47 protein-coding genes are annotated in these 48,114 nt (G+C 39.7%); 41 read left to right on the top strand and 6 right to left on the bottom strand.

Annotated elements, in window-relative coordinates:
• The first annotated feature begins 198 nt into the window (after nt 1-198).
• Together B4C08_RS00590 and miaA are read left to right on the top strand one after the other, a co-directional pair.
• On the top strand, nt 199-1,446 hold the full coding sequence (locus B4C08_RS00590) for a class I SAM-dependent rRNA methyltransferase (protein WP_295796442.1): 1,248 nt from the start codon (nt 199-201) through the stop codon (nt 1,444-1,446).
• A 4-nt stretch (nt 1,447-1,450) separates the two neighbouring features.
• Nucleotides 1,451-2,407, top strand: a complete 957-nt coding sequence (miaA, locus tag B4C08_RS00595; protein WP_296662124.1) for a tRNA (adenosine(37)-N6)-dimethylallyltransferase MiaA — start codon at nt 1,451-1,453, stop codon at nt 2,405-2,407.
• Here miaA and B4C08_RS00600 read toward each other — a convergent pair.
• Nucleotides 2,404-2,625, bottom strand: a complete 222-nt coding sequence (locus tag B4C08_RS00600) for a hypothetical protein (RefSeq protein ID WP_295796449.1) — start codon at nt 2,623-2,625, stop codon at nt 2,404-2,406. The genes miaA and B4C08_RS00600 overlap by 4 nt on opposite strands.
• 127 nt (nt 2,626-2,752) lie before the next feature.
• Here B4C08_RS00600 and B4C08_RS00605 point away from each other — a divergent pair, with 127 nt between their 5' ends.
• The 14 genes from B4C08_RS00605 to B4C08_RS00670 all read left to right on the top strand — a co-directional run bounded on the left by B4C08_RS00605 (nt 2,753) and on the right by B4C08_RS00670 (nt 14,693).
• The gene (locus B4C08_RS00605; RefSeq protein WP_296662125.1) at nt 2,753-3,493 is read left to right on the top strand and encodes a TatD family hydrolase; all 741 of its coding nucleotides are present in this window, start codon (nt 2,753-2,755) and stop codon (nt 3,491-3,493) included.
• Nucleotides 3,494-3,615: 122 nt separating this feature from the next.
• Entirely contained in the window at nt 3,616-3,957 is a 342-nt protein-coding gene (gene secG, locus B4C08_RS00610) for a preprotein translocase subunit SecG (protein ID WP_296662126.1), read from the top strand.
• A gap of 121 nt (nt 3,958-4,078) precedes the next feature.
• Nucleotides 4,079-4,537, top strand: a complete 459-nt coding sequence (locus B4C08_RS00615; protein WP_295796456.1) for a PTS sugar transporter subunit IIA — start codon at nt 4,079-4,081, stop codon at nt 4,535-4,537.
• A 32-nt stretch (nt 4,538-4,569) separates the two neighbouring features.
• The gene (locus B4C08_RS00620) at nt 4,570-4,878 is read left to right on the top strand and encodes a hypothetical protein (RefSeq protein ID WP_295796458.1); all 309 of its coding nucleotides are present in this window, start codon (nt 4,570-4,572) and stop codon (nt 4,876-4,878) included.
• A 9-nt stretch (nt 4,879-4,887) separates the two neighbouring features.
• Nucleotides 4,888-5,919, top strand: a complete 1,032-nt coding sequence (locus B4C08_RS00625) for a V0D/AC39 family V-type ATPase subunit (protein WP_296662127.1) — start codon at nt 4,888-4,890, stop codon at nt 5,917-5,919.
• Nucleotides 5,912-7,900, top strand: a complete 1,989-nt coding sequence (locus B4C08_RS00630) for a V-type ATP synthase subunit I (RefSeq protein ID WP_296662128.1) — start codon at nt 5,912-5,914, stop codon at nt 7,898-7,900. Before B4C08_RS00625 ends, B4C08_RS00630 begins: the two co-directional genes overlap by 8 nt.
• A gap of 61 nt (nt 7,901-7,961) precedes the next feature.
• The gene (locus B4C08_RS00635) at nt 7,962-8,288 is read left to right on the top strand and encodes an ATP synthase subunit C (RefSeq protein WP_013701803.1); all 327 of its coding nucleotides are present in this window, start codon (nt 7,962-7,964) and stop codon (nt 8,286-8,288) included.
• A 76-nt stretch (nt 8,289-8,364) separates the two neighbouring features.
• Nucleotides 8,365-8,694, top strand: a complete 330-nt coding sequence (locus B4C08_RS00640; RefSeq protein ID WP_013701802.1) for a V-type ATP synthase subunit F — start codon at nt 8,365-8,367, stop codon at nt 8,692-8,694.
• Between the two features lie 160 nt (nt 8,695-8,854).
• A complete protein-coding gene (locus B4C08_RS00645) occupies nt 8,855-9,493 on the top strand; it encodes a hypothetical protein (RefSeq protein WP_295796472.1) in 639 nt (212 codons plus the stop codon).
• Complete coding sequence (locus B4C08_RS00650) at nt 9,490-11,280, top strand: V-type ATP synthase subunit A (RefSeq protein WP_296662129.1); 1,791 nt, start codon at nt 9,490-9,492, stop codon at nt 11,278-11,280. Before B4C08_RS00645 ends, B4C08_RS00650 begins: the two co-directional genes overlap by 4 nt.
• A complete protein-coding gene (locus B4C08_RS00655) occupies nt 11,277-12,662 on the top strand; it encodes a V-type ATP synthase subunit B (RefSeq protein ID WP_013701799.1) in 1,386 nt (461 codons plus the stop codon). The genes B4C08_RS00650 and B4C08_RS00655 overlap by 4 nt, the downstream gene beginning before the upstream one ends.
• A 2-nt stretch (nt 12,663-12,664) precedes the next feature.
• Nucleotides 12,665-13,288 (top strand): V-type ATP synthase subunit D, encoded by a 624-nt coding sequence (locus B4C08_RS00660; RefSeq protein WP_296662130.1) that lies wholly within the window; start codon nt 12,665-12,667, stop codon nt 13,286-13,288.
• A complete protein-coding gene (locus tag B4C08_RS00665) occupies nt 13,285-13,782 on the top strand; it encodes a universal stress protein (protein WP_296662131.1) in 498 nt (165 codons plus the stop codon). Before B4C08_RS00660 ends, B4C08_RS00665 begins: the two co-directional genes overlap by 4 nt.
• Nucleotides 13,783-14,015: 233 nt before the next feature.
• Nucleotides 14,016-14,693 carry a response regulator transcription factor gene (locus tag B4C08_RS00670; RefSeq protein WP_296662132.1) on the top strand — a complete coding sequence of 226 codons (678 nt, stop codon included), beginning with the start codon at nt 14,016-14,018 and terminating at the stop codon, nt 14,691-14,693.
• A gap of 3 nt (nt 14,694-14,696) precedes the next feature.
• Here B4C08_RS00670 and B4C08_RS00675 read toward each other — a convergent pair whose 3' ends face one another.
• Nucleotides 14,697-15,941, bottom strand: a complete 1,245-nt coding sequence (locus B4C08_RS00675; protein WP_296662133.1) for a hypothetical protein — start codon at nt 15,939-15,941, stop codon at nt 14,697-14,699.
• Nucleotides 15,942-16,110: 169 nt separating this feature from the next.
• Here B4C08_RS00675 and B4C08_RS00680 point away from each other — a divergent pair, with 169 nt between their 5' ends.
• The 4 genes from B4C08_RS00680 to B4C08_RS00695 are packed head-to-tail and all read left to right on the top strand — an operon-like array spanning nt 16,111 to nt 20,928.
• A complete protein-coding gene (locus B4C08_RS00680) occupies nt 16,111-18,549 on the top strand; it encodes a chemotaxis protein CheA (protein ID WP_296662134.1) in 2,439 nt (812 codons plus the stop codon).
• Nucleotides 18,550-18,552: 3 nt separating this feature from the next.
• The gene (locus B4C08_RS00685; protein WP_296662135.1) at nt 18,553-19,962 is read left to right on the top strand and encodes a CheR family methyltransferase; all 1,410 of its coding nucleotides are present in this window, start codon (nt 18,553-18,555) and stop codon (nt 19,960-19,962) included.
• Nucleotides 19,963-19,995: 33 nt separating this feature from the next.
• A complete protein-coding gene (locus B4C08_RS00690; protein ID WP_013701792.1) occupies nt 19,996-20,478 on the top strand; it encodes a chemotaxis protein CheX in 483 nt (160 codons plus the stop codon).
• Between the two features lie 15 nt (nt 20,479-20,493).
• Nucleotides 20,494-20,928: a response regulator gene (locus B4C08_RS00695; RefSeq protein ID WP_013701791.1), complete on the top strand. Its 435-nt coding sequence runs from the start codon at nt 20,494-20,496 to the stop codon at nt 20,926-20,928.
• 97 nt (nt 20,929-21,025) lie between these two features.
• Here the strand turns inward: B4C08_RS00695 and B4C08_RS00700 are convergent, their stop codons facing one another.
• Nucleotides 21,026-21,454 (bottom strand): MarR family winged helix-turn-helix transcriptional regulator, encoded by a 429-nt coding sequence (locus B4C08_RS00700; RefSeq protein WP_296662136.1) that lies wholly within the window; start codon nt 21,452-21,454, stop codon nt 21,026-21,028.
• Nucleotides 21,455-21,514: 60 nt separating this feature from the next.
• On the opposite strand from B4C08_RS00700, the gene B4C08_RS00705 reads away from it, so the two are divergent.
• Together B4C08_RS00705 and B4C08_RS00710 are read left to right on the top strand one after the other, a co-directional pair.
• Nucleotides 21,515-22,339: a hypothetical protein gene (locus B4C08_RS00705; RefSeq protein ID WP_296662137.1), complete on the top strand. Its 825-nt coding sequence runs from the start codon at nt 21,515-21,517 to the stop codon at nt 22,337-22,339.
• A 114-nt stretch (nt 22,340-22,453) separates the two neighbouring features.
• Nucleotides 22,454-23,101, top strand: a complete 648-nt coding sequence (locus B4C08_RS00710; protein WP_296662138.1) for a PTS sugar transporter subunit IIA — start codon at nt 22,454-22,456, stop codon at nt 23,099-23,101.
• Nucleotides 23,102-23,130: 29 nt separating this feature from the next.
• Here the strand turns inward: B4C08_RS00710 and B4C08_RS00715 are convergent, their stop codons facing one another.
• Nucleotides 23,131-24,288 (bottom strand): hypothetical protein, encoded by a 1,158-nt coding sequence (locus B4C08_RS00715; RefSeq protein WP_296662139.1) that lies wholly within the window; start codon nt 24,286-24,288, stop codon nt 23,131-23,133.
• A gap of 94 nt (nt 24,289-24,382) precedes the next feature.
• Between B4C08_RS00715 and B4C08_RS00720 the strand changes: the two genes are divergently transcribed.
• The 3 genes from B4C08_RS00720 to ruvC all read left to right on the top strand — a co-directional run bounded on the left by B4C08_RS00720 (nt 24,383) and on the right by ruvC (nt 26,443).
• Nucleotides 24,383-25,054, top strand: coding sequence for an RluA family pseudouridine synthase (locus tag B4C08_RS00720; protein ID WP_296662140.1), 672 nt, complete (start codon nt 24,383-24,385; stop codon nt 25,052-25,054).
• A 78-nt stretch (nt 25,055-25,132) separates the two neighbouring features.
• Nucleotides 25,133-25,876 carry a YebC/PmpR family DNA-binding transcriptional regulator gene (locus B4C08_RS00725; RefSeq protein WP_296662141.1) on the top strand — a complete coding sequence of 248 codons (744 nt, stop codon included), beginning with the start codon at nt 25,133-25,135 and terminating at the stop codon, nt 25,874-25,876.
• Nucleotides 25,877-25,957: 81 nt separating this feature from the next.
• Complete coding sequence (gene ruvC, locus B4C08_RS00730; protein ID WP_295798868.1) at nt 25,958-26,443, top strand: crossover junction endodeoxyribonuclease RuvC; 486 nt, start codon at nt 25,958-25,960, stop codon at nt 26,441-26,443.
• On the opposite strand, the gene B4C08_RS00735 is transcribed toward ruvC, so the two are convergent.
• Nucleotides 26,409-27,146, bottom strand: a complete 738-nt coding sequence (locus tag B4C08_RS00735; protein ID WP_296662142.1) for a hypothetical protein — start codon at nt 27,144-27,146, stop codon at nt 26,409-26,411. The genes ruvC and B4C08_RS00735 overlap by 35 nt on opposite strands.
• Nucleotides 27,147-27,331: 185 nt before the next feature.
• Here B4C08_RS00735 and mraZ point away from each other — a divergent pair, with 185 nt between their 5' ends.
• From mraZ to hslU, 15 genes are all read left to right on the top strand, one after another.
• Nucleotides 27,332-27,775: a division/cell wall cluster transcriptional repressor MraZ gene (mraZ, locus tag B4C08_RS00740; RefSeq protein ID WP_296662143.1), complete on the top strand. Its 444-nt coding sequence runs from the start codon at nt 27,332-27,334 to the stop codon at nt 27,773-27,775.
• A 34-nt stretch (nt 27,776-27,809) separates the two neighbouring features.
• Nucleotides 27,810-28,793, top strand: coding sequence for a 16S rRNA (cytosine(1402)-N(4))-methyltransferase RsmH (gene rsmH, locus B4C08_RS00745; protein WP_296662144.1), 984 nt, complete (start codon nt 27,810-27,812; stop codon nt 28,791-28,793).
• A complete protein-coding gene (gene ftsL / locus B4C08_RS00750; RefSeq protein WP_295797196.1) occupies nt 28,793-29,092 on the top strand; it encodes a cell division protein FtsL in 300 nt (99 codons plus the stop codon). Before rsmH ends, ftsL begins: the two co-directional genes overlap by 1 nt.
• On the top strand, nt 29,079-30,518 hold the full coding sequence (locus B4C08_RS00755; protein WP_296662145.1) for a UDP-N-acetylmuramoyl-tripeptide--D-alanyl-D-alanine ligase: 1,440 nt from the start codon (nt 29,079-29,081) through the stop codon (nt 30,516-30,518). The genes ftsL and B4C08_RS00755 overlap by 14 nt, the downstream gene beginning before the upstream one ends.
• Nucleotides 30,519-30,520: 2 nt before the next feature.
• Nucleotides 30,521-31,729 (top strand): FtsW/RodA/SpoVE family cell cycle protein, encoded by a 1,209-nt coding sequence (locus B4C08_RS00760; protein WP_296091645.1) that lies wholly within the window; start codon nt 30,521-30,523, stop codon nt 31,727-31,729.
• The gene (locus tag B4C08_RS00765) at nt 31,722-32,564 is read left to right on the top strand and encodes a cell division protein FtsQ/DivIB (protein ID WP_296662146.1); all 843 of its coding nucleotides are present in this window, start codon (nt 31,722-31,724) and stop codon (nt 32,562-32,564) included. Before B4C08_RS00760 ends, B4C08_RS00765 begins: the two co-directional genes overlap by 8 nt.
• Before the next feature lie 12 nt (nt 32,565-32,576).
• The gene (gene ftsA, locus B4C08_RS00770; RefSeq protein WP_296662147.1) at nt 32,577-33,821 is read left to right on the top strand and encodes a cell division protein FtsA; all 1,245 of its coding nucleotides are present in this window, start codon (nt 32,577-32,579) and stop codon (nt 33,819-33,821) included.
• 75 nt (nt 33,822-33,896) lie between these two features.
• Entirely contained in the window at nt 33,897-35,384 is a 1,488-nt protein-coding gene (gene ftsZ / locus B4C08_RS00775; RefSeq protein WP_296091649.1) for a cell division protein FtsZ, read from the top strand.
• Between the two features lie 3 nt (nt 35,385-35,387).
• Nucleotides 35,388-36,281, top strand: a complete 894-nt coding sequence (locus tag B4C08_RS00780; protein WP_296662148.1) for a tyrosine recombinase — start codon at nt 35,388-35,390, stop codon at nt 36,279-36,281.
• Nucleotides 36,282-36,298: 17 nt separating this feature from the next.
• On the top strand, nt 36,299-37,033 hold the full coding sequence (locus B4C08_RS00785) for a tetratricopeptide repeat protein (protein WP_296662149.1): 735 nt from the start codon (nt 36,299-36,301) through the stop codon (nt 37,031-37,033).
• A gap of 38 nt (nt 37,034-37,071) precedes the next feature.
• Nucleotides 37,072-38,028 carry a DNA-processing protein DprA gene (locus tag B4C08_RS00790; protein ID WP_296662150.1) on the top strand — a complete coding sequence of 319 codons (957 nt, stop codon included), beginning with the start codon at nt 37,072-37,074 and terminating at the stop codon, nt 38,026-38,028.
• 10 nt (nt 38,029-38,038) lie between these two features.
• Nucleotides 38,039-40,234 carry a type I DNA topoisomerase gene (topA, locus tag B4C08_RS00795; protein ID WP_296662155.1) on the top strand — a complete coding sequence of 732 codons (2,196 nt, stop codon included), beginning with the start codon at nt 38,039-38,041 and terminating at the stop codon, nt 40,232-40,234.
• Nucleotides 40,227-41,150, top strand: coding sequence for a tyrosine-type recombinase/integrase (locus B4C08_RS00800; protein ID WP_296662151.1), 924 nt, complete (start codon nt 40,227-40,229; stop codon nt 41,148-41,150). The genes topA and B4C08_RS00800 overlap by 8 nt, the downstream gene beginning before the upstream one ends.
• A 33-nt stretch (nt 41,151-41,183) precedes the next feature.
• On the top strand, nt 41,184-41,726 hold the full coding sequence (gene hslV, locus B4C08_RS00805; protein WP_295797227.1) for an ATP-dependent protease subunit HslV: 543 nt from the start codon (nt 41,184-41,186) through the stop codon (nt 41,724-41,726).
• Between the two features lies 1 nt (nt 41,727).
• Nucleotides 41,728-43,251, top strand: a complete 1,524-nt coding sequence (gene hslU / locus B4C08_RS00810) for an ATP-dependent protease ATPase subunit HslU (protein ID WP_296662152.1) — start codon at nt 41,728-41,730, stop codon at nt 43,249-43,251.
• A 90-nt stretch (nt 43,252-43,341) separates the two neighbouring features.
• On the opposite strand, the gene secA is transcribed toward hslU, so the two are convergent.
• Nucleotides 43,342-46,080: a preprotein translocase subunit SecA gene (secA, locus tag B4C08_RS00815; protein ID WP_296662153.1), complete on the bottom strand. Its 2,739-nt coding sequence runs from the start codon at nt 46,078-46,080 to the stop codon at nt 43,342-43,344.
• Between the two features lie 175 nt (nt 46,081-46,255).
• Here secA and B4C08_RS00820 point away from each other — a divergent pair, with 175 nt between their 5' ends.
• A complete protein-coding gene (locus tag B4C08_RS00820) occupies nt 46,256-47,950 on the top strand; it encodes an AMP-binding protein (protein ID WP_296662154.1) in 1,695 nt (564 codons plus the stop codon).
• Nucleotides 47,951-48,114: the final 164 nt, after the last annotated feature.

A 48,114-nucleotide genomic window follows, 5' to 3' on the forward strand; every position in this document is an offset into this window, starting at 1 on the left:
GCCACGTTTCAACAGGCGGCGGCGCTTCCCTCGAACTTCTCGAAGGAAAGACCTTGCCAGGTATAGCTATTTTAGCTACAAAATAATTGCGGGATTCCGTTTAAAACAAAGTGTCATTCTCCTGCCTTGCAGGGGAATCCGGCAGAAAAAGAAAAGCTCTGCGCAAGCCGCAGGGCTTTTTTTTAAGGGATATTAAAAATGAATAAAACTGTAAGAATTATGTTAAAGCCTAAAGAAGACCGTGAGATTTCTCAGGGATTTCCGTGGGTTTATGATAATGAAATTTCAACTGTAAAGTTTCCGCTTGATGAAGGCATGAAAACTTCGCCTCTTGAAGAATGCGCTGTAGAGGACGGAACTATTGTTGAAGTCTGTTCTAATGCCGGAGGTTTTCTTGGCAGCGGTGTAATAAATAAAAAATCGAAAATTACAGTGCGCATGATTTCTTCTTTGCACGCTGATAAAATCTTGGAAGACATGAAAGGTTTTTGGGCAAAGAAAATCCGGGATGCTGTTAATATTCGAAATCTTAGCTTTAAAAGCGATGACAGCTGCCGCCTTGTTTTTGGCGAGGCTGATTTTATTCCTGGGCTTATTGTGGAAAAATATGTTTCAAAAGGCAAACTGTATCTTGTTGTTCAGTTTTTGGCGCTTGCATGTGAAAAATTCAGAAATGAAATTCTTGGTGCGCTAAAAGACTTTGTAAAGCCTGATTTTATTTATGAAAGAAGCGATGCTGCTGTGCGTGAAAAAGAAGGGCTTGAAGAAAAATCCGGCTGGATTGGCAAGGCAGGGCAGGAAGTAATTGAAATAGAAGAAAACGGAGTGCTTTTGCTTGTTGACATTGCCCGCGGTCAAAAAACTGGCTACTTCCTTGACCAGAAATTCAATAGAGAAAAAATTAAAAAGTTCTGCCACGGAAAAAAAGTTTTGGACACTTTCACACATACAGGTGCGTTTGGTCTTAATGCCGTAAAAGCAGGCGCACGCGAAGTTATAAGTGTGGATATTTCGCAGGAAGCCGTTGATATGGTTGAAAAAAACATTGCGCTTAATGGTGCTGAAGAAAAAATGAAGGCTGTTTGCGCGGATGTGTTTGACCTTCTTAAGCAGTATGAAGCTAGCGGTGAAAAGTTCGATGTGATTATTCTTGATCCTCCGGCATTTACCAAAAAAGCAGGAAATATCGAAAAAGCTTACGGCGGCTACAAGGAAATAAATTTGCGTGCCATGAGAATTCTTAATGAAGGCGGAATTCTTGTTTCATGCTCTTGTTCTCACTATTTTGATGAAAATACATTTTATTCAATGCTCATGCATTCAGCGATGGACAGCCATAAACGTGTTCAGGTCTTGGAAAAACTTGGAGCGGCTTCTGACCATCCAATTCTTTTGGGCTATCCTAAGAGCGAATATCTTAAGTGCGCCGTGTGCAGGGTGATTTAATTTGATGCAGGAAAAAAATGTAAACTGCGTTGTTCTGCTTGGACCTACCGCTGTGGGAAAGACTGCCATTGCGGTGCGCCTTGCAGACAAATTCGGCTGGGATATAATTTCTGCGGACTCAAGGCAAGTGTACAAAGGTCTTGATCTTGGAAGCGGAAAAGATTTGTCTGAATATTATGTGAATGGAAGGCAAATTCCCTATCATCTTATAGACATTGCGACTTTAGACTCTGAATACAATGTGTTTTGTTTTCAGCAGGATTTTTACAGAACTTTCAATTCTCTTAAAGCGCAGGGAAAATTTGCGTTTGTAGCAGGCGGAACTGGAATGTATCTTGATTCCGTTGTGCGAGGCTACGATCTTCTTACCGTTCCAGAAAACCTTGAGCAGAAAAAAGAACTTGAAAAAAAATCGCTTGAGGAACTTGGAGCTATGCTTTTATCTCTTAAGCCTGAACTGCACAACAAAAGTGATCTTGCTATAAAGGAACGTGTTGTAAAGGCTTTGCAGATTGAACTTTTCAAAATTAGTCCAGAAGGAATAAAGGCAAGAAGTGAGCTTTTGAGCCGCCCAAAAATCGAGCCGCTTGTAATTGGCACAACTTTGAACAGAGATGAACTTTACAAAAATATTGAAATCCGGCTTCGTCAAAGAATTCAAGAAGGCATGATAGATGAAGTTGAAAATCTTCACAAGCAATATTCATGGGAACGTCTTGAAAAACTTGGACTGGAATACAGATTTGTAAGTTTCTATTTGGAAGGAAAAATCAGTTCAAAGGAAGAAATGGAAAATCAGCTGTGCGCTTCTATACGGCATTTTGCAAAACGGCAGGAAACTTGGTTCCGCGGAATGGAGCGTAAGGGCGTAAAAATACATTGGCTTCCCCGCAAAAGCAGCAAGGAAGCTAGGTATTTGTCTGCTGTTGAATTAATTGAAAAGTATGTGCCTGAATTTTAGGCGTTTACAGCCATCTTTGCAGCAGGCTCTTCAATTTTTGTAAGGTAGCCGGTTCTAAGGCAAGATTCGAACAATGTGCGTGAGATGAAGTCTGTTGTTATTTCATCGTAGCCGTCTTTGTCTCTTACAATGCGCACAACGTATCCGTCTTCTGTTTCTTTTAGGACTGCCATGTAATCGTTTGTCTTTGCTATGGTTTTAAGTGTGTAGTATGCCATAAATTGCACCTCGCTTTAGTATTATAAGCAATGCTGCTTGAATACGGAAAAAATTCCTTAGCCTTATTATATTTTCGGTTTTTTAATGAATGTGTTTAGCTTTTTATTTGTTTGGAGGCTTTGATTAATGCTTTGCGATTCCCATTTGCATATCGCCGAATGTGAAAACTTTATTCCGGCTCATTTTTGCTGTTCATGCGCTCATTCAAAAAAAGAATTTTTTATTCAGGAAGAAATTGCTTTAAAAAGCAGCGGAAAAGTTTTATGCGCATTTGGCCTTCATCCGCAGAAGCCTTTGCTTGAAAATGCTGATTTTTTAGAAACCCTTTTGCCTCAAAAAAGAATCATTGCGCTTGGAGAAACTGGCTTTGACTTTTTTACGCCGGAACTAAAATCCTGCATAGTTCAACAGAAAAAAGCATTTGAAGTGTGCCTTGAGCTTGCCACGGAGCATAAAGTTCCTCTTGTGGTTCATGACAGAAAGGCACTGGATCTTGTGTTCTTTTATTCAGCTGGATTAAAAAAATGCGCTTCGGTTGTTTTTCATTCATTTGCTTTTACTGCAAGAGATGCCGCTTCAATTTTGAATCACGGAATAAACGCGTATTTTTCTTTTGGAAAGCCTTTGCTAAACGGAAACAAAAAATCAATTGGCTGTGTAAAAGAACTTCCGCTAGAAAAAATTCTTTTGGAAACAGACGCTCCGTACCAGACTTTAAAAGGCGAAGAAAAAACATCTCCGCTGCAAATTAAACAGATTTATGAAAAGGCTTGCGAAATCCGCGGCATGAATATGGAAACTCTTGAAGCTTGTATGTTCAAAAATTTCTTTACTGCGTTTGGTGTTTCGAATTTAAATTCCTTGTAAAAACTGCCTTTCAAAGTCCGTGCTGTTTTTATAATTCTTAATTGACCTAACGGAAATATTTCATTATTATAATGAGACTAAAAATGAATTTTGCCGGGAATGCCCGGTGTTTGGAGTAAAAAATGGCTGTTTTAAAAACAATCCTTCTCATTGCGTTTGTAATTATCTGTGTGCTTTTAGTTCTTCTTGTTCTTGTTCAAAATGAAGAAAATAACGGCATGGGAAGTGCTTTTGGCGGCGGACAGTCTACAGCTTTTGGCGCCCGCTCAGCGAGTGTTCTTACAAAGACAACTGGTGTTCTTGCCGCATTGTTCTTTGTAACTGCTTTTGGAATTTCACTTTTGAACAAAGCTCCTGCTAAAGAAGACTTGTCATCTACTGTAAAGGAAGTTCAGGGAGAACAGACTTCTTCAGAAGATAATGGAAGTTGGCTTCAGGAGGAACTTGCTCCTGCTGAAAAATAAAGCTGTTGTTTTTGGCGGCTTTATTAGGGGTTATTACAAACCGAAAATGCGTTGGAATCAAGACTGCAAAAAACTAAAAATCGAACAGTTTTGAGCCAGCGAATTGTTTAAGGATGGTAATATGGTTTTCGCAAAAATTTTCTCTCCTAAAAGCATAATTGTAAACCTTGAAAGCGAAGATAAAGACGAGCTTTTTGAGGAAATGGTGCAAGTTATCCATTCTGAACATCCAGAAGTAGGCAGAGATGATGCTCTGTCTGTTCTTCATGCACGTGAAGCCCAGATGAGCACTGGCATAATGCACGGCGTTGCTGTTCCGCATGGAATTTGCAGTTCTGTAAAAGGCTGCGTTGGCGCAATAGGAATAAGCCGCAATGGTATTGATTATGATGCCTTGGACGGTTCTCCTGTAAATCTTGTGTTTATGCTTTTATGCGGTCCGAATGACAACAATCTTCTTCTTGAGATTTTAAAAGAACTTGCTGTTGTTTTGCAAGATCCGCTTTTTATGACAAAACTGTTTGAAAAGACTTCATCGCAAGAAATATTCGATGCTTTATGCGAAGCTGAATCTCAATAGAATGAGATAAAACATTTTATTTGGAGTACATAATGGCTGCTGAAGAAATTGATATTATTACACATCTTCTTGATGTAGAAAAAGAAGCTTCTACAACAGTGCTTGATGCGCAGAAAAGGGCAGATGAAAAAATTGCCGCTGCACGCTCTCAGGCTGAATCTGAATTCAAGGCTAAGTATTCCGCTGTTGTTTCTGAAATTGAGCAGAAAGAAAAAGATACAAAATCCGCTATAGAGAAAAAACATTCTGCAGATATAGAATCTTATAAGCAGAACTTGAATTCAAGCGAAAAGGATTATACATCTTTTAACGCTCTTATGGATAAAATTCTTTTTTCATAGGAGAACGATATGGCAATGGATAAGTCCGCCGCTGATTCTTATGTTTATGCAAAAGCTAGCGGCATGCTTGCCCGGTCTTATGTTGGGGAACGCGCAAGGCAGTTGTTTTCTTTTCACACATTGCAAGAACTGTGGGCTTTTTTGTTCAAGAAAGAAGTTCCTGTTGTTCCAGAAACTCTTTTGGCTCATGCTTTGGAACAGGAAGCTTTTGAGCATTTTATTTACGACTATAAAAAACTTGTTGGAAATTATTCAGAGCCGGATGATATTGTTTTAACTTTGCTTAGAAGTTTTGATTATGAAAATTTAAAGGACATTTCGGCTTCTCTTTCGCTTGGAGAAAAGAAAATCCCTGATATTCAAAAGATAACACCTTTTAATATAATAAATTATGATAAATGGCCGGACATCGCTTCAATTACATCTGGCGGACCGCTTTCTTGGTATAATAACATTCCTCCCGTTTCTGAGCAGCATTTGGCGAATTACAACCTTGACTGCCATTATATTATGTCTCTTTGGAATGCCGCAAAGCAGGTTCATTCATCTTGCAGGGAAGAAATTCTTAAGCTAATTGGTGAAAAAATCAGGATAGACAATATTGTCTGGGCAATCCGGCTTCGTTTTTATTATAAAATGCAAAAAGAAGAGATTATTCCGCTTTTGGCTTATTCAACGGAAAAAAAAGAAATTTCTGACCCTCTTGCCTATGAAGCTATAAGAACTTTGGATTGGGAATTGGACAATTACGATGCTTGGAAAAACTGGAAATACAGCAGGCTTTTAAATCCGCATGAAGAAGGCGTTATATGGACAATAGATCCTAGATGGATTTCTAATTCGTATAAAAGTCTTTATGTAAAAAAAGCATACAAACTTTTCCATAAATATCCGTTTACGGCTTGTCCGATTGTTTGCTGGTTTATTATAAAAAGAAACGAACTTGATAATATCCGCACGGCTTCTGAAAGTCTGCGGCTTAGCATAGATTCATCGCAGGCTATGCAGATGACTGGAGCCTTGGAGGTAATAAATGGCTAGAACAACCACAATGCGTCTTATTGAGCTTATGGTTTTGCGGGAAGATATACATTCTGTTCTTAAATACCTTGGCGAGCTGGGCGAATTTCAGTTTCAACAGGAATTTTCTTCTGATTCTTCCGATTCTGCAAAAAGACTTAATCCGGACGCTTCTGTTTTTGAGCGGCTTCAGCAGGTTAGGGCGGCTTTGGATTTGCCTGACTTGGACGGATATAAAGGTTCTGTTCCTCTTCCTTCTGATGCTGATTTTGAAAGCGCAACAAAAATTATTGATTCAGTTGAAGATATTCATAAAAAAGAGCTTACTGCTGCTGACGAGGAAAAAAGGGCAGTTTCCGCATATAGAGAGGCTTTGGCTTTTGCAAATTTGAAAGTTTCTTATTCAGATCTTGAGTCTCTTTCCTTTCTTACTTTGCGAATTGGAAAAATTGATCCTGAAAAAATCGATGATTTAAAAGCTCGCCTTGGCTCACGTGGAATTATTGTAAGGCTTGGCGATGATAATTCAAGAATTCTTGCCGCTTCGTCAAAAAAAGCTCGTTTTGCATTGGACGGAGAACTTAAGGAAGCCGGATTTACAGAGCTTCAGGTTCCAAAAGATTTTAAAGGAATTCCTGATGAAGTTCTGCTTACTTTGGAGCGGAATAAAACAGAAGCTGCTGCTGCTCTTGAAGAAATTCAGACTGAACGCCGTAATTTTGCGGAAACCCACAAAGACGAGCTTTTCAGGCTTTTGCAGATTTATTCAGTTGGAAGCCAGATTTATTCTGTGGAAAATTCTCTTGAATCAACAGAATTTGTTTATAGAATAACTGGTTGGATTCCGGCTTATCTTATTAGAAAAGTAATGAAGGATTTGGACGAGCTTACACAAAGCCGGGCTGGAATCCGTGAGTTTTTGCCAACTGAAGTTCCTTCTGTTGTTTCAGGGCAGGAAAAAGTTCCGGTTCAAGTTAAGCATGGAAAAATTGTTTCTAGCTTTGAACGCATGATTTTCAGCTATGGTTCGCCTTTATACGGAACTGTTGATCCGACTCCGTTTGTGGCTTTGTTCTTTACGGTTCTTTTTGGAATTATGTTTGGAGACGCGGGACAAGGTTTGTGCTTCCTTATAATAGGAATTCTTTGCTGCCTTAAAAAAATTAAGATTTCAGGCTGGGAAAAATTCGGCGGAATTTTCTGCTGCATAGGAATAAGCAGTACGATTATGGGACTTCTTACCGGCGAGTTTTTTGCAAATGAAACTTTGCTGCGTCCGTTTGCGTTGTGGGTTACAGGGCTTTTTGGAACTCCGCGCGCTCCTATTCTGCACATGATGCCTTCAAATGATCCTGCTTCTATAATTAGAATGTTTACGTTCTTTGGATTTACAATTTCAATAGGATTTATAATCAATAGCTGCGGACTTATAATAAATATAATAAATCAGTTTTCGTTGCGCCGGATTGGAAAGGCTTTGTTTGGAAAAACTGGAATTTCAGGCGCGGTTTTCTTCTGGTATGTGATTATTTTTGCGGTTAGAGTTGCGATGTTCAAGCATGTTCCAGCTGCCTATGACTGGATTGTTATAGCAGTTTCGTTGTTTTTGACTGCTTGTTCTGAGATATTCCAAAGGCTTGTTGACGGCGAGCGTCCTATTTTGGAAAACGGTCTTTTTAGTGCGGTTATTGGCGCTGTAGTTGAAATAATCGAAGTGATTTCTTCCTATCTTTCAAATACAGTGAGTTTTGTCCGTGTAGGCGCATTTGCTCTTGCCCACGCAGTTTTGGGATATATTATCAACACTTTTGTTGAGCTTGCTCCTGGCGCAGGCGGAATTGCTGTGGCCATTTTGGGAAATGCTATTGTTGTAGTTCTTGAAGGAATGATTGTTGCAATTCAGGTTGTGCGTCTTCAGTATTACGAGTTCTTCTCAAAATTCTTTAGCGAGACAGGACGTGAATTCAAGCCGTTCTCTTTTGTTTATAAAGAGACAGTTTAATTTGTATACAGCTGCTTTTTGCAGTTTATTTATAGAATTTTTAGAACAAGAGGTTTTTATTATGAACAAGAAATTTTTGGTTGCTCTCTCAATGATGCTTTTGGTTGCTGTTGCTGGCGTTTTTGCGCAGGCTTCTTCTGTTCCTGAAGAGCAGGCTGTAGAACAGGCGGCTTCTAATGCTGGAGCTATAAAATATGTAGCTGCTGCTCTTGCTGTTGGAATTGCTTGTATTGGCGGCGGTTCTGCTGTTGGAAAGATTGGTTCAGCTGCTATGGGAGCAATGAGCGAAAACGCAGAGCTTTCTGGAAAGGCGCTTCCTTTCGTAGGTCTTGCTGAAGGTATTTGTCTTTGGGGATTCCTTGTTGCTTTGTTCATTATGATAATGTAATAGAATTTTTTTGCTGAAGGCTGAATTTTTGTCAGTTTAACTGTTGAAAATTCAGTCTGGCATAAAAAGCAAAACCATGGAATATTTTGTAATTGGAGAACGGGAACTGATTCTTGGCTTTATGCTTGCGGGCGTAAAAGGCAAGGCTGTTTCTAACAGACAGGAAGCTTTGGATGCTTTTAACAAGGCAACCGGACAAAATTCTTCCGTAGGCTCCGTTGGCGACATACCAAAGGTTCTCATTCTTACGGAAGACATAGCCGATATGCTGTCCAAGGAAATTCAGTCTTGGCAGATGCACGGCAAAGCTCCTCTTATTGTGGAAATTCCTGGGCTTCAGGGACATATTCAGGGAAGAAAAACTCTCACTGATTCAATCCGAGAAGCAGTTGGAATTCAAGTTTAAATTTTATTCATCGATTTAGGTTTTTAAGCAAACCTAAAAATTTCAGAGGCATGGCTTAAATGCAGCAAATCTCTGCTCCTTGTTCTGAATTTTAGGGCTTATAAAACTAATCATTTTGTGCGGAAGGTTCATACCGAAACCATACAAGGAAAACTTTTTTATGGAAGAATTACGTTCAACGGAAGTTCTGGACAAAGAAATTCGTTCTGACAGTGTAAAAAAAGCAGAAAAAATTCTTGCAAAAGCGGACGAAAGCGCAAAGCAGCTCATTGACGGAGTTCAAGACCGCATTGAAAAGGCGAAGTCAGATGCAGAAAAAATCTCTGCGGAAGGAATTGCTGTTTATGAAAAAAATATAAATGCTTCGCTTCCTCTTGAAAAGCAGCGTTATTTGGTTTCTTATATTTATGGCTCTATTATAGAAGCTATGGATAAGTATTTTGAATCTATCGGAGACAAAAAACGTCTTCTTGTTATACAAAGTCTTTGCGAGCGTGCAAAAAAAGCTATTCAGGAAAAGAAAATTTCAGCGGTTGTTGTTGGATTCAATCTTTCTGATGCTGAATCTATGCTGAAAAAAGTTTTTCCGCAGAATCTTTCTTCATGCGAGGCTGGAGACGTTCATCTTGTTTCCCGCGAAAGCCTTGAAGGATTCAATTTAAAGGAAGGAATTATACTGAAAGCTTTGGACGGTTCTGTTACTTGCCGTTTGACGCTTGATGAAAAAATAAAGGAAATTTTAGACGAAAAAAGAGAACTTCTTGCAAAGACTCTTTTTGGCGGGAGGTTGCCTGAATGATTACTGGAAAAATAACCCGAATTTCAGGTCCTATAGTCTATGCTGAAGGCCTTGAAAAATGCGGACTTTACGATGTTGTTGATGTTGGCGAAAAAAAGCTTATTGGTGAAATAATCCGCCAGAGTGAAGGAAAAGCTACAATTCAAGTTTATGAAGATGTTACAGGAATGCACGTTGGCGAGCAGGTTGTTTCTAGCGAGCGTCCTCTTTCACTTAAACTTGGACCTGGGCTTGTAGGCACAATTTACGATGGAATTCAGCGTCCTTTAAAAGAAATGTATGAAGACGGCGGGGTTTTTCTGCTCCCTGGCCAGCGCACAGAACCTATTGACAATAAAAAGAAATGGGAATTTATTCCTGCAGCTCACCCTTCCGACGGAAAAGAAATGTGCGAAGGTCTTTCCATTGCTCCGGGAATGGTTCTTGGAACTGTTCAGGAGACAGGTTCTGTTGTCCATAAAATAATGGTTCCTCCGACAATCCGCGGGCGTGTTCTAAAGACTTTCGCAGGAAAAGGCTCTTATACAATTGATGAGACAATCGCTACTACAGAACTTGGCGAAAATATTTCGATGAGCCAGTACTGGCCTTTGCGCAAACCTCGTCCTTTTGCACAGAAACTTGAAGTAAGCCAGCCGCTTGTTACAGGTCTTCGTGTAATCGATGTATTCTTTCCTCTTTCAAAAGGCGGAACAGCCGCAATTCCAGGCGGATTCGGTACTGGAAAAACGATGACTCAGCATGCGATTGCAAAATGGTGCGATGCGGACTTGATTGTCTACATTGGCTGCGGCGAGCGCGGAAACGAAATGACGGACGTTCTGACTGAATTTCCGACTTTGATAGACCCGCGTACTGGACGTTCTTTGATGGAACGCACAATTTTGATTGCGAACACTTCAAATATGCCTGTTGCGGCGCGCGAAGTTTCACTTTATTCAGGAATTACACTTGCCGAATATTACCGTGATATGGGGCTTCACGTTGCAATTATGGCGGACTCAACTAGCCGTTGGGCAGAAGCTTTGCGTGAACTTTCCGGTCGTATGGAGGAAATGCCTGCTGAAGAAGGTTATCCTGCATATCTTCCGACTCGCCTTGCTGAATTTTATGAGCGTGCCGGTCGTGTTAATTCTTTGTGCGGAAAAGAAGGCTCTGTTTCTATTATTGGAGCAGTTTCTCCTGCGGGCGGAGACTTTTCTGAGCCTGTAACCCAGCATACAAAACGTTTTATCCGCTGTTTCTGGGCGTTGGACCGTGAACTTGCAAACGCGCGCCATTATCCTGCTATTGGCTGGATTGATTCGTATTCAGAATATGCTGCAGAAATTAAAGGCTGGTGGGACAAATTTGATCCTCGCTGGTCTTCGATTCGTGTTCAGGCTTTGGATTTGCTCAAACGTGAGCAGCGTCTTCAGCAGATTGTACGCTTGATTGGTGCTGATGCTTTGCCGGACAGCGATCGCCTTATTCTTACTGTTTGTGAAATGATTAAAAATGGATTTTTGCAGCAGAATGCGTTTGATTCAATCGATGCCTATGCAGTTCCAGAAAAACAGGTAAATATACTTTTGCTTATGATGACTTTCTATGAAAAAGCGTTAAAGGTTATAAAATCTGGATGTCCGCTTTTGAAAGTTACCGAGCTTCCTGTGCGAAATGAAATAGTCAGGGCAAAAAGTGAAATTCCAAACGACAAGCTTGACGAGCTTACAACTATTCAAAATCATCTTGACGACCAGATGGCGGAACTTGAAAGAATGTACCGCAAGGATGTTGCACTATGAAAGGAATTGAATATACTGGACTGACTTCTGTTGACGGACCGATTGTAGCTGTAAAGCGCAGTGAAAATTCCTCTTATGACGAAGTTGTTTATGTCCGCGATAAAAACGGTGAAAAAAAGACTGGACGAATTATTGATTTGAATGAAAAAACTGCGATTGTTCAGATTTTCGGAAGCACAACCGGTCTTGACTTGGAAAATACAACTGTGGAATTCCTTGAAGAGCCAATGGAGCTTCGTGTTGGAAAAGGACTTCTCGGACGCATTTTTAACGGACTTGGCGAGCCTATAGATGGCTATCCGCAGATTATTTCGGACAAAAAAGTAAATGTAAACGGAAATCCTATAAATCCTTATGCACGTGTTTATCCGCGCGATTTTATCCAGACTGGAATTTCTTCAATTGATGGAATGAACACTTTGATTCGCGGGCAAAAACTTCCGATTTTCTCTGGAAACGGACTTCCGCACAACAAGCTTGCTGCCCAGATTATCCGTCAGGCAAAAATTCTAAATAGCAATGAAGAATTTGTTATGGTTTTTGCCGGCATGGGAATAAAATACGATGTTGCGCAATTCTTTAAGCATACTTTTGAAGAGTCTGGAGTTTTGTCAAAAGTTGTAATGTTCCAGTCACTGGCTGACGCGCCTTCTATTGAACGTATTATTACGCCGAGATGCGCTCTTACTGCCGCTGAGTATCTTGCCTATGAATGCAATATGCACGTTCTTGTCGTTATGACAGACATGACAAACTATTGCGAAGCCTTGCGTGAAATTTCAACGACACGCGGTGAAGTTCCTGGAAGAAAAGGTTATCCAGGATATCTTTATTCAAATTTGGCTGAGCTTTATGAGCGTGCAGGAAAAATTCAGGGAAGTACAGGTTCAATTACGCAAATTCCTATTCTTTCTATGCCAAACGATGATATTTCGCATCCGATTCCTGACCTTACAGGATATATTACGGAAGGACAGATTGTTCTTGACCGCGAGATGAGCCAGAAGGGAATGTATCCGCCGGTATCAGGACTTCCTAGCTTGAGCCGCCTTATGAAAGACGGAATTGGTGAAGGCATGACACGCGAAGACCATGCGCCTGTTTCAAGCCAGCTTTTTGCCGCTTACAGCAAAGTAAAATCAATCCGAAACCTTGCTTCTATTATTGGCGAAGAGGAGCTTTCTGAGCTTGACCAGTGCTACTTGAAATTCGGAAACGAGCTTGAAGCGAAATTCTTTACCCAAGGCGAATATGAAGACCGCTCAATAGATCAGACTCTTGATTTAGGCTGGAAAATGCTTAGTATTCTTCCGCGCGAAGAGCTTTACAGAATCAAGAATGAAATGATTGACAAGTATCTTCCAAAAGCTTTAGAGAACTGATTATGGCAAAACTGAATATTGCTCCGACAAAATCAAATCTTCTTGCAATAAAAGAGCAGCTGGCAATCAGCACTGAAGGCTATGACTTGCTTGAGCAAAAACGTGAAATTCTTGTAATGGAGCTTATGCGAATTGTTGAGCAAGTTAAGCTTTTGGAAAACCAGATTGACAAGTGCATTCATAAAGCCTATCCTGCGCTGAAAAAAATGCTTGTTTCTGTTGGCGGCGACCGTGTAGAGCGGATTGCGCACGGAATTGACTATAATTTTGAAATTACAAAGAAACCGGCTGTCATTGCAGGAATGTCTTTTACAACCATCGATGTGAATCTTCCGCAGAGAAGACTTTTTTCTTCTTTTATGGGAACTTTTGCAGACAGTGATGAAGTCATGGCGGATTTTTTTGAGCTTTTGACGCTTCTGACAAAAATGGCGAGCATAAGAACTGTCGCCTGGAGGCTTGCTCTTGAAGTCAAGAAAACCCAGCGCCGTGTAAATGCTTTGGATAAAACGGTTATTCCGCAGGACAAGGAAACTGTGAAGTATATTGAAGGTGTTCTTGAGGAACGAGAACGTGATAATGTTTTCGTTATGAAGTCTTTAAAAAAAAGGCAGGGTGAAAAATGATAAAACCTCTTTTTCAGCGGATTGTAGTCGGCTACAATGGTTCTCGCTCTTCTCTTCATACAGTTTTGTACGCAATTCTTATGGCAAAAGTCTACAAATGCGCAGTAAAAGTTGTAAGCGTTGTAGACACAGCTTCCATAAAGTATCTCACTTTGCAGAAATTTATGGTTTCGCAGGAAGGCGAGTCTATTGCAAAAAGCCTTGAGTCTGACAGTGAAAAAAATCTGGATTATGTAACAGATCTTGCAAAGTCAAAAGGCGTAAAGATTGAAACTGAAATTCGCAAAGGTGCAGTTTGGGCTGAAATTATCACAGCCGCAGATGAATTCAAAGCTGACCTTATACTTTTGGGCGGAGCAAAAAATCTTGACCATCTTTCTTCACTTTCTCGCGATGTGATTTCTTCTCAAGACAGCGAAATAATAGGAAGCGCGCACTGTTCTGTAATGGTTGTCCGCGAACCTTATGTTGAGCAGAAATTCAAGCTTGTTTAGTTTTTTTTATATTTTTGGCTGTCTGAAATTCGATTTTATAATTTAGTGTCATTATCGGGCTAGACTCTGCAATGTTTTTGAAAGAAACTCGGTTGATAATCTGTTAAAATTTTACAACAGATTCCCATGTCGTAGCATGGGAGTGACACTAAAATGGCTGTTTTTATCAAAACTTGATATTCAGACTATATTCGCCCTTTTGTTTCCTGGAAATTTGTCGTATAATAAATCTCATGCGAATTTTACTTGCTGATGTCAACGTAAGAAATTCCCAGGCTTTGGCGGAGTTCTTGCAAAAAAATCATTTTGGAACTGACACAGTTTATACGGGAACAGAAATTATTGAATATGCCTCTTCTGAAATTTATGATGCGCTTGTTATTGAGGCTTCTCTTCCAAAAATGAGCGGACTTGAGGCTGTAAAAATTCTTCGCGAGAAAAAAAATTATGTTCCAGTTCTTCTTATGTCTGAAAATCCTTCCATCGATGAAATTGTAGAAGGTCTTGATTCTGGCGCGGATGATTATATAAGGCGTCCTTTTTCATTTGAAGAATTTCTTGCAAGAATAAAAGCTCTTACAAGACGAAAAGGTGAATTTAGGTCAAGTACAGTTTCAATAGGAAATTTTTTTCTGGATAAAAAATCATGCGAAATTCAGAATTCCAGCGGTGAATCTATGAAAATATCTTTAAAGGAACTTTTGATTCTTACGCTTTTGTTTGACTTTCCGCATCAGATTGTAAAAAAAGAACTTATTATAGAAAAGATTTGGGGCGGAAACAGCGCCGCGGAATATAACAATGTTGAAGTTTATATTTCTTTTATTAGAAAAAAAATGGAGCAGCTCAATGTCAACGCACGGATAAGAACTGCGCGCGGCATAGGCTACTCCTTGGAAGAAATCGCTTAGTTTTTAGAATTTTGTTTTGAATCCGATTGTTGCTGAATAGCTTTTTTCCGGATCGTCTTTAAGATCAAGCAAATTTACAGAAACCGATGCGTTCAATGTTCCGCCAAGAATTTCTATTCCTGCATAAGGCGAAATGCAAAGGCTTTTTTCTTTTTCGTCATCTCCGTCTGGATCAACCCGAGAAACTGCAAAAGTTGTGTGTGCTCCAACAGAAAGTCTTGTTGCTCCTGCGTAAACCTTGTCGGAATGAATATTTAAATTCATTCCAAGAACATTTTCTGTTCCCGGGTATCTTCTTATGATATTTCTAAGGAAAATCATGTCTTCTGCTGTTTCCGCTGGAAAAACAAATCCGGAAGTGTCAATTGAAATGTATTTGCCCTGCGCTCTTGGCTCAATAAAAGCCCACACATCTTTCATTTCTAGCTTGTCTGAATCAGAATCGCTGTCGCTTTTTCTCAATATATATTTATTTACGCCGCCCTGAATCAAAAGAGAAGTTGTGTTTCTGTTTCCTATAAGGAAATTTAATCCGCCGTGAAGCTGAAGCTCTTTTATGTACACGAGCGCGTCATTGTCTTCGCTGTTTACTTCTGAAGGAAGCGCAAGTCCCGCTGAAAAATCAATTGTTGAAATTCCGACAAGAGAAGCGAGCCGCAAGTCAAGGTTCAGAACGTCATCCTGATTTTCATCTTCTGCAGCCTTGTTCTTGTAAAGATTTATGGCCGCCGCAAAATTTCCTTCAGGATGAAACGTGTAGCCGAGCCCCTGCGCGTAAAGAGGGTAGTAGCTGGCTCCTGCAAGTCCACGGAAACTTTCTGTAAATGAAGAGCGGATTGGCTTTATTCCGAACTGTCTTTGAAGAAACAAATCCGAGCCGATCGGTTCAAAATTTCCGTAGTAAAGACTTATATAATGAGCTGCGTGCGCGGAATTGACTGTGTATGTTGCAGAAACTTCTTCAACTCTAAGATACGAGTTTGGAGTGCCGCCATTCAAAGACTCGTATTTGAATATGTCGTTTGCCTTGGCGTAGAATTCGCCTCTTAAGAAAAGTTTTCCGCCAAAATCAATCTGACCTGCAAAAAAAGTTTCTCCGGTAAAAGCCGGATCAAATTTTTCACAGTCGTATTCGTTTTGAATTCCGGCAAGAAATCCAGTGTATCCGTTAAAATACGGGCTTTCAAATGCAAATAAATTTAAAGCTGCTGAAATTGAAATGGCGGCTGCGCAAAGAAATCGTTTCAATTAATCCTCCGTGCGGAAAAATTCAGTGCAAAAAAATAAAGAAAAATCTTCCGTCCTTTGATTTTCGGAAGAATAAAAAAAAACTTAACATTTGGATTTTTTTAGATGTTCCAATAAAAAACATTAAACTTTACTTGATTTTTTATTATATTCGATTAAAATATATTCTATGAGTGATTATCTTGATGCCAATAATGAAGAGCTTCTGAAAGATTTTTTTTCGGAGGCTGAACAGCAGGTAGAGACTCTTGAAAGCAACATTCTTGTAATAGAGAATGATCCTTCAAACCATGATGCCATAGATGAAATTTTCCGGGCGGCGCATACATTGAAAGGCGGCTCGGCTACTGTGGAAATGAATGAGCTTGCAACATTCTGTCATGACGTAGAGGATTTGCTTGATGCGCTTAGAAGCGGTCTTGTTGCAGTTTCTGAACCTATTGTAGATGTTTTATTGTCTTCTATAGATACTATAAAAGCTATGCTTGATGCAAGAAGCAATGGTTCTGTTTATCAAGAAGATATAACTCCTATTGTCCAGAAAATCAATTCATTTATACCGGCAAAAGCTCCAAAAAAGAGCGCACACGTAAAACTTCCGGCTGGAATGCTTGGTGCTTCTCCTGCTGAAAAACCGGCTGCTAGTGAACCAAAGCCAGCGGTTCAGTCTTCCAATGGAATGCCACCTGTTCCTCCGTTGTCCGATGATGAATATACAGAACTTAAAAATGCAGTTCCAGAAGGCCAGAAACTTTGGTCTGTAAATGTTACTTTTGATGAATCCAACCCGATGAACAGTGTTGGCGGAATTCAAGTTTTTGCGGCTCTAAAAAACTGCGGAACTGTTTTAAAGACTGTCCCTGATTTTGAAGAGCTTTACGAGGATGAATTTCATCCGCAAGTTGTTTACTATGTTTCTTCTGCAAATGAAGGTTCTGCACTTGAAGATGCAGCTTTCTTGGATGATGTAACTCTTGCAGTTGATGCCCAGCCAGTTTCGGGTGCTTCTTCTGTTGTTGACGCTTCTATTGCAGAACAACCTCCTGCGCAGGAAAAAGTTCAAGTTGCTGCCCCTGCTGCTGAAGAACAACCTAAACCTGCGGAAACTCCTGTTGCTTTGGCAGAAGAGAATAAAACTGAAACTGCTCAAAATACTGCGCAGCCTGTAAAAAAGCCTGCTGCCGGTCATGCTGTAAACCAGTCTTCAATTCTAAGAGTTGACTCAAAGCGTGTTGACAATCTTATGAATCTTGTTTCTGAAACTGTTATTACAAAAGCCGCGTTTAACCAAAATGGGCTTCATATGGCGGATTTGCAGGTAAAGCTTCAGAATTTAAATCTTTCTTTCAAGGAAAAGCATCGCCGTCTTATGGAATGTATGCCGAAGTATATTGAAGAACTTCAAAATGGCGTGCAAATGAAAGAAATCATGCAGAAGATGACAGAAGAATTTGGTTCTATGTCTTCTTGGTTTGACTCTTTTGAAACTGAATTCAAGTCTTCTTCTACAAAATACCGTTCTACGACACAGAATCTTGGACGCATTACAGGCGAGCTTCAGGAAGGCGTTATGAAAATCCGAATGGTTCCTATTGGAACTATTTTCAATAGATTTCCGCGCGTTGTCCGTGATTTGAGCCGTGATTTGGGTAGAAAAGTCAACCTTGTTATCGAAGGCGAAGATACAGAACTTGATAAAACTGTTGTTGATGATTTGCTAGATCCAATCATGCACTGTGTAAGAAATTCTGTTGACCATGGAATTGAGCCGCCGGAACAAAGAAAAGCCTGCGGAAAAGACGAGACTGGAACTTTGACTTTGCGTGCTGCAAATGAAGGCAACATGATTGTCATTGATATAATTGATGACGGTACTGGAATTGAAGTTGATAAAGTTAGGGAAAAGGCAATTAAAAAAGGTCTTATAAGCCCTAATAAAATTCTTTCAAATCAAGATGCCTATAATCTTATCTTCCTTCCGGGATTTTCTACAAGCGAAAAAATCAGCAGTGTTTCTGGGCGCGGCGTAGGTCTTGATGTTGTAAAGACAATGGTTGAAAAACTAAAGGGAACAATCAATGTTACAAGTGAAAGAGGAAAAGGCTCTAAGTTTTCTATAAGGCTTCCGCTTACGCTTGCAATTATTCAGGGACTTTTGGTTCGTGTTGGAAAAGAAGTTTACTCTATTCCGGTTGCAAATGTTATTGAAAGCCAGCGTGTAAAACTTGATACAATAAACACGATTGACAACTACGAAGTTTTAAATGTCCGCAATGAAGTTATTTCGATTCTACGGCTTGGACGGCTCTTTAATATCCGCAAGACAGACAATGATGAATATTGTTTTATTGTAATTGTTGGTTCTCAGGAAAAGAAAATCGGTGTTATGGTTGACGCTCTTATTGGTGAAGAAGATGTTGTAATAAAACCTCTTCAGGATCAGTTTACTTCTTCTCCTGGAATTGCGGGCGCGACAGTTCTTGGAGACGGTTCAGTTTCTCTTATTATTGATGTGAACCAGCTTCTTGAACTTGGTGTAAAGCAGGAGCTTGATGCACAGCAAGTACGTGAAGCGGAAGCTATAAAATCAGCTGCGGCAAGAGGTTAGTGTATGGCGACAATTCAAGAAAGACTTAGTGTGCTTGCAAATACAATGGACAGGGCTGAAGGCTTGTCTTCGGAACAGCTTGCAGAAGAAAAAAACAAGATTACTGTTGTAGATTTTAAAATGGTTACTTTTTCTTTGTCTGGAAAAGATTATGCCATTGACATTATGAAGGTAAAGGAAATTGCAAAGGCCGGACGTTTTACTTATGTTCCGAATGCGCTTCCTTTTGTCCGCGGTGTCTACAATTTGCGCGGCGATATTATTCCTATTATTGATTTGCGCCTTTTCTTCAACAGCGAAGTTCAAGAACATGATGACGATTACCTTGAGAATTTGCTGATTGTTTCAGTTGGCGAGCAGACATTTGGAATTGTTGTTGACGAAATTGACAAGGTTGTTGGAATTCAGAAAAGTTCAATTCAGCCGCCGCATCCTTTGTTTGGCGACATAAACATAAAGTATATTTACGGTGTTGTTGAGTCCGAAAACAATCTTTATGTTCTTTTGGATATTGATAGAATTTTTGGCCACAGAACTCCTGAAGAAGAAAAAGAACTTGCAGAAACTGCCCAGAATCAGGCAATGTTGAGGCATGAAGCTGAACTTGCTGAATCTGTTTCATCTCCTGAAAAATCTGCCCCTAAGGCTGAAAAGCCTACTGAAAAAGAAACGAATTCTGTTCAGGATTTAAATTTCATAGCTGATTCACTTAAAAATTTCAAGAAATTCTATGTAAGTGAAATTACAAAAGAGTGGACTGAAAAAAGATATTCAGAATGGAGCAAGGAACGCGGCGAAGGGAAAACTCAGCTTCAAAATGAAACCGATGCCGATTTGTTCTTGAATCCTTTCTATTCAAAATGCAATGGAAACTGGTGGACAGAAGAATATGCAGATGCAGTTGAAAAGATGCTTCCTGACAACAGCGCAAAAAATATTGTTGTATGGAATCCGGGTTGCGGAAAAGGCTATGAATCTTATTCTTTGGCGTGCATATTAAGAAAAAAATATCCGTCTGCAAAAATTAGAATTTACGGCCATGATATTGATTTGCTTAGTGTTTCAAATGCTCCTCTTATGACACTTTCGGATGAGGCTAGCAACAGTTGGTATCAGCCTTATACTGTTCGTACTGTAAGCGGCGAGTATGCGTTTAACAAAGACATAAAAGATTCTATAATGTTTGAATACCATGACTGCGTGAATACAAATAATCTTCCTCCTATAGATATTGTGTTTGCGAGGGATTTGCTTGCGTTCTTGCCTGATGCTTCACGAGATACTCTTTTGTCTGAATTCAGTGAAAAAACTAAAGGCAATGGTGTTATTATAGTTGGAGATAATGAAAATATTCAGATTCCGGGTTGGAGCAAGGTAAATGCACTAGAAAATATTTCAGTATATAAAAAATAGATTAGAAAATATGTTTTTTTCAGGGGGTCATTAATGAGAGTAGAGTATATTAATCCATTTGTTGAAACTTCTTACCGTGTGTTAAAAGAAGTTTTGGGTGGGGCAGAAGTAAAAAGAGGCGACTTGTATTTAAAGTCAACTGCTATGCCTGTAATGGGTGTTGCGGCTCTTGTTGGTCTTGCAGGAGATGTTGAAGGCCGTGTTCTTTTTGATATGACTTTTGAAACTGCATTGAACATTGCTTCCAAGATGAATGAGGAAAAATTGCCGGCTTTTGATGATTTGGCAAAGGCTACTATCAGCGAACTTGCAAATTTGATTACAGCTCAGTCTGTTACAAAATTGCATGACCTTGGTTTTAAATTTGACCTTACACCTCCAGCCTTGTTTGCAGGTGAAAAAATGGAAATAGCGGCATTGGGCGGAACAACAGACAATGTAGAAGCTCTTATTGTTCCTCTTATTACTGACTATGGCAAAATTGAAGTTAATGTCGCAATTCGCGAGCGCACATAATATAAGGAGTTTAGAATGAAAACAAAACAGGATTTTCCATCTATTAATGAGCGTCCGCCTGAAGGTGAAAAACTTGACGGAACAAAGTACCGTGTGCTGGTTGTAGACGATTCTATGTTTGTTGCAAAACAGCTCACTCAGATTCTTTCTAGTGATGGCTATGAAATTGTTGCTACAGCTCAGGACGGAAAAGAAGGCGTTGACAAATATAAAGAGCTTTGTCCTAATGTTGACTTGGTGACAATGGACATAACAATGCCTCGCATGGACGGAATTACAGCCCTTGAGCAAATTATTGCTTTTGACAAAAATGCTAAGGTCGTAATGGTCAGTGCTCTTGGAAAAGAGGAGCTTGTAAAAAAATCTCTTCTTAGCGGCGCAAAAAATTATATTGTCAAACCTTTGGACCGTAAAAAGGTTTTGGAACGCATAAGCGCGGCTTTAAAATAGAATTATAAATTTTTTAGTAAAAAGGCTTCTTTAGTTTTAAAGAGGCCTTTTTTGTGTTGTATATTTTCATAAAAAAATGCTCTTGTTACGATTTAGCTTATTCTGCTTCTAGGTTCAGGCTCATTTTTTCCAAAAGATTTAAAAGCGTTTCTTTTTCTTCCATAGAGAAATTTTTATAGCAAATTGAAAGCAGTTTGTTTGAAATTTCGCTTGTAAAATTGTTGTATTTTTTTCCTTCGGCGGTTAGTGAAATTATTTTTTTCCGGCTGTCCTTGCTGCTCGGCATGGATTTTACAAGTTTTTCGTCTATTAATTTTCTGATTAAAAATGTTGTGGTGCTTTTGTCTCTGTTTATTTTTTTTGCAATTTCGCCCATGGACATTTCTGAATTTTCAGACAAAAGAAAAAGTATAAATCCGTGGGAAGATACAAAATTATGGCTTGCAAGCATTTTGTTTGTAAATTCTGCGGTCTGCGTGTGAATCCTTGAAATAAGTGAAATTACAGAATTGACATTATATTCCATATTTTTTTAATTTTATCATCAGCGTTGCAAATTGTCAGCAATTATATTACTATTTTTTTCATGTTTGGATTTTTCTTTAAAAAAAATTTATGCGATGTCTGGGACAATCTTTTTTATGTTGTTGTCTGCAACTTTTTTTCACTGGTTGCGCTCTTTGTTTCCTATCTGATTTTTATGTTTGCCTATAGCTCGCCTTTTTCTGGTGAAATTAGGGCGGCTTTGATTTTTGCTTCAGTTATGATTGGCTGCATTTTAATTTGTTCTGTTGGATTTGCCGCCGGAAAAAATGCTGCGAAAATTGCAAATTTTGATGCTCCACGATACAGTGAATTTTTCAAGGAGTTTTTGGCTTCATTTAAAAGCGGCGCATTGTTTGGACTGTTTTCCGGCGCATTAATTTGCATTGCGGCTGTGAGCTTGCCGTTTTATTTTAAAATGTGGAAATCAAGTGGAAGCTATGTTTGGTTTGTTTTTATGGTTTTGATATTTTGGTTTTTAGTTACAACTTTTTTTGCGCTCCAGTGGTTTTTGCCCGTAAGAAGCCTTATGAACAATGGTTTTAAAAAATGCCTCAAAAAATCGTACATAATTTTCTTTGACAATATTGGATTTACGTTTGTACTTTCTTTTGTTAACTTTCTGAATCTTTTGCTTACGGTTTTTACTTTTGGACTTTATCCGGGGATGACTGGAATTGTAATTACCAATACAAATGCGCTCAGGCTTCTTCTTTATAAATATGACTGGATTGAAGTGAATCCGGGACTTTCTGCAAAGGAACGCAAGAATGTGCCTTGGAACGATTTGCTTGCTAAAGATAAGAAACTTTTGGGACCAAGAACATTAAAAGGTTTCTTTTTTCCATGGAAAGAAAATAAAGCCTAAATTTTTACATTGTTGTTTTGTTTCTTGCGAATATTGACAAAAAAGCGTAAAGATTGCAAAATGACGCAATGTATACAATTGTTGAAATTTAATAAAAATAAGAGGCCATAATCTATGGAAGATGATATTCTTACAATTGAAGAAGTTGCAAAATATCTTCGTGTAAGCGAGCGTACTGTATATGACTGGGCTCAGAAAGGCGAAATTCCAAGCGGAAAAATTGGAACTGTATGGAGATTTAAAAAATCCGAAATTGAAAAATGGGTAAACGAACGGCTTTCTTCTAGTGGAAAATCAAATGACTCTGAAATTATTGTTCAGGTGAAAAATATACTTTCTCCAGAGCGGATTGTTTTTATGAATCATCAGACAAAGCATGATTCACTTGTCCGCCTTGCGCAGAATCTTGGTACAGCTCCTCAGGTAAAGGATGCAAAGGAACTTGAGGCTGAAATTTTAAAGCGCGAAGAACTTATGTCAACTTCTATTGGCAGAGGACTTGCAATTCCTCATGTGCGGCTTTCAAGTGTTACTGACCTTGTTATGTCTGTAGGAATTTCAAAATGCGACATAATTGGTTTTCAGCCTGTTGACGAGATTCCTGTAAGAATTCTTTTTATGATTGCAGCGGCGTATAATCAGCACAGCTATTATTTAAAGACACTTTCATTTTTTAGCGCGAAACTAAAAGATGCATCTTTAAGAGAAGCTCTTCTTAATTCAGAATCTCCTATGGATGCTTATAATCTTCTTATAAAATAAAACCGCATTGCTTCCTTGCGCTTAAATGTTCATGGAAGCAGTACGGGAATCCATTTCGAAAAATCGCTTTGGTTCTTGTCAATAATTCCCCAAGTTAACCCAGGAACTGTTGTTTCTCCTGTAAGATAAGTTTTACCTTCAACTGTAAAGCCAAATCCTGGGTGGGGCGAAACAAGTCCTGCAACCGCATGATGAAATTCGCTGCTTACAAAAATTATTGAATCTATGTTCATGCTTTGAAGAATTACGGCAATTAACATAGATCTTGAGTCGCAGTCGCTTCCGCCGCCGGAAATTATAGATGGAAGGGATGCAAAGTCGCTTGCAGTTTTTTCCCTTTCGTATTTGAATCCTTGAGTCCATGATAAAAGTTTCTGTGCAAAATCAGTTTCGTCCTTGCATTCTGGCGCAAGAGTTCCGTAAATGTCAAAGGAAACTTTTTGAAGCCGCTTGCATGAATCTTTGAAAATCATTCTGTAGTAGCGTTGCCATGCTTCTTTCCAAAGCGGACTGTTTATGTACATTTGAAGCACTTTGTATTCGCGCTCAATAAGGTATTCTGAATTTTTGCAGTCAAGCGAATCAATTTGACTGGAAACTTCTTTTTTGTCTATAAGAAGTTTTATTATTTGCTCTTTGCCGGAAGCAGGATGATATAGAGATGTGAAAAGTCCCGGTGAAAAACAGCTTTCTGAATCAACACAAAGAGAATCAATAAAACTTTCAATAAGAAAACTTGCATTGTTAAAATATTCTGCGCCACACCAGGAAATTATGACTGCAATGCTTTTGTTTTCTGGAATTGAAGAGGCGGCCGCGTACCCTTGTGATTCTGCTCCAGAAATTTTTCCTTTGAATGCTGCAATGCAGGCTTCATTATTTCTCCATTGCGCAGTTTTTGTTTCAAAAGTTTTAAGATTGAGTTTTTGGGTTGTGTTTTCCAATGCTTCTTTAGCGGAAGTGAATTTTTCTTTCTTGTAAATTTTAACTATTGAATTTACAGGAGCAATTTTACTTTGCAGAAGAAATGAATCTTCTCCTTGAGATTGGACGAGCACAAATTCTTCCGGCAAATCGATAAAAACTGAATTGGAAAATCCTTCAAATGAAACTCTGTGCGCAAAAATTTCTATTGAAATAAAAAAGAAAAATGCAAGAGTGGAAGTTTTTTTTGCAATGCTTGTCATTTTTATAAACCTCAATTAATATTGAACTCTAAATGTTGGGTTTGTTTCAAATGTTCTTGATATTTGAAACTCTTTGTATTTTTATTTTCGGCAAATGAAAACTTTTTCTATAATTTTTGAAAATGAAGAAATTCTTCTTGTGAATAAGGAAGCTGGCGTTTCGGTTCAGGGAGGAGCTGGCATTGCTCATCCGCTTGATGCTGAGCTTTCTCTTCAGCTTGGATATAAAATTTTTCTTGTTCACCGTTTGGACAAAGAAACTTCCGGCATTCTTGTTGTTGCAAAAAATGCGCTGGCTGCTGCAAAGTGGACGAACTTGATTTCTGGCGGAAAAGTAAAAAAAGAATACACTGCGGTTTGCTTTGGAATTCCTTTTGTTAATGGAAAAAAATGTTACTCTGGTGTTTTAGAAGGAACTGTTGAAGCGCATGGAAGAACTCAGGCTGCAAAAACTTTTTTTAAAGTTGAATCAGTTTGGGATGTAAAAATTCCAGAGACGGATGAAAAAATGGAGCTTAGTTTTTTAAAGCTTACTTTGGGAACTGGTCGTATGCATCAGATAAGAATTCAACTTGCGAAGGCTTTTTGTCCAATTGCAGGCGATGATAAGCATGGAGATTTTAAAAAGAATAAGCTTGCAAGAAAAATCGGAATTAAAAAGCTTCATCTTGCGGCTGTAAGACTTTCTTTGCCTATTGATGGTAAAGTGCAGACTTTTGAAATTCCGCTTCCAGAACATATCAAAAATACGTTATGCAGTCAGTAAAAAGTTTCGTTATTGACGTATTTATTTGTTTTATGGTAGTATATTATACTTATTCGTTATTATTTATAGGAGTTCCGTATGTCAGGACACAGTAAATGGTCAACCATTAAACACGCAAAGGGTATTGCTGATGCAAAACGTGGAGCGCTTTTCACAAAATTCATAAAGGAAATTTCTATCGCAGCAAAAATGGGTGGAGGAGATCCTGATTCTAACCCTCGCCTTAGAACTGCCATGCTCAAGGCAAAAGCTGCTTCTATGCCAAAAGACAATATTGAGCGCGCTATAAAGAAAGGAACTGGTGAACTTGGCGCAGTTTCTTATGAAGAACTTGTTTATGAAGGATATGCTCCAGGCGGAGTTGCAGTTCTTGTAGATGTTCTTACAGACAATAAGAACCGTGCTGCTGCTGATGTTCGCAATATTTTCAACAAAAACGGTGGAAACCTTGGAACAACAGGTTCTACAAGCCGTATGTTTGAACGCAAAGGCGTTATCGAATATGATGCTGAAAAAGTAAGTGAAGACGATGTTATGAGCGTTGCTGTTGAAGCTGGCGCAGAAGATGTTGTAAACGAAGATGGAGTTATCACAGTAACAACAGATCCTGCTTCATTTGACGCAGTTCTTGAAGCTCTTCAGACTAAAGAATGGGAAACACTTTCTGCTGCTGTTTCTATGGTTCCGTTTAACTATACAGCGGTTGATGCGGAAACTGCAAAGAAAGTTCAGAAGCTCTTGGACAAACTTGAAGAAAATGATGATGTTCAGAATGTTTATTCAACTGTTGAATATCCAGAAGACTTCGATCCAGAAGCTTAAGTTTTGACTTTTTAGTTTTTGTGCAGGCATTTGGCGCGGAATTTTTGTTTCGTCCAAGTGCCTTGTTTTTTTTCAGAATAGATGAAAAAACGCCGGATTATAGGCATAGATCCCGGGCTTGCTCACACTGGGTTCGGAATAATTGACTGTGAAAATTCTAAAATTTCTCTTGTGAGTTATGGAGTTATAGAAACTTCAAGTACTGATTCGCATGAAGTACGCTTGCTTTACATTTACAATAAACTTCTGGCGATTTTAAATGAATTTCGACCTACAGAAGCTGAAATGGAAACTTTGTTTTTTGCACGCAATACAACTAGCGCGCTTGCAGTGGCAGAGGCGAAAGGCGTTGTTAGTTTGTGTCTTGTTCAGCAGGCAATTCCAATTTTTATGTACGCGCCGAATCAGATAAAATGCGCGGTAACAGGAACAAAAAGTGCGGATAAAGATACGGTTGCTCGGTATGTTCAACTTCTATTGAATTTAAAAAATCCGCCTTCGCCTGACCACGCAGCAGACGCTCTTGCTGGAGCTATAACGCATTTTCACAGCACTTTGTCTGCATAGAATAAATTTTTGCGTTTCCCTTTTTTTCAACTATGTTTATAATTTCTATCTTTGAAAGAACCCAAAGCATAAGGTTTGCATCGCTTCTTTTTATAAGAGGAGTGTTTTTCTTTAAATGTTCAAAAAAATCTTTTGAAGTAAATGTGCCTGGAAGATTTTTTGGAATCAGTTTTTTGTAAGAAGATTTTCCGTGAAGTGTAAAAATTTTTCCTGTTTGCTCAAGGCGCTTTCCTATTTTTTGCCAGTTTTTTTTGAATCTTCGCCTTTTGTTTTTTGACTGGACCGGCTCTTCTGTTTTTACGCGCTCTTCTGTTATTTCAGCTTCGATTATTTCCAGCGTGAAATTTTTCTTTAGCAAAACGGGAACAAGAGATGTTATTTCCTTAAAAACTGAATATATGTTTTTTTTTAAAGGGCTTTTTCTTCTTGTAATTTTTCCTGTTGAGGCGTCTTTGGTTTCTATATATTTTACAGTTGCAAGCGGATATACAATTTTTATTTTTCGTTTTTCGGATAAAAAGAATTCTGTTTTTTTGAGCAGTTTTCCAAGAGTTCCGGTCTGAATTTCTATGATTCCGCCGTCAGGACAAAGAATATCCGCAATATATGCGCCGATTTTTACTTCTGATTTTCCGTTGCACTGAATTCTGTAAAGTGCTTTTAGTGACTTGTGAAGGCTTGTTTCGTTCAGTGTGTTTATCATTTTATTTCAGTCTGCGGATTTTTATCAGATATGAAAAAGATTCTCAACTATACAGTTTTAAAGTTTAGTTGAATTTTCAACTGTAAAAATCAGACTATCGGAGAGTTTTTGCATTGACATTACGTTTTTTTCTGATAAAATGTTTAATAAGTGGGAAATAGTGGGGTAAAGTGGTGGATAGTGGCATGGAAATGCTTTTTGGCGAGTACAACAACACGCTGGATGACAAAGGAAGAATTCAGTTTCCGGCGAAGTTGCGTTCTGTTTTGCAGCAGGAAAGTCTTGTTGTAACTCAGGGGCTCGACCGCTGTCTTATGATTTTCTCCATTGATGAATGGACTTCTCTTAATAAAAAAATCGTGGACTCGGCGTCTTTGTTTAATGATCAGAAACGCCTTGTTATGCGACGTTTTATTGCGCCTGCACAAAAATTGGATTTTGATAAATCCGGCCGTCTTTCTATTCCCCAGACGCTTAGAGATTACGCGGAACTAAAAGGTGAATGTACAATTCTTGGAATCAACAAGTATATGGAGCTTTGGGATTCTGAAAAGTACAAGGCTTATCTTGAAAAAACTGAAGATTCCTTCCTTGAAGCTGCGGAAACTATGGGTGATATTTTGATGTGAGTTTTGCCGCTCAAAAAATTAGGCTGGAAAAAAAGTGGAAATTGTTCATACTCCTGTATTGCTAAATGAATGTCTCAAATTCCTTTCTCCGGTAGGCGAACCGTTTGAAAAGGACGCCTTTATGATTGATTCTACTTTGGGGGAAGGCGGACATTCGTTTAATTTTCTAAAAAATTTTCCATCTTTAAAAATTCTTGGACTTGATGCCGACAGCGTTATTCAGGCAAGGGCGAAAGAACGTCTTTCAGAATTCGGGGAGCGGATGAGGTTTTATAACGGCTGGTTCAACGATTTTTACTGCAATTACCCTGAAGAAAGAAAGCCAGACTTGATTTTGTTCGATTTGGGAATCAGTGTTTTTCATTATGAAAAAAGCGGCAGAGGATTCTCATTTCGCCATGATGAAAAGCTTGACATGAGGTTGAATCCGAATACAAAAGAAAGCGCCGCCGACATTGTTAACGAAATGCCGGAAGATGAGCTTGCGAATATGATTTATCTTTATTCAGATGAAAAATATTCAAGGCGAATTGCAAATGCGATTGTTTCTGCAAGAAAATCTCAGAAGATTGTTTCAACAAAAGCTCTTGCGGACATAATTTTCAATGCCGTTCCTTCAAAATATAAATACGGAAATATTCATCCTGCGACAAGAACTTTTCAGGCTTTGAGAATTCTTGTTAACAGCGAGCTTAAAAGGCTGCCGCAAGCAATCCATGCTGCGTTTAATGTTCTTGTTCCGGGCGGAAAAATGGGTGTTATAACATTTCATTCGCTTGAAGACAGAATTGTAAAAAATTATTTTCGCAATCTTGGAAAGCAATGTGTTTGTCCTCCTGAATTTCCTGAATGCGTTTGCGGCGGAACTCCATGCGCGGAAATTTTGACAAGAAAACCAGTCGAGCCTTCCGAAGAAGAAATCAAAACAAATTCTCCTTCCAGAAGCGCAAAACTTCGTGTTGTTAGAAAACTCCGGGATGCGGACAAGTTTCGGCTTTATGGAGTGGAGGCTTTGTAATGAAGATAAAAAGTTTGCTGAAAAATTTTTGCCTTGTTATATTCGCTTTGGGAATTCCTGGACTTTTAATTTTAAATGGAATTCAGTCAAGCAAATACCGCGAGCTTAAAAAAGAAGTTTCTGAGCTTGAAAAAAAACAAGAAAAACTCATAGAGGAAAATAAAAAACTTATAACGGATATAAGCGTTCTTTCAAGTTCAGATAGAATTGAAACTATCGCCGAAAATGATTTGGGCATGAGAAAGGCTGAAACCGAAGAAATTGTGCGTGTGGAGATGAGAAAAAATGAACGAAAATGATTCGCTTTTGTCGCTGGAAGAAATACTTGAAGCCGTTAATGGCGTGCATGTTCTTGGAAACGCTCCGCTTTGCATAAAATCCGTTCAGACAGACAGCCGTTTGGTTGAAGAAAATACTCTTTTTGTTCCGCTTATTGGCGAAAAGCAGGACGGACATTCTTATATTCCTCAGGCAATTGAAAAAGGTGCAAGCGCAGTTTTTATCCGCATGAAAAATTTTGAAGACAACGGAAATTATTTTGTTGAGCTTCATGAAAAAAATCCTTCTGTAATTTTTATCGCTGTAGAAAATACTCTTGAAGCTTTGCAGAAAGCTGCTGCTCGTTACGTGGAAAAATTTCCGCATCTTATAAAAATTGGTGTTACAGGTTCAAGCGGAAAAACGACAACAAAAGAAATTCTAGTTTCAATACTTTCGCAAAAATACAATGTTGTTTCCAATAAAGGAAATTTAAACAGCGAGACAGGACTTCCGCTTTCTGTGTTCAATATAAGAGCTGAGCATGAGTGTGGTGTTTTTGAAATGGGAATGAACCGCGAAAATGAAATCGGAGAAATTGCTTCCGTGCTGAAGCCGCGTTTTGCTATTGTAACAAATATTGGTACGGCGCATATTGGAATTCTTGGAAGCCGTGAAAATATTGCAAAGGAGAAGTCAAAAATTTTTAGTTATTTTGGCGGATTTGGAACTGGCGTAATTCCATCTGACGATGATTTTTCAGATTTCCTAAAAAACGAAATTGATGGAAAAGTTGTATTCTACGGAAATGACACAGATTCAGATTCTGTAAAATATATTTGCGACTTGGGATTGAAAGGAACAAAATTCAGCATAGACGGAATTGAAACTGTTTTGCCGCTTCCTGGAAAATACAACTATAAAAATGCGCTAGGCGCGATTGCTCTTGCGCAAGTGCTTGGACTTTCTTCCCGGCAAATTTCAGATGGAATTTCTAGTTTAAAGCCGTTGTCTGGACGCTCTGAAATTCTTGATGGAAAAAATTTTTTTATTATGCAGGACTGCTACAATGCGAATCCTGATTCAATGGAAAAAGCAATTGAATTTGTCGGCTCTGTAAAAAAAGATGCGGATGCAAAAAAAATTTTTGTTCTTGGCGATATGCTTGAGCTTGGCTCTGATTCAAAATCTGCGCATGAAAAAACTGGGCTTCTTGCTGCAAACTCTGACGCCGACCTTGTGATTTTTATTGGAACAGAAATGAAATCCGCTTTTGAAAAGGCAAAAAATTCTTCTGAAAAAAATATTATTTTCATTGCAGGAAATTCTCAAGGTTCAATGGAAAAGGCTGCTTTGGAAATAAAAAAAGTTTTGCACGGAATTTTAAATTCAATTGTGTTCATAAAAGGTTCAAGAGGAATGGGGCTTGAGCGGATTTCAAAAATTTTGCTTGGCGGAGATGAGTGATTATGGGAGAATACAGATTTTTTCCTGACCGTCCTGTTTCAAACTATAGAAAAAGCGATTCAGTTTTTATTGTCTGCACTTTGCTTTTGTGGGGACTTGGAATTTTTACGCTTTATGTTTGTTCTCCTGGAGTTGGAGAGCGGTTCTTCGGAAATAAAAATTATTTTTTAAACAGGCAAATTGTTTCTTCTGTAGTCGGATTTGCCGGACTGATTTTTTTTGCAGTTGTTCCAGTAAAGAAAATTCGGAAATTTGTTTTTATGTTTGCCGTGATTGCTTTTGTTCTTTGCATTCTTGCGTTTCTTCCTGGAATTGGAAGCGAAAGAAAAGGAGCTTCAAGATGGATTGTGATTCCGCATTTATTTTCTTTTCAGCCGTCGGAGCTTGTGAAGTTTGCAATTGTAATGTATTTGGCACACATGTTTGACGCGCATTCTTCTGAATATGAAGAAAGCTCCAAGGAATTTATTTATCCAGTTGCGGCGCTTTTGCTTTTCGTTATTGTGATTTTTTGCCAGAGAAATTTGTCCACAGGAATTTTTGTTTTTGCCCTTGGTGTGGCAATGTTTATTTTGTCCGGCGCATCTTTGAAATGGCTTGTTCCGTTTTCTATTCTTGCGATTCCTGCCGCTGTTATTTTGATTTCCATGGAAGAATATCGCTTGATGAGAATTCTTGCGTATCTTTTTCCTGAAAAATTCAGGTTAACAGCTGGTTACCAAACTTCAGCATCTGAAAGAGCAATTGGCGCAGGTGGAATTTGGGGAACTGGAATTGGAGACGGGCTTGAAAAAATTTCTGCAATTCCTGAAATTCAGACTGACTATATTTTTTCAGGCTGGGCTACAATGATGGGACTTTTTGGCGTAACGTCTTATTTTATTTTGCTTATAGTTTTTGCTTGCCGCGGATTTAAAATCGCTCTTAGCTGTCCGGATCGGTTTGCGGCTTACGGCTCATTCGGATGCACGCTTTGCATTTTTTGCCAGTCGGTTTTTAACTGCGCTGTTGTCTGCGGAGCTTCACCTACAACAGGAATTCCTTTGCCGTTTTTTTCTTCGGGAGGTTCGTCTCTTATAATAACACTTTGCATGTGTGGATTTGTTATAAACGCTTCCCACTGCGATGCCGATAAAGAATCAGGGCAAACTTTGAAAAATAAATTTGATAATATTGAAACAATTGGGGGAGTTGTAGTTGAATATGAGTGACGCGGCGATTTCTGATTTTGATGAATTTTTTGGTTCCTTTGAATCTGTAAAAACTTCTGAAAAGGCGGACCAGAAGACAAGTGAAAAAAAATATATTGTTCTCAAAATTGTTGTTTTTGTGCTTGGATTTTTTCTTTTTGTTGAAGGAATTATCTACGCTCTTGTGCTTCCGTGTTTTGGACGTCCAGCTATAATTTATTCAGGCTTGGATTCTTTTGCGCGGAAAGACATTGCGGAACGCCTTGCGCCTATTTCAAATTCATCTTGGACAGGATTTGATACAGACCGCGCGGCTTCGATTTTGAGCAATGTTTCTTATATTGAAAGAGTTTCTGTTGACAAACGTTTTCCAGATAAAATTTTTATTTCTGTGAAGGAAAGAGTTCCTGTTGCAAAAACTATTCTTTCTGTAAATGGCGTGTCAAAGTCTGTTCAAATCGACGAAAATTGTGTACTATTCAGCATACAGTCAGATTCCATTTTGCAGGACAGTTCTGTTCCTCTTATTTCAGGACTTCCTATTGAAAATCTTCAGGAAGGGATGAGGCTTCCGGCAAAGTACCGTGTGCTTATGGAGCAAATTTCAGCGATTAGAAATTTGCCTCAGAAATATTTTGCCGCGATTTCAGAAATTCAGGTTGTGCCTAAAGAGTATGGAAACTACGAACTTGTTTTGTATCCTACGCAGGCAAAAGTCAGAGTTCTTACCGACCGCTCTTTGACTGAAGATGCGCTGAAGTACATGATGGTTGTTCTTGACGTTGTAAATTCTATAGAACCGGATGTTGTGGAAGTTGATTTGCGATACGATTCGCTTTCATACAGATGCCGTTGAGTGAGGAATATTTTGGCTCGGACGATTGTTGGTCTTGATATTGGCACTTGCTGGATCAGGACAGTTATTGCAGAAATAAATGCAAATGACGAAATTGAAATAATAGGAATTTCAAAAAAGCCGTCTCAGGGAGTTAGAAACGGAATAATCGTCAATATTGATGCAACAAAAAATGTAATAAAAGAAACAATTGAAGCTGCCGAAATCAGTGCGGGAACAACAGTTGTTGAAGTATATACTTCAATTGGCGGTTCACAGGTTACAAGTCTTCCTTCTACTGGCGTTGTTGGTGCAGATCCTAAAGGCGGAAACCGTGAAGTTGAAATCAAGATGGAAGCAAAAAAACGTGCGTTGGATTGCGCCCAGGCTGTTTCAATTCCGCTGAATGAAATTCTTCTTCACATTCTTCCGCAGGAATATCTTGTTGACGGAAGAGAATATGCGAATCCAATCGGAATAAAAGGCGTGCGGCTTGAAGTAAAAACTTTGCTTTTAAAAGTTTCAACTTCGGCCTATGCAAATATAAACGAATGCATAATGCGCGCTGAATATCAGCTTAGAAGAATTACACTTAAAACTTTGGCGGCTGCCTATGCAACTTTAAGGGAAGACGAGCGCGATCTTGGCTCTATTTTAATTGATTTGGGTGGCGGCTCTACCGATGTAATTGTTCTTAACAAAGACGCTCCGGTTTTTACAACTTCAATTCCTGCAGGCGGAAACCGTGTTACAAACGATATTTCAGAAGTAATGGGCGTTCCTTTTTCTGTAGCTGAAGAATTGAAAATAAAGTACGGCACTTGCTGGCTTAATGAAGGCGAAGAAAATGAGGAAGTTATAATTCCCGGGGTTGGAGGACTTCCTCCTGAACTTACGAATAAAGCTGCCTTAAGTGAAATTATAACGGCTCGGGTTGAAGAAATACTTGTTTCTGCAAAAAAAGAAGTTGTCAGACATTCTGGACTTACGGAGCTTAGGGGAACGATTGTTCTTACTGGCGGCGGCGCTCTTATGCCTGGCATCGAGACTCTTGCACAGGAAGTTTGGAAGACAACTGCTGTTAGAATCGGTTGCTGCGCGGATTTTGGCGGTGCTGATGATTCTTATAGAAACGCAGATTTTGCGACTGCTGTGGGACTTGTTCTTGCGAATAAAAACGATGATTCTTCTGCGGCAGTTTCCCATAAAGTTTCAAAAAAACAAAAGCAGGATTCCAAGCCTAGCTGGTTTAAAAACTTGCTAAAAAAGATAAACTGATAAACTAAATATTTTTGGATGCGCTCTGCTTTTAATGGGGATTAAGAAACAGAATGCGCGGGTCGGGAGGAAAATATGGAATTTACAAATGTTGAAGATACGTCTTCTCAAAAAATGAATGTGCCGCTGAATGGTTCAGTTTTGCAGCCGCCTTCAAATGTTGCAAATGACGAGCCGTTAAATTTTGATGATGAGCTTGGTGACATAAATCCCACTGTTATAAAAATTATTGGCTGTGGCGGTGGTGGCTCCAGTGCGGTTCAGCGCATGATTGAAGACGGAGTTTCTGGTGTTCAGTTTATTGTTTTAAATACAGACAAACAGGCTTTGCATAAATCAACTGCGCAGCTAAGAGTTCCAATCGGACAGAAAATTACAGGCGGACTTGGCGCGGGCGGAAATCCTGCTGTTGGCGAAAATGCCGCAAAAGAAGATGCCGAACGTATTTCAAGAATTATTTCAGGCGCAAACATGGTTATTATAACTGCAGGAATGGGCGGAGGAACTGGAACTGGTTCTGCGCCTGTTGTTGCAGAACTTTCACATAACGCTGGAATTCTTACGATTGCCGTTGTTACAACTCCTTTTGAATTTGAAGGAAAAGTCCGCATGGATAACGCTATGGAAGGACTTGAAAAACTCAGGCAGAATGTAGACAGTTTGATTGTTCTTCCTAATGATTTGATTTTTAAGGCTGTTGAAAATGTAGACCACCGCATGACTTTTAGAGAGCAGTTTAAATTTGCAGACGGACTTTTGTGCGCTGGAGTAAAGGGAATTACAGAACTTATCACTCAGCCTGGCGATATAAACCTTGATTTTGCTGATGTAAGAAAAATAATGTACGGTTCAGGCGACTCGATTCTTGGCGTTGGAAAAGGCAAAGGCGAAAATAGAGTCAACGAAGCTGTTGAAGGTGCAATTGCAAATCCGCTTCTTGAAAACCGCCAGATTGACGGCGCAAGAAAAATTCTCATTAATATAACAAGCAATGGAAATTTGGATTTGGAAGAAACCCAGGATATTGTTAATTTAATCAAGCATTCAGCAAGCAAAGAGGCGGAAATAATCTTTGGGCTTTCAGAGAATTCTGCAATGGAAGACGACGAAGTTTCCGTTACTGTAATTGCAACCGATTTTAGCGGCAATGATGACTTTGCAACTTCAGTTCCTTTGGAAGAAGATGAAAAAGATGATTCTGTTGCTGACTATGGCGAATTTATCCGTGCTTTGGGCGGAAAAACTGAATCAGAATCAAAGCCTGCAAAAACTTCAGAACATTTTAGTTCCATAGATTTTAAGAATTCTTCAGTTGAAAATTCTGTTTCAAAAGAAAATGATGAAACTTCATTTGCTCCAGCGGAATCTCTTGGTGAGCGGGAAACTGTTTCGCTTGTAGAAAATCAGCCTGAAGAAAAAAATTCTACAGAAGAAAAAAGGCCGTTTTCAGGGCACAAGCTTCCTGCGGGAATAAAAATTGATCCGAACGACATAAATCAGCCGGCAATTTATAGAAAACGCCTGAACGGACTTTCGCGCTCCATAGATTTGACGCAGCTTTAATTTATGGAAAAAAAATCTCTGCTTCAGGAATTTTACAGTGAGCTTCTTTTTGTGGAAAATCACGGAAAACTGACGGCGGAAACTTATTTAATTTGCGTTCAGGAATTTCTTGACTATCTGGAAAAAAACGAAACGCCGCTAGAAAATGTTACAGTTCAAACTTTGCTTTATTATGCGGCTTTTAGAAAAACTTCCGGAAGAAAAGAAATTACGCTTGCAAAAGATTTGTCTGCGCTTAGAATTTTTGGTTCGTTTTTAGTCCGAAAAAAAATATGGATTGAAAATTTTGCGCATGAAATTGGAAAACCGAAAGTTTCGAGAGCCTTGCCAAAAGTTTTGGAAGTTAAACAGGTTGACAGTCTTTTATCTTCAATTGATGTGAAAAAGCCGCTTGGAATAAGAGACCGCGCGTTGTATGAAGTGATTTACAGCTGCGGACTTCGGATTAGCGAGGCTTGTTCACTTTTAATTTCGAATGTTCATTTTGATGAAAAACTGATTCTTGTCTGCGGAAAAGGCAGCAAAGAGCGTCTTGTTCCGTTTGGTGAGGATGCGGCGTTTTGGCTTAAAAAATGGATTTTTGAAATTCGTCCCGGATTCGTGGGAAGTAGAATTATTCCCGAAGTTTTTGTAAATTCTAAAGGGAATCCTATTTCAAGAAAAGGAATTTGGAAGAATTTCAAGAAAATGGGGAAAAAAACTGGAATTGAAGCGAAAGTCCACACTTTGCGCCATTCCTTTGCAACTCATTTGCTTTCAGGCGGAGCGGACTTAAGATCAGTGCAGGAACTTTTGGGACACTCTGATTTGTCTACGACGCAAATTTATACGCACATAGACGATTCAAGACTTGAAGAAAGCCACAGGGATTTTTTTCCAGGCCATAAAACTGAATAAAACAACGGAGGATTTTTATGAAAAAAATTATTAAAATTTCGTTTGCGCTTTTTATTGCTTTTGCGGCGATTTCTTGTTCTCCTTCTTATAATTCTGTAAAGCGAATGCAGCGAATTGAGGAAGGTGTTTCAAATCCTACGACAAAAGAAGAACTTGAGGAAGCTATAAAAAAATACGATGCCCGCGCAATGGATTTAGCTTTAACAGAAGGTCAGATTGGAATTTGGTATAAAATTCTTGGAACTCGTTATATTGACCAACAAATGTACGGAAAAGCTTTGGAATGTTTTCAAAAGGCTTTGTCTTATTATCCGGACAACGCAAATCTTTATTATTACGTAGGAAGCTGCGCAGGACACATGGCTAATGCGAGCCTTGATTTTGATGCGAAAGGAACTTCCTCAGATGAAGCGATAAAAAAAATGAATTATCTTCGGCTTGCGGAAAATTCGTATCTTCAGGCATTAAAAATTGATCCTAATTATTACCGTGTTTTGTACGGACTTGGAATTCTTTATGTTTTTGAATTCGGTCAGGGCGACAAGGCGGTTCCTTATCTTGAAAAATTCCTTTCTGTTCAAACTAGAGACACAAATGCAATGTTTGCTCTTGCAGGCGCGTATTATTTAACATATCAGTTTGACAAGGCAATTGAACTTTACGACAAGATTATTGAGCTAAAGCCCAATGCTGAAAAAGTTCAGGCTGCCCAGGAAAACAAAAAGAAATGCCTTGAACTTCAGTATAAATAAAATTTGCATTTTATAACAGTTTTTTATATCTTTTTCTTGTGGATATTTTAGACATTGCAATTTCATCAATAACATTCCTTTCTGCCAAAGAAAAAATTCTTTTAAAGAAAAATATTGACAGCATGGATAATCTTGCGTTACTGTCTATAGAAGAGCTTTCTACTATTATAGGCAGAAGTTTGGGAAGGGCGGTTTGGAATGGAAATGTTTGCAGGGCTTTCGCTGAAAAAAGTTTTAGGCTTGCAGAATCAAAAGGGATAAATTCCGTTTTTTATTATGAAGCGGAATTTCCTGCTATGCTTAGGACTATTCCAGATCCTCCTTATGCATTTTTTTACCGTGGAACTTTAGAAGCCTTGAAAAAGCCTTGTGTTTCTGTTGTGGGAACAAGACGTGTTTGTGAAAAGACTGCGCGTGCGGCTTTTGGCTTTGCAAAGGAGGCTGCTTTTTCCGCTCAGACTGTCATTTCAGGACTCGCGAATGGAATTGACAGTTTTGCTCATAAAGGTGCTCTTGCCTCTGGAATTTTACAGTCAACTGCGGCGATTCTTCCGTGCGGAATAGATACAGTTGTTCCGTATGGAAACAGAAGTCTTGCCCAGCAGATTGTAAAAGACGGTGGATTTATTGCAAGTGAATATGTTCCCGGCATTCCTGCTGAGCCTTGGAGATTTGTTCAGCGGAACAGGCTTGTGGCGGCATTGTCTTCATGCACTGTCGTTGTTCATGCTCCTGCTGGAAGCGGTGCTCTTATTACTGCTGATTTCGCCCTTGATTACAACCGTGATGTTGTTTTTCATTCGGCTGGATTTTGCAGTGAAGCTGAAAAAAATGGGCGTGGCGGAAAGAAAAATGTCCGTGCTTCTGAAAAGTTTATTGAGGAAGGAGCTCCGGTTATAGAAAACTATGCGGATTTTGTCGCGGTAAGAAAAAATGCTCCGGGATTTAAAGTCTGTAAAAATAAAGGACAGCTTGAATTTTTTGATTCGTGCTGACAGGTGGATTATGGCTGAAAAAACTGCTAAAAAAACATCGAAAAAAGAGACTAAAAAGAACACTCTGATTATTGTTGAGTCTCCTGCGAAAGCAAAGACAATTGAGCATTATCTTGGAACTGGCTACACGGTAAAGGCTTCTATGGGACATCTTATTGATTTGCCCAAAAGCCGCATCGCAATCGATGTAAATAATAATTTTCAGCCGGAATATATAACTGTCCGCGGGCGTGCAAAGCTTTTAAAGGAACTGCAAAAAGATGCAAAAAATTCTTCTGGCGTTTTGCTTGCATCGGATAATGACCGCGAAGGTGAAGCAATTGCTTGGCATTTGAATAATGCGCTCAAGGAAAAAACAGAAGCTCCTATACATCGCATTGTTTTTAATGAAATCACTCCGGTTGCAATAAAAGAATCTGTAAAAAATCCACGTGAAATAGACGAGGCAAAGGTAAATGCGCAGAAAGCCCGCCGTGTTCTTGACAGGCTTGTTGGCTATAATTTGAGTCCGCTTCTTTGGAAAAAAGTAAAAAATGGACTTAGCGCTGGTCGTGTTCAGTCTGTTGCGTTGCGTCTTATTTGCGAGCGTGAAAAGGAAGTTGAAGATTTTATTCCTGAAGAATATTGGTCTCTTGATGCGGATTTTGCAAAGGGAAAGAATAAATTTACGGCTCAGCTTGTCCAATACAAAGGAACAAAGCCTGAACTGAAAAATGAAAATGCTGTTAATGATATTATAAAAGAAATTCAAAACAGCGAATGCAAAGTTTTAGATATAAAGGAAACTGAAAAAACTGTTCGTCCAAAGCCGCCTTTTACGACTTCAAAACTTCAGCAGGCAGCGGCAAACAGGCTCAGTTTTACTTCAAGAAAAACAATGCAGATTGCCCAGCGTCTTTATGAAGGCGTGCAGATTGGAAACACGCGCGTTGGACTTATTACCTATATGCGTACCGATTCTGTCCGCATAAGCCAGACTGCTATAAATGATGTAAGAGACTGGATTGGAAAAAATTTTCCGGAGGATCTTCCTGCTGAAAAAATTGAGTATGCGGTTGGAAAAAGCGCGCAGGATGCCCACGAAGCAATTCGTCCGACTTATGTAAAGTATACTCCAGACAGCGTAAAGGAATATTTAACTCGTGAAGAACTTCGCTTGTATTCAATTATTTGGGAACGTTTTGTTTCGAGCCAGATGAACAATGCAAAGTCAAAGACAACCAGCGTTGATATTCAGGCTGGAGACGCTTTGTTCCGTGTGAGTGCAAGCAAGCTAAGCCACAAAGGCTTTTATAATGTTATAAAGACACTTTCTTCTAAAGAAGATGTAACCGGAAGCCTTCCATCTCTCAAGATTGGCGAAATTCTTTCAAGCGGAAAATTTTACCCTGAACAGCATTTTACTCAAGGCCCGGCCCGTTACACCGACGCTTCAATGGTAAAAACTTTGGAGGAAAAAGGAATTGGCCGCCCGTCAACTTACGCGCCTATAATTTCAGTTTTGCTTGACCGCTATTATGTTACACGGAATAATAAGCAGCTTGTTCCTACGATGCTCGGAAAAATTATCTGTAAAATTCTTGTGGAATCATTTCCCGATGTTATAAATGAGCAGTTTACTTCGGAAGTTGAAAATGATCTTGACAAGGTGGAGCAGAATGAGCTTGTCTGGAACAATATGATTGCGGATTTCTTTGGACCGTTTAAAAATCGTGTTGAAGAAGTCATGGAAAATCAGGAAAGTTTAAAAGGAACACTTGATGAGCCTACTGACGAAATCTGTGAAAAGTGTGGAAAACCAATGGTGAAAAAACTTGGCCGCTTCGGGTATTTTCTTGCCTGTTCTGGATTTCCTGAGTGCCACAATACAAAAAGTGTTCCGCTTGCAAAATGTCCGCGAAAAGGCTGCGATGGACATATCGTTGCAAGAAAAACAAAAGGACGCGGAAAAGAATTCTATGGATGCACAAATTATCCAGAATGCACATTTATTTCGCATTTTAAGCCGATTGACGTTTATTGCCCTAAGTGCGGATGGTTTCTTGTTGAAAAATATGACAAGAAAAACGGCTCATATAAAAGCTGTATAAATCCTGACTGCGACTATCTCCATTCAGCGGATGAAGCAGTTGCTGCTGAAGCTGCAGGAGAATTTGCAAAGGCAAATAAGGCTGATAAAGAGTCAAAAGAATCCCAAAATGCCTGAAACTCTCTTTGAATGTTCCGAAGAATTTTTGGTTTACCTTGGAAGTGTGCGCGGACTGTCTGAAAATACAGTTTTGTCTTACCGGCAGGATTTGGCTCATTTTTGCGAATTTTTTGGAAATGATAAATTGCCAGAAGAACTTACACTGGAAGATTTGCGGCTTTTTGTTGGAGAATTGAGCCGTAAAAAATATTCAGTGGCTTCTGTAAATAGAGTTATTTCCGCAGTCAGAGGATTATTTGCATATTTAAAGAAATTTGGTTATATTTCTAAAAACGTTTCTTATGAGCTAAAGTGTCTTCGCCAGCCTAAAACACTTCCGCGCTTTATGTCTCAGACTGAAATTGACAATGTTTGCCGTCAGCCTGAAAAAAAAGAACTTTTGTGGGCATCAAGGGACAAGGCGATTTTTGAAATGATGTATTCTTCTGGATGCCGTGTGAGCGAGCTTGCTTCCTTGAAATTTCAGGATTTTACAAGTGATTTTAAAAGCGCGATTGTTACTGGAAAAGGAAAAAAAGACCGCCGCATTTATTTTGAGCAGGACGCAAGAAACGCCCTTATGCTTTATTTGAAGGAACGGAAGGCAAGATTTCCGCAGGCTGAAAAAGGTTGTGCTTGTGAAGTAAGCAGAATTTTTTTAAGCCAGAAAGGAACTGCGCTTTCAGCCCATGGAATTTGGTATATTGTGAGCCGCTATACAGGAATTGAAGGGACCGGCAGCCATGTTTCGCCTCATGCTTTTAGGCATACTTTTGCTACAGGAATGCTTAATTCTGGCGCGGACATAAGAGTTGTTCAGGAACTTCTTGGACATTCCAGCATAAGCACGACTCAGCGTTATACTCATGTAACTTTGGAACGTTTAAAAAAAGTATACAGCCAGGCGTTTCCGCATTCAGGAAAAAAAGACTGAAATAGAAATTGTCTGCATAGGAGAATAAAAATTATGGGAAATGAAAATAAAATCCGCAGCACAACTGTAATTGCTGTAAGGAGAAATGGAAAAGTTGCTATGGCTGGAGACGGTCAGGTTACTATGGGAAACACAGTGATGAAAGGCAATGCTAAAAAAGTGCGCCGCATTTATGATGGCAAAGTTCTTACAGGATTTGCCGGAGCAACCGCAGATGCCTTTACTCTTTTTGATAAATTTGAAGAAAAACTCAAGACATTTAACGGAGACCTTACTCGTGCCGCTGTTGAGCTTGCTAAGTTGTGGCGCACAGAACGTTCAATGAGCAAGCTTGAGGCGCTTTTGCTTGTAGCTGATTCAAATAAAATTCTTTTGATTTCAGGAAGCGGAGACGTCATTGAGCCTGAAAACGATATTCTTGCGATTGGTTCTGGAGGAAATTATGCATACGCAGCGGCAATGGCTTATATGGAATCTTCCCAGTTTTCAGCAAAAGAAATAGCCCAGAAATCGCTTGCAATAGCAGGACAAATTTGCATTTATACTAACAGCAACGTAGTAGTTGAGGAGCTTTAATATGACTGAAGAAATCAAGGCGCAGTCGAATTCAAAAGGAATTCCAGACGGACTTACTCCAGCGCAGATTGTTGAAAAACTTGACAATTATATAATCGGCCAGCAAAAGGCAAAGCGTTTTGTTGCAGTTGCTTTGCGAAACCGCCAGCGTAGAATAAAACTTCCAGAAGAAATCCGGGACGAAGTTGCGCCAAAGAATATTTTGATGATGGGACCAACTGGAGTTGGAAAAACTGAAATTGCTCGCCGCCTTGCAAAACTTTGCGGAGCGCCATTCTTGAAAGTGGAAGCCACAAAATATACGGAAGTTGGCTATGTTGGCCGCGATGTTGAAAGTATGGTCCGCGATCTTATGGCAGTTGGCTATAACATGGTAAAGGCTGAAATGCAGGAGAAATTGCGTGAAAAATGCATTCCTATGGTGGAAGACCAGCTGCTTGATTTGCTTTTGCCTGGAAGTTCTGGCAAGAAAAAACGCAAGGATTCCTCTCCAAAAAGAGATGTCCATGTGCTTGGAAATATATTTGGTGAGTCAAGTCCGATTCAGGGAAGCTTGATTCAAGTTGATATTCCAAAAGAAAATCCTGTTCAAGAAGAGCTGCAAGAAGAAATTGAAGAAGATACTTCAACTCACGAGGATATGGCTTCTACACGTGAAAAATTCAGGACAATGCTCCGTGAGGGTAAGCTCGAAGACCGCATTGTGGAAATAACAGTTCACCGTCAGCCTTCATTTAGCATGAACATGATGGGAGCAAGCAATCCTGAAGACCTTGAAGAAAGCATAAACGGACTTCAGGAGCTTCTTTCAGGCGGAAGATCAAAAAGACGCAGTGTAACTGTTCGCGAAGCACGCCAAATTCTTATGGCGGATACTCTTGAGCGAAATACAGACAGTGACAAGGCTGCTGATGAGGCGAAAAAAAGAGTAGAGCAAAGCGGAATTATTTTTATAGATGAAATTGACAAGATTGCAACTCACGGTGGTGAAGGCGACCGTCAGGCAGTCAGTAGGGAAGGAGTTCAGCGGGACATTCTTCCTATTGTTGAAGGAAGCGATGTGAATACAAAATGGGGCGTGGTAAATACAACTCATATTTTGTTTATCGGAGCTGGAGCTTTCAGTGTATCTGCCCCTAGCGATCTTATCCCGGAACTCCAAGGTAGATTTCCTCTTCGCGTGGAATTGGAGCCGCTCAAAAAAGAAGATTTCAAGCGCATACTTACCGAGCCAAAAAACGCTCTTGTGAAGCAGTATGAAGCTCTTCTTGCCACTGAAGGCGTAACACTCAAGTTTGCGGACGAAGCTATTGACCGCATGAGTTTTATTGCGGAAGATGTAAATTCTCACAGTGAAAATATAGGCGCGCGCAGACTTCATACTATAATGGAAACTGTTCTTGAGGAATTAAGCTTTGATGCTGACCGCCATGCAGGTGAAACTATAACAATTGACAGCAAGTATGTTGATGAAAAACTGAATGGTGTAATCCAAAATCAGAATTTGGAGCGTTATATACTCTAGTCATTTTTATATTCTAAAGCAAACAAAAAAGGACTTGGAACTGTTTTTCAGAACCAAGTCCTTCATTTTTTTTTAGATGGAATTTATTGCTTAGGAATTTCTTCCGCAGCAGTTTTTGTATTTTTTTCCGCTTCCGCATGGGCATGGATCGTTTCTGCCTACTTTTGGAACAGATCTAGTTACTGTTACGCTTTGACCTTGCCTTCCGCTTTTCATTGCTGAATTCTGAGCGGCCTGTTGCGCGCTTCTTGCCATTGACTGCGCTTCCTGATGCTGTGCATTCATCTGGCGAGGCTGCTGGCGTGGAGGCTGAGAGCCGACTTGAACTTTTACCTTGAATACTCTGCTTGTTACAGAATCTCTTATGTTGTCAAGCATTTCGTCAAATTGATTGAATCCGTCAATTTTATATTCTGTGAGCGGATTTTTGCTTCCGTAAGAACGCAAGTGAACGGCTTCTCTTAGTCCGTCAAGGAATTCAAGTTGATCAAGCCATTTTTTATCAATCATCTGAATGTACTGGTAGCGGATAAACATATTCAGGCTTTGTTTTCCGGCAAGCATTTCCTTTTGTGTCAAGTCATTCTGAAGAGCCGCATCAACTCCTTCCTCTGTAAGCTGATCATAAGAAAGCTGCTGACCGAATGTGTTGTATATTTTGTCTGCAAGCGCGCTTTGTGATGGATTCCTTTCATGCTTGAACTCTTCGAAAATTTCAGAGACAGTTTCTTTTGCATTGTTCATAACTCTGCCGCTCAAGTCTTCGTCTACAAGAATTTCATCACGCTGGTCATAAATAAATTTTCTCTGCTGATTCAAAACGTCATCATAGTCAAGAAGATTTTTTCTTATTTCAAAGTTTCTTTCTTCTACTTTTTTCTGGGCTTTTTCAATTGAGCGGTTAAGCATAGGGTGATTTATTGGTTCTCCAGGCTGCATTCCGATTCTGCTCATAATGGCTTTCATCTTTTCGCCGCCAAACAGCCTCATAAGATCGTCGTCCATTGAAATGTAGAATTTGCTTCTTCCAGGGTCTCCCTGTCGTCCAGAGCGTCCGCGAAGCTGATTGTCAATACGGCGGCTTTCATGGCGTTCAGAGCCGATTACGTAAAGTCCGCCAAGGTTTTTTACTTCCTCGTAGTCTTTTTTCCACTGTTCCTTTTCAATTTTAAGAGCTTCATCAAACTGCTCCTGAGATGCTTCTGTTCCGACTTTTTTTCTTGCTCTAGTTTCAGGACTTCCGCCGAGCTTGATGTCTGTACCGCGTCCTGCCATGTTTGTTGCGACAGTTACGGCTCCTTTTGCTCCGGCTTCAGCAATAATCAAAGCTTCACGTGCATGGTTTTTTGCGTTAAGAACTTCATGGCGAATTCCTTTTCTTGTAAGAATTGCCGAAAGATGCTCTGATTTTTCTACGGAAACTGTTCCGATTAAAACTGGCTGGCCCTTTTTGTGCGCTTCTTCAACTTCTTTTGAAATCGCAATCCATTTGTCGCTTTCGTTCAGGTAAACTTCATCGTCTTCATCAATGCGGGCAACAGGCTTGTTTGTTGGAATTACGACAACATCTAGATTGTAAATTTTGTCGAATTCTACAGCCTCTGTTGCAGCGGTTCCTGTCATTCCAGAAAGCTTGTCATACATTCTGAAGAAATTCTGGAATGTGATTGTCGCAAGCGTTCTGTTTCGCTGGGCAATCTTTAAATGCTCCTTTGCTTCTATTGCCTGATGAAGTCCGTCTCCGTATCTTCTTCCTTCAAGAATGCGTCCTGTAAATTCGTCAACAATCTGAACTTGTCCGTCTTTTACAACATAATCAACATCAGGATGATAAAGTGTATGAGCCCTCAGCGCCTGTGTAAAATAATGCACAAATTCAAAATTTTGCTCGTCAAAAACAGTTGTTCCCGGCTCAATAAGATTGTGGGAAAGAAGTATGTCGTTTATTTTGTTCATTCCCTTGTCTGTAAATGAAACGCGCTTGCTTTTTTCATCCAACTTGTAGTCGCCTTCGAGAGCCGCGCGCTGTTCGGGAGTCATTTCAACTTCGTCTGGATAGTCGTTTGTCTTTGGATCTTTTTTGACTTCCGTGAACATTCCAATGTATTTGTCAACTTCATGGAATTTGAAAGTGTCGTCTTCGCCTTGTCCTGAAATGATAAGCGGAGTTCTTGCTTCATCGATAAGAATAGAGTCGATTTCGTCCACAATGCAGAAGTTGAATCCGCGCTGAACTTTGCGGGAAGCGTCAATCTGCATATTGTCACGCAAGTAGTCAAATCCGAACTCGTTGTTTGTTCCGTAAGTCAGGTCGCAGTTGTAAGCGGCTTTTCTTGCGTCGTTGTCCATGTTGCTTAAGATGCAGCCTACAGTTTGACCAAGGAATCTGTAGATGCGTCCCATCCACTGGCTGTCGCGCTCTGCAAGGTAATCGTTTACAGTAACAATGTGAACGCCTTTTCCGCTAAGAGAATTAAGGTAGGCGGCGCAAACGCACATAAGTGTTTTTCCTTCGCCGGTCTTCATTTCTGTTATTCTGCCGGAATGAAGGACAAGGGAACCCATGAGCTGGCATGGATATGCGCGCTCTCCAAGAACCCTTTTTGCCGCTTCTCTTGCCAATGCAAATGCATCCACAAGAATATCATCGAGAGTCTCGCCCTTTGCAAGACGCTCTTTTAGAATTTTTGTCTGTTCAGGAAACTGCTCGTCAGAAAATGCCTGTGCCCAGCTTTCTCTAGCTTCAATCTGTGCAACAACAGGCTTCAGTGCTTTTACAGCGCGGTCATTTGCCGAACCGAAAATAAGTGTTAATAATTTGTCAAACATAATGCAGTAAATATATAAAATTTTCTATATATTTGCAACTTTCTGAAACTTTGGCTGTCTAAGACTATAGTGATTTGAAGTTCATTTTCTGCGGAAGTATTTCGCTTGAAATGAATGACATTTTGTATTAAAATGTCATAAAAACTTTTTACCACACTGTTTTTAAGAGGAATATATGGCACTTTATCATGATTTTTTAGTTGAAGACAGAGAGTTTGCTTCCTACGATGACTTGAAGGCGCATTGCCGCTTGAAGGCTCCGGAAAATTTCAATTTTGCCTATGACATTGTAGACCGCTACACTGTTACAGAGCCGGGAAAAAGAGCTCTTGTGTGGTGCGATGATGACGGCGAAGAGCATACTTGGACATTCGAGCAGATTTCAGCTGATTCAAAGCGGACTGCATATTTTCTTGCTTCTCAAGGAATAAAAAAAGGCGATGCCGTTATGATGATTTTGCGCCGCCGCTACGAATGGTGGTGGGTAATGATGGCGCTTCATAGAATCGGGGCAATCGCAGTTCCGGCTACAGACCAGCTGCTTCAAAAAGACATCGAGTACCGCACAAACGCTGCGGAAATCAAGATGATTATTTCTTATGACAATCCGGCGGTTCAGTCTGAAATTGAAAAAGCTCTTCCAAATTCCCCGACTGTAAAAAAACTTGTTACTGTAGGACCTTCACGTGAAGGCTGGATTGACTTCCATGCTGAAGTTGACAAGTGCGTCCCAGAATTTCCGCGCCCGGTAGGAGATGCCGCAGTTCACAGCGAAGACCCTATGCTTCTTTACTTTACGTCAGGAACTTCAGGCTATCCAAAGATGGTTCTGCACAATTACCTTTATCCGATTGGGCATCTTATAACTGCAAAATACTGGCATGGAGTTCAGGACAATGGACTTCATCTTGCTGTTTCTGAAACTGGCTGGGGAAAAGCTGTCTGGGGAAAACTCTACGGACAGTGGATTTGCGGAAGCGCGGTTTTTGTTTACGATATGCACAGCTTTAAGCCGGACAAGATGCTTCAGAAAATCGCAAAGTACGGAATTACAACTTTCTGCGCGCCTCCAACTGTTTACCGCTACCTCATCAGGCAGGACCTTTCAAAGTACGACATCAGCAGTGTAGTGCGTTTTGCGACTGCGGGAGAAGCTCTTAACGGCGAAGTTTACAACAAGTTTATTGAGCAGACAGGAAAGAAAATCTACGAAGGCTACGGTCAGACTGAATCCACAATTATCTGCGGAAACTTTCTTGACGCTGTTGTTCGTCCTGGCTCAATGGGCCGTCCGTCTCCTGTTTATGACGTTTCTGTTGTAAATGCCAGCGGAAAACCTGTTCCTGCAGGTGAAGTCGGCGAACTTGTAATCCACTTGGATAAAGGACATCCGTTCGGGCTTCTTTCTGGATACTACCGCGATGTTGCTCTTACAGCTAATGCTTTTGACGGAGGCGTTTACCATACTGGAGACACAGTTTATATGGATGAAGACGGCTACGTTTGGTTCGTTGGAAGAAAAGACGACATCATCAAGTCTTCCGGATTCAGAATCAGTCCGTTTGAAGTTGAGTCTGTTCTTCAGCAGCATCCGGCTGTAATGGAATGCGCGGTTACAGGCGTTCCTGATGAAAAAAGAGGACAAGCTGTAAAGGCTACAATCGTTCTTTCTCCGGGATACGAGGCTTCCGAAGAACTTGAGCATGAACTTTTTGACTTTGTAAAGCACGAGACTGCGCTTTTCAAGTGTCCTAGAATAATTGAGTTTGTGCATGAGCTTCCAAAGACAATCAGTGGAAAAATCCGCCGTGTAGAAATCCGTGAAAAGGATGCCGGTGTAGATGTAGACAAAGTTAAGCAAGAATTCTAAGCCGGACAAAGCTTATAAAACTGCCGTCATTTTAGTGTAAAATGCTAATCTGGCGGCTTTTTTTTGTTCCGGGAGGCTTCGGCAGGCTGCAAAATGTTTTCTTAGTCCAAATGTCGAGTTTTGATAAGAACAGTAATTTAAGTGTCATTCCCGTGCTACGACAC

This window comes from Treponema sp. UBA753 (genome assembly GCF_002297325.1).
Lineage (GTDB): Bacteria > Spirochaetota > Spirochaetia > Treponematales > Treponemataceae > Treponema_D.

Coding starts and splice junctions, on each gene's coding strand:
- B4C08_RS00590 (WP_295796442.1), top strand. CDS start 199: ATGAATAAAACTGTAAGAATTATGTTAAAGCCTAAAGAAGACCGTGAG.
- miaA (WP_296662124.1), top strand. CDS start 1,451: ATGCAGGAAAAAAATGTAAACTGCGTTGTTCTGCTTGGACCTACCGCT.
- B4C08_RS00600 (WP_295796449.1), bottom strand. CDS start 2,625: ATGGCATACTACACACTTAAAACCATAGCAAAGACAAACGATTACATG.
- B4C08_RS00605 (WP_296662125.1), top strand. CDS start 2,753: ATGCTTTGCGATTCCCATTTGCATATCGCCGAATGTGAAAACTTTATT.
- secG (WP_296662126.1), top strand. CDS start 3,616: ATGGCTGTTTTAAAAACAATCCTTCTCATTGCGTTTGTAATTATCTGT.
- B4C08_RS00615 (WP_295796456.1), top strand. CDS start 4,079: ATGGTTTTCGCAAAAATTTTCTCTCCTAAAAGCATAATTGTAAACCTT.
- B4C08_RS00620 (WP_295796458.1), top strand. CDS start 4,570: ATGGCTGCTGAAGAAATTGATATTATTACACATCTTCTTGATGTAGAA.
- B4C08_RS00625 (WP_296662127.1), top strand. CDS start 4,888: ATGGCAATGGATAAGTCCGCCGCTGATTCTTATGTTTATGCAAAAGCT.
- B4C08_RS00630 (WP_296662128.1), top strand. CDS start 5,912: ATGGCTAGAACAACCACAATGCGTCTTATTGAGCTTATGGTTTTGCGG.
- B4C08_RS00635 (WP_013701803.1), top strand. CDS start 7,962: ATGAACAAGAAATTTTTGGTTGCTCTCTCAATGATGCTTTTGGTTGCT.
- B4C08_RS00640 (WP_013701802.1), top strand. CDS start 8,365: ATGGAATATTTTGTAATTGGAGAACGGGAACTGATTCTTGGCTTTATG.
- B4C08_RS00645 (WP_295796472.1), top strand. CDS start 8,855: ATGGAAGAATTACGTTCAACGGAAGTTCTGGACAAAGAAATTCGTTCT.
- B4C08_RS00650 (WP_296662129.1), top strand. CDS start 9,490: ATGATTACTGGAAAAATAACCCGAATTTCAGGTCCTATAGTCTATGCT.
- B4C08_RS00655 (WP_013701799.1), top strand. CDS start 11,277: ATGAAAGGAATTGAATATACTGGACTGACTTCTGTTGACGGACCGATT.
- B4C08_RS00660 (WP_296662130.1), top strand. CDS start 12,665: ATGGCAAAACTGAATATTGCTCCGACAAAATCAAATCTTCTTGCAATA.
- B4C08_RS00665 (WP_296662131.1), top strand. CDS start 13,285: ATGATAAAACCTCTTTTTCAGCGGATTGTAGTCGGCTACAATGGTTCT.
- B4C08_RS00670 (WP_296662132.1), top strand. CDS start 14,016: ATGCGAATTTTACTTGCTGATGTCAACGTAAGAAATTCCCAGGCTTTG.
- B4C08_RS00680 (WP_296662134.1), top strand. CDS start 16,111: ATGAGTGATTATCTTGATGCCAATAATGAAGAGCTTCTGAAAGATTTT.
- B4C08_RS00685 (WP_296662135.1), top strand. CDS start 18,553: ATGGCGACAATTCAAGAAAGACTTAGTGTGCTTGCAAATACAATGGAC.
- B4C08_RS00690 (WP_013701792.1), top strand. CDS start 19,996: ATGAGAGTAGAGTATATTAATCCATTTGTTGAAACTTCTTACCGTGTG.
- B4C08_RS00695 (WP_013701791.1), top strand. CDS start 20,494: ATGAAAACAAAACAGGATTTTCCATCTATTAATGAGCGTCCGCCTGAA.
- B4C08_RS00700 (WP_296662136.1), bottom strand. CDS start 21,454: ATGGAATATAATGTCAATTCTGTAATTTCACTTATTTCAAGGATTCAC.
- B4C08_RS00705 (WP_296662137.1), top strand. CDS start 21,515: ATGTTTGGATTTTTCTTTAAAAAAAATTTATGCGATGTCTGGGACAAT.
- B4C08_RS00710 (WP_296662138.1), top strand. CDS start 22,454: ATGGAAGATGATATTCTTACAATTGAAGAAGTTGCAAAATATCTTCGT.
- B4C08_RS00715 (WP_296662139.1), bottom strand. CDS start 24,288: ATGACAAGCATTGCAAAAAAAACTTCCACTCTTGCATTTTTCTTTTTT.
- B4C08_RS00720 (WP_296662140.1), top strand. CDS start 24,383: ATGAAAACTTTTTCTATAATTTTTGAAAATGAAGAAATTCTTCTTGTG.
- B4C08_RS00725 (WP_296662141.1), top strand. CDS start 25,133: ATGTCAGGACACAGTAAATGGTCAACCATTAAACACGCAAAGGGTATT.
- ruvC (WP_295798868.1), top strand. CDS start 25,958: ATGAAAAAACGCCGGATTATAGGCATAGATCCCGGGCTTGCTCACACT.
- B4C08_RS00735 (WP_296662142.1), bottom strand. CDS start 27,146: ATGATAAACACACTGAACGAAACAAGCCTTCACAAGTCACTAAAAGCA.
- mraZ (WP_296662143.1), top strand. CDS start 27,332: ATGGAAATGCTTTTTGGCGAGTACAACAACACGCTGGATGACAAAGGA.
- ftsL (WP_295797196.1), top strand. CDS start 28,793: ATGAAGATAAAAAGTTTGCTGAAAAATTTTTGCCTTGTTATATTCGCT.
- B4C08_RS00755 (WP_296662145.1), top strand. CDS start 29,079: ATGAACGAAAATGATTCGCTTTTGTCGCTGGAAGAAATACTTGAAGCC.
- B4C08_RS00760 (WP_296091645.1), top strand. CDS start 30,521: ATGGGAGAATACAGATTTTTTCCTGACCGTCCTGTTTCAAACTATAGA.
- B4C08_RS00765 (WP_296662146.1), top strand. CDS start 31,722: ATGAGTGACGCGGCGATTTCTGATTTTGATGAATTTTTTGGTTCCTTT.
- ftsZ (WP_296091649.1), top strand. CDS start 33,897: ATGGAATTTACAAATGTTGAAGATACGTCTTCTCAAAAAATGAATGTG.
- B4C08_RS00780 (WP_296662148.1), top strand. CDS start 35,388: ATGGAAAAAAAATCTCTGCTTCAGGAATTTTACAGTGAGCTTCTTTTT.
- B4C08_RS00785 (WP_296662149.1), top strand. CDS start 36,299: ATGAAAAAAATTATTAAAATTTCGTTTGCGCTTTTTATTGCTTTTGCG.
- topA (WP_296662155.1), top strand. CDS start 38,039: ATGGCTGAAAAAACTGCTAAAAAAACATCGAAAAAAGAGACTAAAAAG.
- B4C08_RS00800 (WP_296662151.1), top strand. CDS start 40,227: ATGCCTGAAACTCTCTTTGAATGTTCCGAAGAATTTTTGGTTTACCTT.
- hslV (WP_295797227.1), top strand. CDS start 41,184: ATGGGAAATGAAAATAAAATCCGCAGCACAACTGTAATTGCTGTAAGG.
- hslU (WP_296662152.1), top strand. CDS start 41,728: ATGACTGAAGAAATCAAGGCGCAGTCGAATTCAAAAGGAATTCCAGAC.
- secA (WP_296662153.1), bottom strand. CDS start 46,080: ATGTTTGACAAATTATTAACACTTATTTTCGGTTCGGCAAATGACCGC.
- B4C08_RS00820 (WP_296662154.1), top strand. CDS start 46,256: ATGGCACTTTATCATGATTTTTTAGTTGAAGACAGAGAGTTTGCTTCC.